Origin of the sequence: Novosphingobium rosa NBRC 15208 (assembly GCF_001598555.1) — a bacterium.
GTDB lineage: Bacteria > Pseudomonadota > Alphaproteobacteria > Sphingomonadales > Sphingomonadaceae > Novosphingobium > Novosphingobium rosa.
Genome location: NZ_BCZE01000017.1, coordinates 1 through 57,019 on the forward strand (window position 1 = coordinate 1; position 57,019 = coordinate 57,019).

Consider the following 57,019-nt stretch of genomic DNA (forward strand, 5'->3'; position numbering starts at 1 on the left):
CCCGCCGCCATGCCATTGGCGGGCAGCAGGCGCGCGTGGTCCGCAAGCCGCCCGGCGCCAAGGCATCCAGAGAGGCAGGTCATCAGCGTTTCGGCATAATCTGTGGGCGCGCAGCGCGTCAGGGCCTGAGCGTCGGCGGCTTCCTCGCAATGCTGGACCAGCGCGCGGGTCAGCACCCAGACCAGCGGGTTGAACCAGAAAAGCGCCACCGCCACCCGCGCCGCCATCAGCGCCAGCCAGTCGCCATGGGCGATATGGGCGGCCTCATGGGCGAGAATGGCGCTGGCATCGCCGGGGCGTCGGGCGCTGGCCGGGTCGATCATGATGGTGGGATGGCGCAGGCCCCAACTGAGCGGCGCGCCGACCTTCTCGCTGACCACCAGCCGCGTGCTGGCGGGGGCTCCGGACAGGGCCAGCGCCTGCCGCCATGGGTGATCTTGCAAGGGAGCGGCGCGGCGCGTCCAGCTGCTGAGCAGCGCCACGCCGAGCAGCAGGCGGCCCAGCAGCGCCGCCACGCCCAGCCCATAGGCAAGCATCAGCAGCGTGGAGAGCCGGATCGTGGGACGGATCACCGGTGGCACGCTTTGCGGCAGGGGCTGATCGGGCTGCGTTATGGTTGGGGCGATGTCAGCCACCGTGGGGGCGGGAGCAGGCATCAGCCCTTCCAGCGCATGAGGCACGGTGAGGCTGAACCGCGGCAGCAGCGGCATGGCGAGCAGTAGAACCAGCGCCAGCTTGAGCCAGGCCGCGCGATCAAGCGGCGAGCGGCGGCGCAGCAGCCACAACCCACCCAGCCCCAGCGCGGCGACGAGGGTGGATTGCGCAGCCAGACCGCTCAGCAGCGCGGCGGTCACGACTGCTTCTCCGCTTCGGTGGCGGCGCGGGCCCGGGCCTGCGCCAGCGCCGCTTCCAGCGCCTCCAGTTCCTCTTCGTCGGCCCCGCGCGACATGCCCAGCAAGGCGGTGGCGGCGCTGATCGCGGAGCCTTCAAAAAAGGTCTTCACAAACTGGCTGAGCGCCGAGCCGCGCACCTGCTCCACGGCCTGCGTCGGGCTGTAGAGGTAGACGCCGTCCTGCTCGACATGGTCGACCAGCCCGCGACCCTCAAGGCGGCTGAGCAGGGTACGCACCGCTGATGAGCCTGGCGCATCGGCCATGCGGGCGCGCACGGCGGCGGCGGTGATGGGTGCGGCGGCGCAGAGAATTTCGAAGACCTCGCGCTCGCGTCGTGGCAGTTTGGGACTCATGACCCTCTCCTCGAGTCTTGCTACATTTGTAGCGTGCTACATTTGTAGCGCATGCGCAAGAGGGAAATGCGCGGCATGACACCGGTGAAAAACAGCCAGCCCCCGGATGGCAGGATGCCCATCCGCCCGGCGCTGCATTTCGTGGGCTTTCGCGGCGAGGAATATTGGAGCGCGGTGAAGGTCTGGGGCGTTCCGGATTTCATCCATATCGGCTGGGATCGCTATGCTATGCATGCCATCGACCCGCAGGACACGGTGATTTTCGCGCGCGGCGACTGGACACAGGAACCCAACGCCTATGGCTATCCGGATATGAAGCGCGGGCCTCTGCATCTTTATGACTGACCGGGCTGTCCTACAGCGGATGCTTGGGGGACAATAAGGCCCAACAGTCGGAGTCCCATGATGCCCCCCTGCGCAGGGCAGCCTTGCTCTCGTCCGGGCTTTCCGCCGAGGCGTTTCACCCCGCGTAGCGCTGAAGGCGGTTGGGTTTTTTCATCGTTCAGGGCAGAGTGGGGCATGCTCCGATCCCGCGCCTATCCCTTTCAAACTTAAGGGAGTTGGGCGCTATGCCCAGACCCATGTGTTCCGCAAGAGCAAGGAGGCAAACCTTATGGCCGACCCCACCCAACCCCTCGCCGGAAGCCATCGCGACGCGCCACGGGATATGCGCGCAACCGGCCGCGTGCCCGCTGACGAACAAATCGCCGTCAGCCTTTATATAAGGCCTGCCGACAAGGCGACGGAGGCGGTGACGGATCGCGCCGCTCTGCACGCCGCCCGCAGCGCGGAACATGCCGAGGATATCGCGGCCATCGAGGCCTTTGCGAAATCCCACGGCCTGACGGTGACCGAATGCTGCCCCGAACGCCGCCTGATCCGCCTGTCCGGCCCCGCCTCCGCCGTGGAGCAGGCCTTTGGGACGCAACTCCATCACTACGAAGGCCATGGCCAGACCTGCCGGGGCCGCCATGGCGCGTTGCATGTGCCCAGCCATCTGGCCGGGCGGATCACCGCCGTGCTGGGGCTCGACACGCGCCCCATCGCCACGCCCAAGATCGTGCCTCACAAGGGCCCAACCCCGCCTGCGGGCTTTCTGCCCACCGATGTGGCCAAGCTTTATGGCTTCGATGGCGTGGATGCCTCGGGCCAGTGCATCGGCATCATCGAGTTGGGCGGCGGCTATACCGATGCCGACAATCAGGCCGCTTTCAAGGCCATGGCGTTGGCGGTGCCGCCCATCGTGGCAGTCGGCGTGGATGGCGCCGGCAACGATCCTTCCGACAGCAGCGGCGCCAATGGCGAGGTGGCGCTCGACATTCAGGTGGCGGGTGGGGTTGCGCCGGGGGCGAAGCTCGCGGTCTATTTCGCGCCCAACACCGATCAGGGTTTTGTCGACGCCATCACCCAGGCGGTGCACGATCAGGACAACGGGCCTTCGGTGCTCTCCATCAGCTGGGGTTCGGCAGAAAGCGGCTGGACGCAGCAGGCCATCGCCGCCATGGGACAGGCCTTCCAGGATGCCGCGCAGCTGGGCGTGACAGTTTGCGCCGCCTCGGGCGATGGCCTCGCCACCGATGGGGTGAGCGACGGCAAGGCGCATGTCGATTACCCTGCCTCCGATCCCTTTGTGCTGGGCTGCGGTGGCACGAGGATCACCGCCTCGGCGGATGCGATCACGGGCGAAACCGTGTGGAACAGCAATGGCGGCGGCACCGGAGGCGGCGTCAGCACGCTGTTTGCCCTGCCCGATTATCAGGCCAGGGCGGGCGTTCCCGCCGCCAGCGCCAAGAGCGGCGGGCGCGGCGTGCCCGATGTTGCGGGCGATGCCGATCCCGATAGCGGTTATCGTATCATCACCGATGGCCAGACCGGGATCATCGGCGGCACCAGTGCGGTGGCGCCTTTGTGGGCGGGGATCGTGGCCGGGCTCAATGCGGGGCGCAAAGCGCCTTTAGGTCAGATCCATGCCCGGCTTTATGGCGATCCTTCGGCGCTACGCGATATCATCAGCGGCAACAACAAATCCGGCGACATCGGTTTTACGGCTGCCAGGGGGTGGGACGCCTGCACCGGTCTGGGCTCACCCGATGGAGCTAAACTCAAGACATTGTTGTCATAAAAACGCCATAACATAACTGTCACATCCCGGCGCTATCGGCGGGCGATTATCCATCGCCCGCCCGAGGACCGCCCTAAGTGCAACTGCTGCTTGTCGAGGATGACCCGCTGATCGCGGAGGAGCTGACCGGCAGCCTTGATGCGCTGGGCCATGCCTGCACCCATTGCGCCACCGGAGCCGGAGCCATCGGCGCCTTCGCGCAAGGCAGTTTCGACGCGATCATCCTCGACCGGATGCTGCCCGATCTGACCGGCACCGGCCTGCTCGACCATCTGCGCGCGCGCGGGCCTTTGCCGCCGGTGCTGATGCTCTCGGCTCTGGGCAGCGCGCGCGACAAGGTGGAGGGGCTCAACGCCGGGGCCGACGATTATCTGGCCAAACCCTATGACATTCATGAACTGAACGCCCGGCTTTCCGCGCTGACGCGGCGCGGGGCGCAAGTGCATGGCGATGCGATCACGCTTTCCATCGGGCGGCTCAGCCTTGATGCCGCCAATCACAAGGTCCGTTTTGGCGCTAGCCAGGCGCATCTCAACCGCGTGGAATTCTCGCTGCTGCTGTTCCTGATGCGCCATGCCGACAGGCTGGTCACCCGCGCCATGCTGCTGGAAGGCGTGTGGAGCTATGCCTTCCAGCCCGTGACCAACATTGTCGACACCAACATATCACGCCTGCGCCGCCGCCTGCAGGAACTGGGCTGCGATCCCATCGTCACCCGGCGCGGCGAGGGCTATATGCTGATGGGCGACCAATGCGTCTGATCGACGCCCTGCGTCAGGGCGAACCGCGCATCGGGCGGCTTTCGCTGCGGATCGGCGCGGCGGTGGCCTTGGGCATGGTGCTGACGGCGCTGATCGTGCTGACGCTGACCAGCCTGCAATTTTCCCAGGATCTCGACGGCTCGCTCTTCAAGGAGATGGGCAAGCTGATGCCGCCGGGCGCCCCGCGTGACACCGCCTCTGTGGCGGATCGGGTGATCAAACGGGCGGCTTCGCGCTCCACCTCGATGAAGATTGCGCTGTTGTATGATGCCTCGGGCCGCCGCATCGTGGGCCGCGTGGACCTGCCGCTGCAGCGCGACGGGGTGGTGACGTTGAGCTATCGCGATGGCGATTCCAAGCCCAAGGATGGCCGCGCCTACACCATCCGCCTGCCCGATGGCGCGCATCTCACCGTGTTGCATCATGACGAGATGAAGGCGGTGGTGCAGCATATGCTGCCCGCTCTGGTGGCCTGTCTGGCGCTGTCGGGCGCGGCGATGGGCATTTTCGCCAGCCGGGCGATGGCGCGGATGATCGCCGCGCGCCTTGCGCTCACCCGCGCCACCGCCGATGCCATCGCGGCGGGCGATCTGTCCAAGCGCATCCCGGTCGAGGGGATGGAGGGCATCTTCGCCGCCCAGGCCGACAGTTTCAACAGCATGATCGCCCGCATGGAGGAGATGGTGGAAGGCCAGCGTCATTTCGCCAGCCACCTGGCGCATGATCTGCGCACGCCGCTCACCCGCCTGCGCGCCCTGCTGGGGCGCGAGGTGGAGGATGCGGAGGATTTCGCCGCCATGCGCCTTGCCGCCGAACGCGAATGCACCGCGATCATCGCCACTTTCGAGGCCATGCTGCGCCTCTCCGAAATCAAGGCCGGGCGCCATGATGCCCCGCGCGAGCCCCTGCCGCTGGCCGAATTGCTGGAGGATGTGGGCATCACCATGGAACCCGTGCTGATGGAGGCCGACTGCGCGCTGGCCATCGGGCCTTTCGTCCCCGCCACCTTGTTGGGAGACCGCAGCCTGCTGCAACAGCTCTTCGTCAATCTGCTGGAGAATGTGGCGCTACACACCACTCCGGGCACAAGGGCCCGCCTCGCCTTGCGCCGCGAGGGTGACGAGGCGGTCGCCACGCTGGCCGACGATGGCCCCGGCCTGCCCGAAGCGGATCGCGCCCGCGTTCTGCGCCCTTTCGAGCGTGGCAGGGTGGCCGCATCCTCACGCGGTAGCGGGCTGGGACTGGCGATTGCTCAGGCCATCGTGCGTTTCCATGACGGGTCGCTAAGGTTGCTGGACGGGGCGCCGGGGATGATCGTGGAATTGCGCTTTCCGGCCCTGCCTCTGACCGAAACGAGCGCCCCGCCAGCCTTGAGAACGGCGGAAACCGCCAACCTTGCAAGCTTGTCATCTTTGGCCGGGGGTTCTGTCATACCGCTCACCTAGGCGGCCTTCCAACCCCTTCTGGAAGGTTCCCTCATGCGCTGTTCGATCCTGTTATCCGCCACCTCCCTGCTTGCCGTCGCCTCGCCTGCTCTGGCGCAAACCGCGCCGTCTGAAACCGACGATAACACCCGCGCGATCACCGTGATCGCCACGGCACTGCCGCTGGCGCCGTCCTCGATGCCGCTCAATGTCACGCAACCCACCTCGGTGATTCAGGAAGGCTTTATCGCCAACAACATCGCCCCGCTGGCCAGCATTGACGACATCATCAAGTTCCAGCCCAGCGTCTGGAGCCAGAATCCCAATGGCCCCGGCATCGGCAAGGCCGAAACCATGGCGATCCGTGGTTTTCAGGATGGCCAGTACAACGTCACCTTCGATGGCATCCCTTTTGGTGACTCGCAGGATCTGCACCACACCACCTCCTCGCTGTTCATCGCCCATGCGCTGCAGCAGGCACAGATCGATCGCGGCCCGGGCTCTGCCAGCACCATCGGCAAGGCGACCTTTGGCGGCACGGTGGGCTTCCTCTCAAAGGATCCGCTCGATCACTTCGATGTCGATGCCTATGGCACGGCGGGCAGCTGGAACACCTTTGCGGGCGGCGGGCGCGTCGACACCGGCAACATCGGCGGCTTCCGCATGTTCCTCGAAGGGCAACATGAGAAGACCGACGGCTATCTGACGGGTTCGAACGAGAAGCGCACCAATGTCATCGGTAAGGCGATCTATGACGTCAGCCCCACCACGCGCCTGACCGCGCTGGGCAGCTGGAACCGCGAGAACCAGTTCACCACCCAAGGCGCCACACTGGGCGAATATGCCCAATATGGCAACAATTACGGATTGTGCCAGAACAAGGCTGCGATGTGCTATTACGGCTATCAGCCCAGCCGTTACGAGACCGACTTTGAATATATTCGCCTCGAAACCCAGATCGGCCCGGTCAAGATCGACAATCAGGTCTATCACAACGGCTTCATCCATGACTACACCGAAGCCAGCGATGCGTCGGACACCAATGTCGCCGACAATGGCGTAACCTTCTACAGCCCCACCAAGATCGGCAGCAAGGTCGCGACCTATTCCAGCGACATCAAGGGCAAGTTCACCGACGCGGTGGTCAGCACCTGGGGCGATACGCTGCGCTTTGCCGTCAACACGAAGATGGCCGATATCAAATGGGGCGTGTGGTTCGATTCCCAGCATGACGACCGCTTCTCCGAAACCGTCGATATTTCGCAGGGCGCAATCCCCGTCACCGGCAAGACCGGCACGGCCTATTCCTATATTTACGAGGACAAGGGTACAACCTGGCAGCCCTATCTTCAGGTCGATCTTCACCCCATCGAGGGCCTGACCATCAACCCCGGGATCAAATACACCAATTACAAGCGAGACCTGAACGCCACGCTTAACAAGACCGGCCCGAACGGCGTCACCAGCATCACCTATGATGCGTGGCAGCCCTCGATTGCCGCGAACTATCGCCTTACCGAGAACTGGTCAGCCTATGCGCAGGTGGCGCGCGGCTTCCTGGCCCCGCCCATCGCCGTCTTCCAGGTGCAGGACCCCACGCAGTTGAAGCCCGAGCTGACGTGGAACTATCAGATCGGCACCGTGATCCACGGCAAGCACTGGAGCCTCTCGGCCGACGGTTACTACATCGATTTCAGCAACTTCCTCTCACCCCAGACCACCATCGTCAATGGCACGGCGGAAAGCAGCTATGTCAATGCGGGCGGCGCCATCTACAAGGGTCTGGAGTTCGAAGGGCAGTATGTGCTGGCCCATGGCCTGTCCTTCTACGGCAATGCCACGCTGAACTCGGCGCATTACAAGGGCAGCGGCGCCACGCTGGAGGAAGCCCCCAAATGGACCGCCGCCACCGGCCTGATCTATGAAAACAAGCATGGCCCCTTCGGCTCGCTGATCGGCAAATGGGTCGGCCCGCGCTATGGCAATGACAATGGCAATGTCGCCATGGCCGCCGGTTATCTCAACGGCAGCACCGCCATCGCGGCGGGCACCATCGATGATCCCACCAGCCATATCGGCACCACCTTCTCCGCCGATCTGGCCGCGGGCTGGCATTTCGACAAGGTCTATGGCCCGCTGCATCAGGTGACCGCCTCGATCAAGGTCGGCAATCTGTTCAACAGCCATCAGGTGACCGATTATGCCGGCACCCAGTCGGCGGTGCAGAGCGGACAGCAGGCGGCCTACAACCTCTATTGGCGCCAGCCGGGCCGCAGTTTCTTCTTCAATCTGGAGGCGCATATCTGATGGGGCGCTTTCCGAAGACTTCCGTGGTGGGGCTGGCGGCGCTGATCGCGCTGTCGGCGCCCGCCGGCCCGGCTTTTGCCGCCGAAAACGCGCCGGGCTGGACGCTTGACCGCGTGGTGGTGGTGATGCGCCACGGCGTGCGTCCACCGACCAAAGCCATGGCACTGCCGCAAGGCATGGCGCCCGCGCCTTGGCCCAAATGGGATGTAAACTGGGGCGAGCTCAGCCATCATGGCGAACAGGCGGTTGCCCTGCTGGGCACTTTCGACCGCGCCAGCTACGCGCCGCTGCTGGGCAGGGGCTGCCCCGCGATCCATGCCGTGGCGGATACCGATCAGCGCACCGTGCGCACGGCTGAAGTCTATGTCGCGGCGCTGCTGCCCGGTTGCTCGGTGAAGGTAGAGCATAAGGGCGTCAGCGAAAGCGATCCGCTGTTCCAGCCCTTCGAGAGCAGCGCCACCCTGCTCTCGCCCGAACAGACTTTGGCGGCGGCCAACAGCGTGCTCCCGCGCGGTGGGACTTTGGCGCTGGATCGCGATCTGGCCCCGCAATGGGCGTTGATCGACCGCATTCTCGCCTGCAGGACCGCCCCCTGCATCGCCGCCAAACCCACCACGCTGAGCGCGGGCGAAGGCAAGGTGAAGCTTTCAGGCGCGCTGGGTCTGGGCGGCAGTTTTTCCGAGACCCTTGCGCTGGAATATGCCGATGGCAAGCCGATGAGCGAGGTCGGCTGGGGTCGCGCCAGCCGTGCGCAGATCACCAGCCTGCTGGCCCTGCACGCTCAGGAATTCGCGGTATCCGCGCGCCCCGTGGCGATTGCTCGCGCGGGTTCCGCCAAGCTGCTGGGCGAGGTGGCAACGGCGCTTTCCGCCCCTCAAGCCCCCGGCTTCAGCCTGTTTGTCGGTCATGACGGCAATCTGTCTCTGATCGGCGGCGCTTTGGGCCTGCACTGGCAAGCACAGCAATTCGCCCCCGACGATCCGCCCCCCGGCGGCGCGCTGATCTTCGAACGCTGGCGTAATGCTGCAGGCCGCTATCGGCTGACCGTGCGCTTCCGAGCCCAAAGTCTGGACGAAATGCGCAACCTAACCCCATCCGGGCCGGAGGCCGTCCAGACACTGCCTTTCGCCCCCTGTCAGGACGAATGCGATGCCGCAGGGCTGGGCAAGGCCGTCACCGCGCGCTGAGCCGAAACGGAGGGGCTAGATATCCCCCAGCCCCTCCAACTCGCGGTCATGCGCGCCCAGCTTCACAAACTGGTCGAGCAGCCAGGAGGCCGCCGGGCCGGGCGGCGTATCGCGCCGCCACACGCCCGCGAAGCGATAGGTGCCGCCCGGGTGATCGGGCATATGCAGCTTGACCAAAGTGCCCGCCGCCAGATCGCCCTCGATCATATGCTGCGGCATATTGCCCCAGCCGATCCCCTCGCGCAGCAGGGCATGCTTGGCGCCCAGATCGGCCAGACGCCAGGTGCGCGGGCTCATCACCGAGAAATCCTGCCCCTCGGTAAAGCGTGAACGGTCGGTCAGCACCAGCTGCACATAATCGCGGCCCGCACCCGGCGCGATATGCTCCATGCAGCCGAGGGGATGATCGGGCGCAGCCACCGGCACCATCGGCACCGATCCGGCGCTCAAAGCCTCGATGCCCTTGACCCCCGCGGCCAGAGGCCCGGAAATCCCCACCACTGCGATGCGGTCCAGCACCATGGAAGGCACTGCGCCCAGCGCCTCTGTATGCAGGCGCAACTGCACGGTGGGGTACATTTCGCGGAAGCCCCGCAGCACACGGCCCAGCCTTTCGGCGGGCAACATCACATCCACCGCCAGATCGACCTCGGCCTCGAGCCCGTCGAGCAGGCCTTTCACTTTGGCGCGCAGCCCGTCCATGCCCTGATGGATGGCGCGCGCCTCGGCGAGTAGGGCACGGCCCGCCGTGGTCAGCACCGGCTTGCGCGAGCCCTCGCGCTCGAAGAGCATCACGCCCAGCTGGGTCTCCAGATTGACCACGCCATAGCTGATCACCGAGACGGCGCGGCCCAGCTGGCGCCCGGCGGCGGCGAAGCTGCCCGCATCCACCACGGCCAGGAAAATGCGCAGCTGATCGAAGGTTGGCGTGCCGGGATCACTCATCATTCAACTTTCTTGAACATCTTGAACTTCTTTATGCGGGTTATGCGAAATCACCGCAAGGGCTAATCAGGTTTCACCAGACGCCAAGAGGCGGTTCTGAAACGCTTTTACCCCCTTTCAAGGAGACCCGACATGCCCTTCATCACCACCACCGACGGCACCGAGATTTTCTACAAGGACTGGGGCTCGCGCGATGCCCAGCCCATCGTCTTCCACCATGGCTGGCCGCTCTCCAGCGACGACTGGGATGCGCAGATGATGTTCTTCCTTGCCAAGGGCTACCGCGTGATCGCCCATGACCGCCGGGGCCATGGCCGCTCGACGCAGGCCGCCACCGGCCATGACATGAACACCTATGTCGCCGATGTCACCGCCCTGACCGATGCGCTGGATCTGAAGAACGCCATCCATATCGGCCACTCCACCGGCGGCGGCGAAGTGGCGCGCTATGTGGCGCAGGCCAAACCGGGCCGGGTCGCCAAGGCAGTGCTGGTCAGCGCGGTCTCGCCGATCATGGTGCAGTCCGAGAGCAACCCCGAGGGCGTGCCCATGTCGGTTTTCGATATGGTGCGCGAACAGACCGCCACCAATCGCAGCCAGTTCTTCTATGACTTCACCCTGCCTTTCTTCGGCTACAACCGCGAGGGTGCCGACATCAAGGAAGCGGTGCGCCTCAACTGGTGGCGCCAGGGCATGAACGGCGGCGCGCTGGCGCATTACCTGGGCATCGCCGCCTTCTCGGAAACCGACTTCACCGAAGATCTGAAGGCCATCACCGTCCCCACGCTGGTGATGCATGGCGAGGACGATCAGGTGGTGCCCTTCGCCACCACCGGAAAGCTGGCGGCGCAGATCGTGCCGGGCGCGCAGCTCAAGTCCTATCCCGGCTATCCGCATGGCATGCCCGTCACCCATGCCGATCAGATCAACGCCGATCTGCTGGCCTTTATCCAGCAGTAAGCCGCCAGAAGGAGCAGGCGCATGACACAGGTTCAAACCCTTGGAACCTATCGGAATGTTGCGGTGGATGTCGCCGGATGGGATAGCACTGCCGCCACGGTCGATCTGTCATGCGCCTGCATGTTCTCCCATGAGGCCCATGGCGCCACGCTGGGCGGCGGGCTTGCCCATCTCGATGATGCGCTGGGCGGCACTTTGACCGCCATGCGCAAGGATGGCTTGTTCAGGGCGGAGCGCGGCGAAAGCCTGTTCCTCTCCGCCCCGCCTGCCAGCGTGGCCGCCAAAGCGCTGCTGGTGATCGGTCTGGGCGCGCCGGAAGACTGGTCGCCAGCCGTGATGGAAAGCGCGGTGAGGCAGGCGGTTGGCGCAGCATTTTTCCGTCCGGTCCGCAGCATCGCTCTGGCCGCCAGCATGCTGGATGGTGGGCTGACGCCCGCCGAAACCGCTGGAGCCTCCTCGGCCATGCTGCGGGGCCTGACCACAGCGCTGGATGCCGCCGCCCATCTGCGGGCCATGAATTTCGTCGAGCCCCTGACGCTGACCCGCTGGGTCTTCGATGTGGGCATCGCGCGCTTCGATGCCGCCGCCGCGCAGTTCCGCGCCGAACTGGCGGCACCCTCCACCTCCACGGATTGACAGGAGCAAACCCATGCCTGCCGCTTCAACCCTGCCCCGTTCCTCCCCGCTGCCTCTGCTGCTGTTGCTGCTTTCGGTGACGACAGGCCTTGTCGATGCGATCAGCGTGCTGGGGCTGGGCAAGGTCTTCACCGCCAACATGACCGGCAACATCGTCTTCCTCGGCTTTGCCGCCGTGGGGACGCCGGGTTTTCATCCGCTGTCCTACATCGTGGCGATAGGCGGCTTTCTGGCCGGGGCCTTTGTCGCCGGGCATATCGGCAAGCAGCAGGAGGGTGGCCCGCTCCACCGCTGGCTGATGCGCGCCGCCATGATCGAGGCGGCCTTGCTGTGGGCTGCCGCTGCCGTTTCGTGCGTCTTCGATGTCGCCACGCAATCGCCCGATGCCGCGCTGCTGAGCATTGTGGTGCTGACGGCTCTGGCGATGGGCTTTCGCAATGCCACGGTGCGCCAGTTGAAGGTGCCCGATCTCACCACCACCGTGCTGACCCTGACGTTGACCGGCCTCGCCGCCGATTCCAGCATGGCCGGGGGCGCCAACCCCAACTGGCGCCGCCGGGTGGCGAGTGTGGTTTGTATCTTTGCGGGCGCGGCGCTGGGAGCTTTTCTGCTGGCGCACGGCGGGATGGCGCTGCCTCTGGTGCTGGCCGGAGTGCTGATCCTTGGCGGGACGGCGGCCTGCGCGCTGCACCCGGCCTCTCGTCAGGGCTAAATCCCTTTCAAAAAATCCCTTTCCTCAAAGGCCCGTGCCCCGCAAACAGCGTGGCACGGGCCTTTTTCGTTGTTCCACGCAAGCCTCAACCATTCAATTTTATCGAACATCTTGAACTCATTTATCCAGCTAATCTGATCGGCGAGTCGCGGCTAAAAGCACTCCATCAGGACAACAGGCCCCCCCCCCGGTCCCCGTCCTTCACAGGAGAAGACCCATGATCGAACTGCGCTCTTTCAACAGCCTTGGCGGCGCCAACCATGGCTGGCTCAACGCCAAGCATCATTTTTCCTTCGCCGATTACTATGATCCGGCCCGCACCAGCTGGGGCAATCTGCGCGTGTGGAACGATGACATCATCGCCCCGCAGACCGGCTTCCCCCCGCACCCCCACCGCGACATGGAAATCATCACATATGTCCGCGAGGGCGCGATCACCCATCAGGACAATCTGGGCAACAAGGGCCGCACCGAGGCTGGCGATGTCCAGGTGATGAGCGCGGGCACCGGCATCACCCACAGCGAATACAATATGGAGGACATCGCCACCAAGATCTTCCAGATCTGGATCATGCCCACCAAGCGCGGCGACCAGCCGAGCTGGGGCGCCCGCCCCTTCCCCAAGGGCGAGCGCGCCGGACAGTTCGTGGTGCTGGCCAGCGGCTATGACAATGACGACGATGCCCTGCCGATCCGCACCGATGCCCGCATCGTGGCCGCCACGCTGAAGGCGGGCGAGACCGCCGAGTATCCGCTGGGCAAGGACCGTCGCGGCTATCTGGTGCCCGCCAAGGGCGCTGTACAGATCGACGATGTGCGGGTGAACACCCGTGACGGCGCCGCCATCAAGGATGTCGATGTTCTGAAGGTCACCGCGCTGGAGGACACCGAGATCGTTCTGGTCGACGCCGCCTGACCCCCTCTTGTGGCCGGTCTCCCTCCACCGGCCACCCCTTTTCCCGAAAGACCCGCCATGACCCGTGCTCATGCCGCCATCGGCCAGACGCCCTATGCCACGCGCATCGAGGTGAATGGCCGCAAACTCACCGCCGACGAGCCCGAAATTCTGGGCGGCAAGGGCGCGGGTTTTGCGCCTTACGATCTGCTGCTCTCCAGCCTAGCCGCCTGCACCGCCATCACCTTGCGGATGTATGCCGACCACAAGGGCTGGCCGCTGGAAAGCCTCGATATCGATCTCAGCCTCAGCGGTGCGGGCGATCAGCGCCATATCCGCCGCGTGCTGCATCCGGTTGGCCTTGATGCCGATCAAGCCGCGCGCCTTGCCCTTGTGGCGGAGCGCACCCCGGTCACGCTGACGCTGAAATCCGGCATCGCCATCGCAACGTCGCTCGCCTGACACCCATCTGTTTTATCCAGGAATGCGGCGAAAAGCCTCGCCACAATTCCCCACCGCACCCAAGGAACCAGCCTCATGTCGATCACCGCCCAAGCCAAGCGCCTTGCTCCCCTCGCCACGCCCTCGGGCCTTGGGGAAGAGGCCACCCGCGATCTTTCCGCCGCCCTGACTGTGCTACTGGCCGATGTCTTCGCGCTTTATGTGAAGACCAAGAACTTCCACTGGCATGTCTCGGGCCCGCATTTCACCGAGTATCATTTGCTGCTCGACCGCCAGGCCGATGAAATCTTCGCCATGACCGATCCCATCGCCGAGCGCGCCCGCAAGCTGGGTGGCACCACCCTGCGCTCGATCGGCCATATCGCCCGCCTGAGCCGCGTGCTGGACAATGACGCCGATTACGTCGAACCGCAGGACATGCTGGCCGAACTGCGCGACGACAATGGCGATCTGGCCACCCGCCTGCGCGCCCTGCATGCGCTGTGCGAGGAGCATCGCGATGTGGTCACCGCCAGCCTGATCGAAAACTGGCTGGATGAGGCCGAGGGCCGCCGCTGGTTCCTTTTCGAAACCGGCCGCAAGGGCTGATGAGGCAAGAGCGCCGGTCCATCCACGGACCGGCGCTCTGTCACACGATCAGGTCGATGTACGCGCCCGAGCCGTTGTAGAAGCGGCTGCCGGGCTGATCATTCTCCAGCGAGACGCCCGGCGAAAAAGCCTTCAGCGCCTGTTCGATGGCCTGCAACGTGGGCGAGTTGGCTGCTTTCAAAGCCTCGGCCACGGTTTGCGCCGCGCTGTCCGCCGTACCTGCCTGTGCGGCGCGCCCGGCCAGTTGCTGCTGCAAACGCGCCGTGCCCGTGATGCTGATCGACAGGTGGCTGCCCATCACCACATTGGAAACGTCCATCATCGCTTTCCTCGAAAGTCCACTATGCCGAGGCCAGAACGGCGGGAGGTTCATTCTTTCAACCGCATAAGCGCCGAGCAGCCCCATGGTGGCGATCAACGCCTCGCCCCTCAAGATGCTATTGCAAATGATTTTCATCAACACTAATGCGACCTCAACATCAGTCGGCTGATATCAATCATAAAGCCGACAGGGGGTCCACATTATGCTTGCTCTTGCCGTCGCGGCAGCCGCCGCCGTTTCCATCGCACCCGCCGTCCCTACTTCCGCAAATGAGCCGCAATCCACCAGCGACGATGCCCGCGTCGAACGCAGTCTTGATGATTCCATCGTCGTCACCGGCAAGCATGAAGCGCCTTTCCGCGCCGAGGTCGTGCAGGTCGGGGCCTTTCGCAATCAGTCGATCATGGATACGCCCGCCAGCATCGCGGTGATGACGCGCTCGCTGCTTGACGATCAGGGCGCCATCGGTCTGGACGATGCGCTGCGCAACACGCCCGGCGTCACCCAGCAGTCGACCAGCCCCACGACCACCAACAACTTCCTGTCGCGCGGCGTGCTGATGCAGGCGCGCACCAATTATCGCCTCAATGGCGCGCTGCAGATCGTCAACCTCGGGCCGATCCCGCTGGAGAACAAGCAGCGCGTCGAGCTGCTGAAGGGCGTTTCGGCGCTTTATTACGGCATCAGCACGCCCTCGGGCATCGTCAATGTGGTGGCCAAGCGCGCGGGCGCCCAGCCCGTCACCAGCCTTTATGTGAACGGCGATGTGGAAGGCAGCGCCGGGGCGGGCGTGGACATTGGCCGCCAGTTCGGTTCCGAAAAGCAGTTCGGGGCGCGGATCAACGCCTATGGCGCGCATGTCGAAACGCCCATCGATGGTGTCAACGGTTCGCGCTATGTGGTCAGCGGCGCTTTCGACGCCAAGGTCACCGACCGCCTTTCGCTCAAGCTGGATGTCGAAAATTACCGCCGCGCCACCGATGAGCCGGGCGGCATCACTCTGCCCACGGCGGTGAACGGCAAGATCACCCTGCCCGCCATTCCCGATCCGCACAACCGCTATGCCCCGGCCAACGCGCCCTATCGCACGCTGGTGACCAATGCGCTGGGCCGCGCCGACTACGCCCTCTCCGACGACTGGTCGATCCGCGCCGAGGCCGGTTATGCCAACACCCGGCGCGCGCGCATGATCGCCAACATCGCCAAGTTCAATCTCACCACCGGCGCAGGCACTGTCGCCACAACTTTCGTCGGGGATCAGGAATATTCCAACCTCTATTGGCGCACGGAAATCTCGGGCAAGATCGAGACTTTCGGCATCAGGCACGAAATCCTCTTCGGCTATGCCCGCAACCGGCAGCAGCAGGAAGATCAGCACACCCAGAGCTATGCCGCTTTCACGCAGAACCTCTATGCGCCCATCACCGTCACCCTGCCCAGCCTGACGCCCACCACGCTGAAGACCACCACCGGATCGACCAACATCGACACCGGCCTCTATGCGCTGGATCTGGCGCATATCGGCGAGAAGGTGCTGCTGATCGGCGGCGTGCGCTATGTCGACTATGCCACGCGCACGGCCACCGCGAATTATTCGGTCCGCACCTGGACGCCGACGGGCGGCCTTGTGCTGCGCCCCACCAGGAAGACCAGCCTGTATTTCACCTATATCGAGGGTCTGGAAAGCGCGGGCACGGCGCCCGATGGCACCGTCAATGCGGGCGATGTGCTGGCCCCGGTCAAGAGCACCCAGATCGAACTGGGCACGCGCTGGGAGTTTCAGGGCGCACTGCTGTCTGTCGCGTGGTTCCACATCAACCGGGGGCTGACCTACACCGATCTGGCCACTAACACCTATCTGGTCAACGGGCGGCAGGTGAACAAGGGGCTAGAGGCCTCTGTGCAGGGCAATCTGACGCGCGAGCTGTCGGTGGTGCTCTCGGGGCAATATCTCACCGCGATCCAGCGGCAGACGGGCATTGCGGCGCAGGATGGCAAGTTCATCGACAGCACGCCGCGCTGGTCGGGCTCGGTCTTTGCCGAATACCACCCTGCCGTGTTGCCCGCGCTGGGGCTGAATGCGGGCGTCTATTACACCGGCAAGCGCTACACCGATGTGCTGGATCAGGGCGTGCTGCCCGCCTATGCGCTGCTGGGCCTTGGCGCCAGCTATCGCCTGCCGCTGGCCGCGCGCAAGGCCATGACCTTCCGCATCAACGCCGACAATGTGACCAACAAGCGCTATTGGGCCACCGGCGGATCGACGCTCTATGTCGGTCTGGCCCGCACGGTCCGCGGCTCGATCACGATGGACTTTTAAACCTATCGACGGGCGTCGGCTCGGGGGGCATGCCGACGCCCGTCACAGGGGGAGTGGGGGGCTTTACTCCTGCCCTGTCAAATCGGTGACGATATCGGCCAGCGCGCCGATCACGTAACCGGTGATCGCCTCGCCCTTCTCTGCCGTGGCCAGCGTGGGGTCTCCGGCGACCCCGCTGCCGCAGGTCCGCTCATGCATGGTGCGGTAGAGCGTGGCGCGTTCGGCCCGCAGCAGATCGCCGCTGGCCCAGTCGAAGGTGTGTGTGCACAGGTGGTCGCCCGGCACGATGGCGCGCACCGCATCGGGCGCGGCATGCAGCACGATCGAGGTTTCGAGATCGCCGGCATGCGAGTCCAACCCCACCACGCCCTCGCGCAGCTTGCGCAATTCCGGCCCCACGAGCAGCCACCAGCCCGCCAGCACGATCCGGCAGCCGGGGTGAGCCGCGCCCACCTCCTCGGCGATCAGATTGGCGACAGCCTGGTTGCCCGCATGGCTGTTGAACAGCACAACATTGGTAAAGCCATGCGCCAGCGCCGAATGCAGGATCGCCGCCACATAAGCCTGAAACGCCGCATGGCTGACGCTGAGCGTGCCCGAAAAATCCATATGATGATGCGAACAGCCCACGCTGACCTGAGGCAGGATCAGCACCTTCTCACCAAGCGCGCGGTCCAGCTGCTCAAGGAAATACGCCCCGATCAGAGAGTCCGTGGCCAGCGGCAGATGCGGCCCGTGCTGCTCCACGGCCCCGATGGAGAGGAAGAGCGGCGTCGCCCGGTCGATGGTTTCCAGCTCGCTTGTGGTGAGGTCCTGCCATTTCATCGCTGCAACTCCTGATGGGTGTTTTTCCGTTGAGCCACTGTTGCCGGATGCCTCGGAAAAAAGCCCGTTAGGTGCTGTGAGCCAGCGTTAGCCCTCGCTGTTGAGAAACGGCGCGCATCCGGGCAAAGGGAGATCGCGCCGGAGGCACTGCCGCTTCAGCCAAGTTGAACCGGCACCCATCCCGCCCTATGGGCAGAGTACAGATCCGCGACGGCACGCCGCCTCTGGGAGTATGCAGATGGAAGACATTGGTCCCGTATCGCACCGCTTCGTCTCGCAGCGCCTTCCCCTGCATTATCTCGATTGGGGCAATCCCGATGCTCCGTTGCTGGTTCTGCAGCATGGCGGGCGCGATCACGCCCGTAACTGGGACTGGCTGGCCCGGGCCCTGCGGCATGACTGGCATGTCATCTGCCCCGATCTGCGCGGCCATGGCGACAGCGGCTGGTCGCCCGACGGAAGCTATTCCATCCCCTTCTATGTCGCCGATTTCGCGCAGCTGATCCATCAGATTTCCGATGGGCCGGTGTCCATTGTCGCCCATTCGCTGGGCGGCGCCATCGCCATGCGCTACGCGGGCATCTGGCCAGAGCGCGTCAAGCGTCTGGCGGTGATCGAGGGGCTGGGCGTGTCCGTGCTGGACAATGAATTTGCCCCGGTTGCGCAGCGCTGGCGGCAATGGGTGGATGAAAGGCGGGCGCTCAGCAGCCGGGTGCCGCGCCGCTATGGCTCGCTGGAGGAGGCCTTCACCCGCATGCGCGCGGAAAACGCCCATCTTTCGATCGAACGCGCACGGCATCTGACCATTCACGGCACCACCCGCAACGAGGATGGCACCTACAGCTGGAAATTCGACAACTACGTGCGCAGCAACCTGCCGCTGGGCGTCAGCCAGGAGGAGTTGCACGCCATCTGGCACAACATCGATTGCCCGGTCTGGCTGGTGCATGGCGCCGACAGCTGGGCCCGCCATCCCGAGGAGGAGGGGCTGGCCGCTCATTTCAAACAGGCCAAGGTCACCAGCTATGAGAAAGCCGGGCACTGGGTGCATCACGACCGCTTCGACAGCTTTCTGACCGATCTGAAAAGCTTCCTTTGAGGCTTCCTAATCGCATTCATGGGCGGCGTTGAGCATCGCCGCCAGCGCATCCGTGGCCATCTGCGCGGCCTGCGCCTGCGTCTTGCCCAGATAGCGGATATAATAGGCCGCCAACTCCCGGCGTGCGGCGGTCATATCGCGCCACGGAACGCCGGGCACCGCAGGCAACACCAGCTTGGGATCATGCCTGGCCAGCCCCAGCCGAGCCTCATCCACCGTACTGCGATATTGCCGATAGGCCGCGAAACGGATCGTGCCGTCGCAGATCGGCCATGTCTTCCACACCTTGCCATCCAAGGCTGTCAGCAAAGGCAGTGGCGGCAGGCTGGCGCGGCAATCGGTGTTGAACACGAAAGTGTCCGGCGTGGCGCCATAAATCGAGTCCGTCGCCCCCAGCAGCTTGGGATGGGCCACGATGGCCGCGCAGGGAATGTTTCGCGTGCCCACGCTGCCATCCCCGGCCAGCGCCGGACCCAGCACATTGAGGAAGCCCACGAAGCGATCCGGCGCCCCCAGCAAATCCCCGGCCCGTTTCACCACGCCTTCACCGGTGGCGCTGTCGAGCATGCCGCGCGCGAAGGCTGGATCCTGCCGGGTGAGGAAATCCGTCAGCACAGGCTGCAGCAGACCGACGATCCGCGCCCGCTTGCCCACCCGCTCCGGCGCGGACCAATCGGCGCCATCCGGCTCCGAAGACCATAGAACAATCGCCTCCGCCACCGGAGCAAACGCGGGGTCGAGCCGCCGGATCACCGGCAGCGCCAGATCGGGCGCCCGCGTCGCGGCGGCGATGGCCAGATCCTTGTTACGCTCATCATAGGCGCCCTGAAGGCAGGCGGCGATGGTCGTGCTGCCCGAGGGCTTGGCGCAAGCCTGCATGGCCTTCACCGCCTCGCGCTGATCCACAAGCTGGTTGGAGGGCCCGCTGCCAAAGGCGCTGACCTTGTTGGCCGCATAGAGCGCCGCCATCTCCCGATCCGCCGCCGACAGCGTCGGGCTGGCGCAGATCACGGCCTCGATCCCGCCTTGTCCGGCCGTGCAGGCAAAGCTGGGGCCTGAGGATGTGGCGCGAGTCTGCGCCTGAACAGGCGCAGCGCCAAACGCCAGCAGCAGCGCCGCGATAATGCGCCCGATCTGCATGATGCCGCTCAGCGCCAGCCCTTGTCCTTGGCCGCTTTCTCCTGCGTGGCATCCAGTGGGTCGCCCTGAGCCATGGTCTGGGCCAGCGCCATCAGCGCGCCATCCTGCGATCCTGCCTGTCGATAGGCCGTTTGCTCGGCAGGCGCGCTGCCCGGCAGCACATGCTGCAACTGCCACTGCCCACCATCATGGCAGGCAATGCCCGAAGCCTGCGCCCCGGCGAAGACCCGGCACAGATCGCCGCCCTCGCGGTGGAAGGTGCCCAGCATGCGGATCGGCGCATGGCCATCCGCCCCCCCTCCATCCGCCGACGCCAATTGCGTATCGAGCGCCCGCCCCAGATCGCCCGAGGCCACCAAAGCGCCCTTCTCGACCACAATCGGCCCCTGCCCGCCGCCATGCCATTGCGATCCGACAAACACCCCGATGGCCAGACACGCCGCCATCGCCGCCCCCGCCCATGCAGGCGTGCGCCAACGCGGGGCGGGCGCCGCGCGCCGGGCGCGCTCTGCGGCCAGATTGATCACCGGAGCAGGCGGCGTGGCGGCGCGGATGCTCTCCACCCACGCGGCGGGCACGGGCTCGTCAACCACGGGCGCGAAATGCGCCTTCAGCCGCTCGCGCAGGGCCCGCTCGGCCGCGATCCTGTCGGCCAGATCCAGATCGGCCAGCGCCGCCAGCGTGACGCGACCGCGCGTGGCATCATCCAGTTCGCCATCGACATAGGCCATGATCTCTTCCTGCGTGACCGTCATGACATGCCTCCCGTTTCTGCCCCGCCTGTTTCTGGTATGCCTGTTTCACCAAGCGCTTTCATCAGGGCTTCACGCCCGCGCACCAGCCGCGAGGTCAGCGTGCCCATCGGGCAACCGATGATCTCCGCGGCTTCCTTATAGGCAAAGCCCTCGACCAGCACGAGCATCACCGCCTCGCGCTGTTCGGCAGGCAGCGAAGCCATGGCGCGATCGACATGGCTCATTTCCGCATGCGCCTCGATGGCGGCGTCGCCCGGCACGCCCACATTCTCGCCCTCTTCCTCGGGGGCGAAGGTCTGGGCGCGGCGGCTGCGCGCGCGGGTCTCGTCAATCCAGATGTTGCGCATGATCCGATACACCCATGCATCCAGCCGCGTCCCCTCCTGCCACAGATGGCTGGATTTGAGCGCGCGTTCGATCGTCGCCTGGCACAGGTCGTCGCCGTCAGCGCCATCGCGAGCCAACCCCCGGGCGAAGCGCCTCATCTGAGGCAGCAATCTGACCAGGTTCTCACCGAATTGCGCTGATGCCACGCCTTTTTTGCCTTGCTTGCGGATGAAACGGATGCAGGATTGCGTTTCATCCGCGAGCCTGCAATTTTTTCAATCCGGGAACAAGCCCATGTGGAACAAAACGCGGAACAAGATGTGCAAAGCCCCATTGAAATGGCCCCGACTCTGCCTGCTGGCAGCCCTGCTGGCGACCGGCGGTGGCGTGCGGGCCCAGATCAGCCTGCCCAATGCGGGGCGCGGTCTGGACGGCGTGGAAGGCGCGGTGGACCGTCTGGGCAATCGCCTCGGCGATGCGACCGCGCCCCTCACCAATGCCGCCACCGGCGCGCTGGGCACGCTGGGTCAGCTGGCCGATGCGCGCCTCAACCGCCTTGGCGATTTTCTGCGCAGCCATCGCAACACGGTGGAGGCCGATGACACCGGCCAGCCCGCCCGCGCGCATGAGGTGCTGCTGCTCGATCCGGATGCGGCTGCTTTGTCGGGCGCAACCCTGGTGGGTTACAAGCTGATCGAACAGGGCGATCTGGACGGCCTGGGCATCACATACGCCCGCCTTGCCACGCCGCAAGGCACCAGCCTGGCCAACGCGCTGCGCCAGTTGCGCCATATCCTGCCCGGCAAGGAGATCAGCGCCGACCAGATCCATTTCCCCAGCGGCGCTACCCGATCCACTGGAAGCGCCGCGCCGACAGCACCGGCCCCGCGCGGCGGCACCGTAGGCATCATCGACGGCGGCGTCCCCCCCGGCCCGCGCATCGCCGCGCAAAACGCTTTCGCCAGCGGAGGCCCCGTGCCCAACCCTCATGCCGAGGCCATCGCCTCGCTTCTGGCCGGTGCGGGCACGGCGCATATCGTTGTCGCCGATGTCTATGGCCGCGATCCGGCAGGCGGCAATGCTCTGGCCATCGCCCGCGCGCTGGCATGGATGGCAGGACAGCGCGTGTCCGTTGTCTCGATCAGCCTTGTCGGCCCGGCCAATCCGCTGCTGGCCAAAGCCATCGGCTCGGTGCAGGCGCGTGGCATGATCGTGACGGCCGCCGTCGGCAATGACGGGGCCGCCGCGCCGCCTGCCTTCCCTGCCTCTTACACTGGCGTGGTGGCCGTAACCGGCGTGGACGGACGCGGACAGGTGCTGTTCGAGGCCGGGCGCGCCAGCCATCTGGATTACGCTGCCCCCGGCGCCGATCTCACCGCCATCGGTGCGGGCGGCAAGCTGCAGCATTTGCGTGGCACATCCTTTGCCGCGCCACTGGTGGCCGCGCGTCTCGCGGCGTTGGGACAGGCCGGCGGTGGCGCAAGCGCCATTCTGCAGCGCGCCGACAGTGAGGCCACCGACAGGAACCGCCGCACCGGACGCGGAATTTTGTGCGCCTCATGCCGCAAAGGCATTTGAAAGACGCGCGGCCACAACATTTTTCGCGCGGCAAAAATCTGTAAACGAACAATTTCTTAAAAAATTCGAAAAAATCGTCAGCACTGCGGATTAAACCGGAAAGACCTCTCGTTCATCTCTCAGAGCCGGACATCACATACGGCCTCCAGACAACAATCAGGAGATGAACCATGAACCGCTTTTCTTCGCTTTCGCTGGCCGCTCTTGCTCTGACCATGAGCACTGTGGCCATGCCTGCTCACGCTCAGCTGCTGGGTGGCCACGGTGGACTTGGGGGTGGTCTGGGTGGCGGCATCGGTGGTGGCCTTGGCGGCGGCTTCGGCGGCGCTGGCTCCATCGGCAGCACGGTGAACGGCACGATGGACTCGACCACCAGCACCGTTCGCTCGCACAGCAAGCACATCACTGACAATGCCACCGGCGACGCCACCGGCACTGTGACCAGCAGCGGCAGCCAGTCGGTCAACCGCAAGACCGGCAAGGTGAGCGCCGACCGCAGCGGTTCGGCCAGCGGCTCGGCCAATCTGGCCAACACCGCGTCCACCCCGCTGAACACGGCCACCAGCTCGCTGAGCGGTTCGGGTCAGGCCTCGGGCAGCGGCAGCGCCAATGCTCAACTGGTCGGCACCGATGCGGTGCGCAACACCGCCCAATCCGCCCGCTCGACCGCTGGTGACGCCGTCAGCCAGACGCGCTCCGCCGCCACCAGCACCGGTCAGGCTCTGACCAGCCGGACCAGGCAGGCCGTCAGCGGCACCTCGGCCACGGCCATGGGCGCGGCGCGCGGCTCGGCGGCGATTGCCGGGACGGCGGCGGGCTCCAGTCTGGCGCTGGCGGGCAGCAGCGCGGCGGGGATTGCCGGAGCCACGGGCGTGAAGCCGGGCATGGTGGTCCGCTCGCTTGATGGTCAGAAGCTGGGCAAGGTCAAGCAGGTCGTGGCTGACAGCAGCGGCAAGGTCAGCAGCCTGGTGGTCAGCACCGGCGCCGGCAATGTGACCATGCCCGCCGCCCAGCTTTCGGGTCAGGCCGATGGCAAGGGTCTGGTTAGCAGCGGTCAATAACAGACCGTAAACATCTGACAGCGCAGGCCGGACCGGCAAGCCCACAGGCTCGCCGGTCCGGCTTTTTGCGTGGTCCGGCGGGTGTTGGGGCGTGCGGCTTTTCATCGCGCCGGAACCTCATCTGATCGGAGAAAACAGGCGGAAGCCCTTTGGTTCTGCCCCATCATATCGGTGGAGGGGGCATTGCGAAAAGCCCGCGCAGCGGCGTCTTGTGGAGGTCGCCTCGTGTAAAACAACACTTTGCGCCGCGCGCTACCGGCGATGCAACCGGTCTCCTGCCGGTTGGAACAAGGATTCTCTCTCGGTTGTTACCTAGGCGCAATCACGGAAAGGTTGCGCAAAGGATGAAAAGATCACGCGAAAGGTGCGCCGCTATGGGATCGCGATGCTTTGACAACCCTGTGCTTTTCATGAAGCTGGGCGCGCCGCCCGAGAGCCGTGAAAGCCCCACGCTGGGCGAAGCCATTGCCCATGTTCTGGAGCAGCCGAGCGAGGAGCACTACCTCTTCGACATCGTCACGGAAGATGGGCTGATCAACCATGCCTCGATCCGCCAGATCGCCCGGACAGAGGCTTTCGCGCATTGGCGCGATCAGGCGCGCTAGGCCGCGCGCGATGGTCTGTTCCGGACGCTTTCCGCCGGATAAAACTGGAAAACCCCGGACGGGCTGCAGAACCGATCCGGGGTTGGCCCTCAGCGGATCGACCAGCCCCAGCCCGCCAGCCTGATCTTGCCCTGACCGGGCAACATCACCTCGCCCGGCCTGGTGGAGAGATTGACCGCCACTGTCACCCGGTCCTTCCCCATGATGCGGCGGAAGGCGAAGATTTTCGGATTGCCGGTGTCCAGCAGTTGCAGATTGCCCGGTTCCAGACTGCTGGTCAGCGCGGGGTGCTGATGCTTCAGGCGCAGCAGTTGGGCGTAAAGCCTGGTGCGCTCATCGGCTTTCCACGGGATACTGTCCTTTTCGAAAAAGGCGAGGCGCTTGTCGAGCCCGGCTTCCTGACCGCTGTAGATCAGCGGCATGCCCGGCAAGGTCGCCGCCAGCACTGCCATGGCGTTCACGCCGTCGCCGTAGAGTTCGCGGTCGGTGCCGGCGTTGGAATTCTCGTCATGGTCGCTGGTGAAGGTCATGCGGTAAGCGCCCTTGGGATAGCGCCGCGCCGGATCGGTGTAGAGTTTGGCCAGATCGCGGGCATCGCCCTCGCCCTTCGCCACCTTGACCATGGTGTGATAAAGCGACCAGTCATAGCTCATATCGAAAGCGTGGAGCTGCAAGTCCTGCGTATCGGCCTCAGCCAGCATGAACATGGGTTTGATCTTGTCCAGCGCTGGGCGGGCCTCGTTCCAGAAGCTGGTCGGCACGGCCCAGGCGGCGTCGCAGCGGAAGCCGTCGATGTCGGCGGTCTTCACCCAATAGGCCATGGCGTCGATCATTCCGGCGCGCACTGCGGGTTTGCTGTAATCCAGACCGATCACATCGGCCCAGACTTCCTCGTGATGGTCGCTGAGGTCGGTGTAGTGATAGCCTTCCAGCTCGCCCTTGGCATTGCGCTTGTACCAGTCGGGGTGCTGATCGACCCAGACATTGTCCCAACCGGTATGATTGGCCACCCAGTCGAGGATCACCTTGAAGCCTTGGGCATGGGCCGCTTTCACCAGATGCTGCAGGTCGGCCAGATTGCCATATTCCGGATTGACCGCCTTGTAGTCCTGAATGGCGTAATAGCTGCCCAGCGATCCCTTGCGCATCTTGTGGCTGATCGGGTTGATCGGCATCAGCCAGAGGATATCGACGCCCATCTTGCGCAGGCGCGGGAGATGCTGTTCGAAGGCCCGGAACGAGCCCTGCTGCGTGTACTGTCGCAGATTGACCTCATAGATGTTGGCTGTGCGCGCCCATGCCGGATGCTTCACCGTGGTGACACCCTCCGTGAGGGGCAGAGGCGCAGGGGCGGCACTGGCGGGCAGGCTGGCGCATGAAAGAGCGGCCAGACCGATCAGCCGGGCAAGAGAGGTCAGGTGTTTGGGCATGGGAAGCTCTCCAAAGTCAGGCGCGCGTTGTTATCATTGTGGTGGGGGCTGAACGGGCGAAGGCGGCGGCATGATCGGGCATGCCCGCCACCTGTCGACTGACGGCGGTTTCCAGCAGCTTGAGGAATTCCGCCAATTCGCCGTCGCTGGGCTGATCGGCCAGCGGGTGATAGCCTTGCGGGCTTAGTCCTTGCCCCAGCAGCACCTGCAGCCAGCCGACTTCGGCGAAGAGTTCCTCGCTCAGGCGAGTGATGCGGCCGTTGGCTGCGAACAGGTCCAGCTTGGCGGTCACGCTGTCGGGCACAGCCATCGCCGCGCAGGCGCGCCAGAAAGGCTCGGGGCGGCGGTTGAGTTTATAGTGCAGGATAAGGAAATCGCGGACGGATTCGAATTCAAACGCGGCCTGAGCGTTGAAGGCATCGACATCGGCCACCCGGATCGCGCCCTGAGGGAGGAATTTCAGCAGCCGCTCCACGCCCGATTGCACCAGATGGATGCTGGTGGATTCCAGCGGTTCGAGAAAGCCGCTCGCCAGCCCCAGCGCCACGACATTGTGGTTCCACATCTTGCGCCGCCGCCCGGTGGTGAAACGCAAGGGGCGCGGATCGGCCAGAGGGCCGCCGTCCAGATTGCCCAGCAAGGTTTGCTGCGCGGCATCGTCGCTGGTGAAGGCGCTGCAATAGACATAACCGTTGCCGATGCGGTTTTGCAGCGGAATGCGCCATTGCCAGCCCGCCTCGCGTGCGGTTGAGCGGGTGTAGGGCGTCAGATCGGGCGCATTGGCGCAGGGGACGGCGATGGCGCGGTCACAGGGGAGCCAGTGGCGCCAGTCCTCATAGCCGGTGGCCAGCGCGCCCTCGATCAGCAGTCCGGCAAAGCCCGAGCAATCGAGGAAGAGGTGGCCGCCGACCTGCTCGCCGCTGGCCAGCGTGACATGGGCGACATCGCCGCTCTCGCCATCGCGGGTGACCTGGGTGATGCGCCCCTCGACCCGCCGCACGCCGCGCTTTTCGGCATAGGCGCGCAGGAACTGGCCATAGCGGCTGGCGTCGAAATGAAAGGCGTGGCTCAGGCCGCCCAGCGGCGCGCCGCTTGCGGGCACGCCATGCTGAAATTTGTCCGCATAAGCGGCGCTGGCATTGAGCGAATAGTCCGTCAGCGGCTTGGCAATGCCCAGTCTTTGCCCGCGCAGCCAGTAATGATGGAAAGGCACCAGCCCCAGCGGTCGGCCGATCTCTCCGAAAGCGTGGATATAACGGCTGTCCTCATCGCCCCAGCCGACGAAATCGATCCCCAGCTTGTAGGTGCCGTTGCAGAAGGCGAGGAACTCCGCCTCGTCGATGCCCAGAGCGCGATGCAGGATCTGCAATTGCGGGATGGTCGCCTCGCCCACGCCGACGGTGCCGATCTCCTCGGATTCGACCAGCGTGATGCGCCAGTGCTTCGCCAGATAGCGCGAGAGGATCGCTGCCGCCATCCAGCCCGCCGTGCCGCCCCCAATGATGGTGATGTCCTGCATGCCCACTCCCCCGATGACCTGCGCCTTAAACAGAACGGCGCGCCAGACCTTGCCCGACGCGCCGTCCATCGATCAGATCATAGGCCGATCAGAACTTGTAGGAAGCCCCGATCGAATAGGTCGCCCCATAGGTTTCATACTTCAGAGGCAGCTTGGTCATCTGGTAGTAGTTCTCGAAAGGCGCGTTGGTCAGGTTCGAGCCCGTCAGCGTGACGCTCAGACCCTTCATCGGGCCGTTCTGGAACTCGTAACCGATCTGGGCGCTCAGCAGGCCTTCGCCGCGGGTGATGTTGTAGGACTGCGCCTGCTCCACCGTGGTCGAAAGACCCAGGAAGCTGCTGCGATACTGATAGGTGCTGCGCAGCGACAGGCCGTGCTTTTCGTAATAGCCGGTCACCACGCCCGTCCAGGCCGAGAGACCCGGCACCGTCACCGTCTGCAGCACGCCGCCACCCGGAGGCGCGAAGCTGACCGAGCTGATGTTATGCGTACCGTTCAGACGCAGGCCGAAACCGTCGAGCGAGCGCGAGAAGGCCGAGAAGGGCAGTTCCGCCTGGAATTCGAAGCCCGAGACATAGCCGCGACCGCCATTGTTCGGCACCGTCACCAGCACCTGATTGTTGGCCGCAGCCCCGCCCGAAATCGCCGCTGCGGCAGCAGGCGAGATGGTGGTCACATAGGAACCGACCGGATCGACGAAATTGGTCAGGTTCTTGTAGAAGGCCGAAACCGAGATCAGGCCCGAACCATTGGCGAAATACTTCTGCAGCGACAGATCGAAGTTGGTCGAGAGGTAAGGCCGCAGCGCGGGCTGGCCGCCCGTGCCGCTGAAGCTGAAGCCCGCATTGCCGCCCGTCGTGGTGTTGTAGCTGATCTGGAAGGGCACCGCTTCATAGCCCTGTTCCGAACGCGACATCGACTGCGAGGCCGACACCACCACGAAGGCATTGTGCATCACCTCGCCCTTCAGCGTGAAGCTGGGCAGGACATAGGTGTATTTCGCGCCGCCATAGGCCGGCGAATAGGTGACCGCGCCGGTGGATGACAGGAAGGCCGAATTGCCGGTGGAGTACTGGTTGGTGTTGACGATCTGCACACCGATGTTGCCCTTCAGGGGCACGCCGCTCACCACGCTGTCGATGTTGGCCATGATGTAGCCGCTCCACACCTTCTCGCGCACCAGCCAGTCGCGGGTGGTCGATTGGGGGCGGTTGTCGAAGGTGCTGGTCAGCAGACCGGCAGCCGCCAGCGGATCATAGGCCAGCGTCTGCCCGGCAAAGCCATAGGGCGTGACCGAAGGCAGCAGGATCGAGCTGGGAATGGCCAGCTGGGTGGTGGCATTGGTGGCGCCCGGCGTCAGGAAATAGGACTTGAAGCCGGCGGTCTTGGAGCGGACGCTGTAGGAAACGCCAGCCTTGATGCTCTTGAAGAAGCCACCGCCCAGATCCTTTTCCAGATCGGTGCGCAGCGCCTTGATCTCGTCGACATAGTCGGGCGCGTTGAGGAAGCCGGCCTGCACCACCGGCGAGGTGCCGTTATAGCCCCAGCCCAGCGGATCGGTCAGCACTTCGGCGGTGGGGTTGGCGTAGTTCAGCGAGCTGGTCAGGCTGTAGATGCCGTTGGGCTGCTGCGTGGCCGTGATCGTCGAAGGCTGGCACGAAGGCGACTTGGTCGTATAGGCATTGTAGCAGGTGCCGGTGTAGGTTTCCAGATTGGTATCGCGGCGATGCGCGCGCGAATAGCTGGCATCGACATTGAGATGCAGCGTCTCGGAGAAATTATACTTGGCGTTGCCGCCCAGCTCCAGCGTGCGGGCGTTGCGCTGGTTGTAGTTGTTGCGCTGCACCGCATATTCATTGGTGTAGGTGGCCTGCGTCGCCACGCCATTGCTGACGGTGGTGGCGCCCAGCGTGCCCGAACCCCAGGACATCGGCACTTCAAGCCCGCGCTGCTGCTGAACGGTGCGGAAATGCGAGTAGAAACCGTCGAAGGACAGTTCCAGCTTCTCGTTCGGGCGATACTTCAGGCTGCCGAACACCGACTGGCGGGTCTGCACGTTGCCGCTGGTGAAGTACTTCGCGCCGCCTGGCAGATAGGTGCCGGACGCATCGGTGGGGAAGCCCCAGTTCTCATACTGGCGCTCCTGCTGCGGCGAGGAGAGCAGCGTGCCGCCCAGCGCGACGCCGATCGTGTCATCGGCGAACTTGTCGACATAGATGCCCGTCACGCGGTAGCCGCGATGGGTCACATCGGGCGCGGCCTTGGAATAGGCATTGCCCTCGAACTTGCCCGAAACGGTCAGGATGCGGTGGTTCTGGGCCAGCGGGTCGATCGTCATCATGTTGACGGTGCCCGCCACGCCCTGCGCGATCATGTCGGGCGCGGCGGTCTTGATGACATCGGCGCGGTTGATGAGTTCGGCCGGAATCTGGTCATACTGGAAGCCGCGATCGTCCGCGATGGTGGCGATTTCACGGCCGTTGAACAGCGTGGTGGTGAAGTTGGGGCCGAAACCGCGCACCGCCAGCACGTCCGAACGCCCGTCGAGGCGTTGGGCGGTCACGCCGGGCAGCTGCGAGAGCGCATCGGTGATCGAGTTGGTGGGCAGTTTGCCGACGTCTTCGGCATTCACCGTCTCGACCACGGCGATCGACAGCTTCTTGACGCGGATCGCATTGTCCACCGACTGGCGATAGCCGCTGACGACGATGTCCTTCGTGGGGGCTTCGGCGCTGGAGGCGCTCTGCGTGCTGGTGTCCTGCGGCGTGGTGTCCTGCGCCCAGACCGGCGCGGCGATGGCCACAGCCATGCCAGCAACACCGGCTTTCAGCACGTTGCACGACAGGCCAGTGGCGCGAAGGCGCCCGAAAATCTTGGTCATATTCCCTCCCTGTTGGCCTCTTGAACCATCGCTCAGCGGTTCATTCGCCCGCCCCTCACAGCCGGGGCACGCCAAATTGACTGCTCCTGTGCTCCGGTTTTGAGAAGAAGATGACATACGTATACCATTGCTATGCAGTGACGTTCCGCTGCTGTCGCCGGAACCTGTTGCATCTTTACCGCTATCGGTGTGCTTTTGGTCACAGCGGCTTACGCAGAGTAACGGAGGGATGCGGGGGCGGCTTTTCACCGCCCGGCCCGCCTGCTAGATTTCCCCCAGCAGCAGCCCGGGCCGATCAATGACCTACAAGCCGACATCCTTCGATATTGCGCAGCGGGCCGGTGTCTCGCAGCCCACCGTGTCGCGCGCATTGCGCGGCCACCCCTCGGTCAGCGAGGCGACGCGCAAGCGGATCGAGGCGATCGCCGCGCAGCTCAACTATGCGGTCGACCAGAATGCCTCGCGCCTGCGTTCGGGCACCACCAAGACCCTCGCCCTGCTGTTCTTCGAGGAAGAAGCGCCCGAGGATGGCCAGATCAATCCTTTCTTCCTTTCGATGCTAGGATCGATCTCGCAGGCCTGCTCGCGGCTGGGTTACGATCTGCTGGCCTCGTTTCAGGAACTGTCGCGCAACTGGCATGTGGATTATGAAGACAGCCACAAGGCCGATGGCATCATGCTGCTGGGCTATGGCGACTATGAAACCTATCGCGACAAGCTGGACCTGCTCGAGCGTGAGGGCACCCATTACGTGCGCTGGGGCGCGGTGCAGGCCGACAATCCGGACGGCACCATCGGCTGTGACAACCGTCTGGGCGGCCAACTCGCCGCGCGCCATCTGCTGGACCGTGGCTATCGCCGCATCGCCTTTCTGGGCGACGCCTCCAGCCGCGCGCCCGAGATCGAGGAGCGCTATCGCGGCGCCTGCGAAGCGATACACGCCGATGGCCTCACCCCCGATCCGGCGCTGTGCATCAGCGCCGACACCAATGAGGCTTCCGGCTACACTGCTGCGCAGCAATTGCTGAGCAGCAAAGCGGATTTCGACGCGGTTTTTGCCGCCTGCGACCTGATCGCCGTGGGCGCCATGCGCGCTTTCGAGGAAGCCGGGCTGAGCATTCCTCAGGATCTGGGCATCGTCGGCTTCGATGACATTCCGATCGCGGCCCTGACCAACCCGCCGCTCACCACCATCTCGCAGGATCCGGCCCGGGCGGGCACGATGCTGGTGGAAACGCTGATCGCCAAGATCAAGGGGCAGCAGCCCGCCGACACGATGCTGATCCCGCAGCTGATCCTGCGCCATTCGACACAGGCGCCGATCACCGAACTGGATTGATCGTTCGCGCAGGAGCAGACATAAAGAAAAAATAATAAATAAATTCCGCGTGTTCCATCCACGCCCGCGCGAGATCAGGCCTGTTCGAACAATGCCGAAATTGCATTGATCGATAGCAAAAATCCCTTGGCCACCCTCCCCCTTTGCAGATAGCTGTGACGCATAACAAAACTGGGGGACTATGATGTTTTATCGAAAGCAGGCCGGGATCGGCTGCAGCATCCTTGCACTTGCCATCTCCGCACAGACAGCCACGGCGCAAGACACCGCATCGGCCCAGCCGCAGGCCAATGACATCATCGTGACCGGATCGCGCATCGCCCGCCGCGATCTGGTGGCGCCCAGCCCCATCGTCACCGCCTCGGCCGAGGCGCTGCAGGCCACCGCCCAGCCCACCGTGGATGCCGCGCTGCTGCAGATGCCCGCCTTCCAGCCGGGCGCGGGCAGCTTTTCGAACTCCAGCACCGGGGGCACCGTCGGCCAGTCGACGCTCAACCTGCGCGGCCTTGGCGCCCAGCGCAATCTGGTGCTGCTGGAGGGCCGCCGCCTGCAGCCCGGCAGCATCGACAGCACCATCGACATCAACACCATCCCCTCGCTCGCCATCGGCAATGTCGAGGTGATTTCGGGCGGCGCCTCAGCCACCTATGGGTCGGACGCCATGTCGGGCGTGGTCAATTTCAAGCTGCGCAAGAATTTCCGCGGGCTGGAGATGCGCGCTCAGGCCGGGATCTCCGGGCAGGGTGACGCGGGCAACCAGCAGCTTGGCGTGCTGTACGGCACGGCGTTTGCCGAGGGGCGCGGTTCGCTGATCATTTCGGGCGAATATGCCCATCGCTCGGTGCTGAGTTCGCAGGATCGCGATTTCTCGAAATACAGCGCCACCAGCGGCTTTATCTCGCAGGGGTACTATGTGCCCCAGGCGGGCAATTTCGCCTCTCAGGCCGCGCTCAACAGCGTGTTCGGGAAATATGGCGTGGCCGCCGGAACGGTCACCGGCACCACCAATCTGGGCTTCAACCAGAACGGCTCGCTGTTCACCAAGACGGCCCCCGCCTACAATTATCAGGGCCCGACAACCAACCCTTACGTTTCCACGCCAACCGCCTTCGGCTACAATTCGAATTTCTACAATTTCATCCAGGTACCCCTGAAGCGCTACAACATCTTCGCGCATAGCGAGTTCGAGGTGGACGATCACACCACCCTTTACGCACAGGGCCTCTACAACGACACCAGCGCCTCGACGCAATCCTCTCAGCCCATTCTGGCCGCGCCGTGGCAGCTGGATATTCCCGTCACCAATCCCTTCATCCCGGCGGATCTGAAGACTCTGCTGGCCTCGCGCGCCAATCCCACCGCCACCTTCACCTTCAACAAGCGCGCCGATGAGGCAGGCCCCCGCGCCTTCACCACCGAGGGCCAGACCTATCAGGGCCTGGTGGGCGCCAAGGGCAAGCTGACCGGGCTGGACGGCAGCTGGGATCTCTACGCCTCCTATGGCGAGGGGCTGAACAAGGACATCACCACCTCTGGCGCGATGAGCATGTCGGCGGCGCGCACGCTGATCAACGCGCCCGATGGCGGCGCCAGCATCTGCGCGGGCGGTTACAATCCCTTCGGCATCACCCAGCTTTCGGACAGCTGCCGCGCCTATCTGATGCGCCGTCTGGTCAACAAGACGAAGGTGACCCAGACCGCCATCGAAGGCACGATGGAAGGCCGCCTGTTCCACCTGCCCGCGGGCAATGTGCGCTTCGCCGTCACGGCGGGCTATCGCCGCAACACCTACAAGTTCAACCCCGATGCGGCCTCCATCGGCGGCGACATCTCCAGCATCACCGCCACCCAGCCCACCACCGGCGCCACCAGCGTGGCCGAGGGCGCGGTCGAGCTGCTGGTGCCGCTGCTGGCCGACACGCCGCTGGCGCGCGAGGTCAACCTCGACCTTGGCTATCGCTATTCGCATTACAATGTTTCGGGCGGCGTTTCGGCCTACAAGGCCTCGCTCGACTGGCGGGTGGCCAAAATGCTGCTGCTGCGCGGCGGCTATCAGCATTCGGTGCGCGCGCCCAACATCGGCGAGCTGTTCCTGGCCCCCTCGCAGACGGTGACCAACATCGGCCTGCCGCCCTCCGCCGGTGATCCGTGCGACGCCCGCAGCGCCGCGCGCGCCGGGGCCAATGCGGCGAAGGTGCAGGCCCTGTGCATCGCCACCGGGATCAATCCGGCGCTCTACAACAGCTTCACCCAGCCCACGACCTCCATCGTGACGCAGACGCAGGGCAACAGCCAGCTGACGCCGGAAAAGGCCGACACCTTCACGGCCGGGGCCGTGCTGCAATCCCCGGCGACCGCCGGCCTCTTCCGCCGCATGAGCCTGACGGTCGATTACTACAACATCAAGATCAGTCAGGCGATTTCGCCGCTGGCCGCCAATGTCGCGCTGCAGAAGTGCTTCAACACCGACGGCTCGAACCCCAATTACGATGCATCGAACTATTTCTGCAAACTCTTCGGGCGCGATGCCACCTCGGGCCTGTTCACCACGGCATCCCAGCCTTACCTCAATCTGGGCGGTTACAAGACCTCGGGCATCGACGCCCAGTTCGACTGGCACGCCGATTTCGCCGATCTGGGGCTGGGCGGCAAGGGTGGCGTGACGCTGAACGTCGAGGGCAATTATCTCTCGCAATTCGACATTCAGGTGCTGCCGGGATCGGCCTATCAGAACTGGGCGGGCACGATCAGCTCCACCGCCAGCTATCCGCGCTTCAAGCTGCTGACCAATCTGGCGGTCGATATCGGCAAGACGCAGATCAGCGGTCGCTGGCGCCACACCAGCGGCTTCACCGACAGCTCGCGCGTCACCAGCGCCAGCTCCACCGTGCCCGGCACGCCAGCCTATGACTATTTCGACCTTTCGGCGCGGGTGAAAGTGTCGGACAAGTTCGAACTGCGCGGCAGCGTGAACAATGTGTTCGACAAACAGCCGCCCATCGTCGGCGGGGTTGCTGGCACCACCAATCTGGGTGTCTATGATGTGGTCGGGCGCGCCTTTATGGTCAGCGCCACGGCACGCTACTAAGGGAGAATAAGGCATGCGGATGCGGCGCTGGATGATCGCCACTTCGGTGATGGGCCTGTGCGGGGCGATGCCCGCGCTGGCCCAGAAGGACGCAGCCCCTCAGGCGCGCTGCACCGCCCTTGCCTCGGGCGCCATCGCCGGTCTGGCCGGGGACGCCGCCGTGGACAGCGCGGTGGCCCATCCCGCCGCCGCGCCCCTGCCCGCCCATTGCGAGGTGATCGGCCATATCGCCCGCCGCACCGGCAGCGACGGGCAGCCCTATGAGATCCGCTATCACCTGCGCCTGCCCTTCGACTGGAACCGCCGCTTCTTCTTTCAGGGCGGCGGCGGCAGCGATGGCGTGCTGGGCGATGCGCTGGGCAACCTGCAGGGCGAGCAGAGCGAGGTCGCCCTGTCACGCGGCTTCGCGGTGGTCTCGCAGGATTCCGGCCATGACAACACGCGCAACGACCGGCCCGAGCATGGCGGCCCCACCAGCTTCGGCTGGGATTACACCGCGCGGCGCAACTATGCCTTCGCCTCGCTGGGCCGGGTGACGGCCACGGCCAAGGCGCTGCTGGCCACCTTCTATGGCGGGCCGCCGCAATATTCATATTTCGTCGGCTGCTCGAAGGGCGGGCAGGAAGGCATGGCCATGGCCGAGCATTTCCCCGATGATTTCGACGGGATCATGGCCAATGCGCCCGGCTTCTCCCTGCCCCGCGCCGCGCTGGCGCAGCTGTGGGACACCAAGGCCTTCCTGCGCCTCGCCCAGAGCGACAAGCGCTTTGACGCCAATGGCCTGCCGCTGCTCAACGCCAGTTTCTCCAACGCCGATCTGGGGCTGATCTCCGGCGCGGTGCTGAAAGCCTGCGATGCGCTGGATGGCGCACGCGACGGCATCGTCAGCGCGGTGGGCCAATGCACCACGGCGCGCGTCCACCCCGAACTGGCACGCCTGACCTGCAGCGGCGCCAAGAACGCCTCCTGCCTGTCAGGCGGTCAGCTCGAGGCCTTCGAGCAGGTGATGGGCGGCCCGAAAAACAGTCAGGGCCACGCCATCTACACCGACTGGATGTGGGACGCCGGGATCGGCGGTGATTGGGGCAGCGGAACCTTCACGGGCTGGCGCGCGTGGAAGATCGGCACGGCGGGTGCTGCTGCCAACGATGGCCGCAATGTGATGCTGGGCGGCACGGCGCTGCCCACCATGTTCCAGAGCCCGCCTGTCGCCGTGGCCAACACGCCCGCCGCGCTGATCGCCTATGCGCGGGGGGCTGATATGGACGCGGCTCAGGCGGGCATCTATCGCACAACCTCGGACTTTCCGGTCTCGGCCTGGGATCTGATGGCGGCGCGCTCGGCGGACCGCAGTGCGTTCCAGCGCCATGGCGGCAGGATGATCGTGGCGCAGGGCGTGGCCGATCCGGTTTTCTCCCTGAATGACACGCTCGACTGGTGGCGCGCGCTGGACAGGGCCGACCATGGCCATGCCGCAGACTTCGCCCGCGTTTTCCCGGTGCCGGGCATGAACCACTGCCGGGGCGGGCCGGGCACCACCAGTTTTGATGCTTTCACCGCGCTGCAGAACTGGGTGGAAAAGGGGCAGGCGCCGCAGAGCATTCGCGCCACCGCGCCCAAGGGCACGCCCTGGCCGGGCCGCACCCGCCCGCTGTGCGCTTATCCTGCCACGGCCCGCTATGACGGCCATGGCGATCTTGGAAGCGCCGCCAGCTTCTCCTGCGTGGCCCCCGGCAAAAAAGGACAGGCATCATGACCAACCGCCGCGATTTTCTGGCAAGCGGAGCGCTTCTGTCGCTCGCCATGGGGGAGAAGGCCTTGGCGGCCTCCGCTCCTTCTGCTGATGGCGCGCCCCGCCTCGAACTGGCGCTGGAGATCATCGCTGACATCGCTGAATCTCAGGATATGGGCGAAGGCCCGCTGGGCGGGCGGCGCATCGTGCCGATCACCGGCGGCGAGTTCTCCGGGCCCCGCCTCCACGGCAAGGTGCGCCCCGGCGGCGCCGACCGCCAGCTGATCCGCAGCGATGGCGTCAAGCAATTGAGCGCGCTCTACGAGCTGGAAACCCATGATGGCGCGATCATCACCGTGCTCAACAAGGTGCTGGTCGAGAATTTCGCTGATGGTAGCCGCTACGCCTTTTCCACTCCGGAGATCACCGCCCCCAAAGGGCCCTATGACTGGTTGAATCACGCGGTTTTCGTCGGCACGCTCACCAGCCTGAAACCGGCGCGGCAGGCGGTGAAGCTGCGTTTCTTCCGGGTCTTCTGACCGGAGCGAGCCGACGCTTGCCTGCCGTCAGGACGCAGGGCTGGCGCCAACAGAACGACGCCATGGCGGGGGGCTGCACCGGGAACGGTCAGCCCCTTCCTGTCAAAGGGACGCGACTCGGCCCCCTCTAGGCATGGGCGCGGCCATTCCTTCCCCACACCCTATCCAGACCGGTTCAACAAAAGCCGATGCTGCCGGCATGACGTGTATCGGCTCGGCAACATCCTGACTTGGCCGCAGAAACCAGCATGGTCGACAATGCTGCTCGGAGGCGCGCGCATGCCGTGGTAAAAGAGGCGTGGACGTCATCATGCCCCCGCGCTAAGGCGCAAAAAATGTACCATCTAGTTCGTTATATTTGGACTGTCCTGTGACCTTGCCCCAACGGCCTTCCCCCCGGAGCCGCCAGCCCCTGCCGGAAGCGCGCCGCCGGGCGCCGGTCATGCCTGTGTCAGTGGTGCTGCAAGGTATGCGGGCGCTTGCCCTCGCTTTCACCTTTGCCCTGACCGGCGGCGCGGCCATGGCCCAGAATGCGGCCCCCTCTTCCGCCGCCGCCACGTCCGCTCAGGATGCCTCGTCCGAGGCGGTTGCTGCTTTCGTCAGCCAGTACATCTCGCCCACCGCTCCCATCTCCGCCTCCGGACCCCATGGCGCGCCGCCGCCGCGCACCACCATGACCGGCGACTGGGGGGGCCTGCGCAGCCGCATCAAGGACGCCGGGGTGACGCTGCGCGCAGATTATGTCTCGGAAAGCTTCGCGGTGGTCGATGGCGGGCAAAGGCGCGGCACCTCCTACGCCCAGCAGATCCGCTGGGGCGCGGATTTCGATATGGGGCGCATCGCGGGCTGGCAGGGCACCAGCGTGCATGTCACCCTCAACGATCGGCGCGGCGTCGGCACCTCTTCCGATTTCGTGGGCAACCGCCTGCCGATCCAGGAGGATTACGGCGGCCTCTACACCCGCCTCTCCGAAGCCAGCATCGAACAGGTGCTGGATGGCGGACGGCTGGATATACGCGTCGGTTTCTTCGCCATGGGCAACGATCTGGGGGGCCTCGCCATGGGCTGCAATTTCGTCAATGCCGCCTTTTGTGCCCATGCCCTGAGCCTCTCGGGCGACAGCGGATGGTACAATTACCCCAATGCCCGCTGGGGCGGCGCTGTGCGCTATCGCCTGCGCCCCGACATCACCTTGCGCAGCGGCGTCTATCAGGTGAACCCCAGCCTTGGTGACGAGGCCAACGCCTTCAAGCCCTTCGCGGCGGGCACCACCGGCGCGCTGATTCCCTTCGAGGTGGAGTATGATCCGGGCGTCAGCACCGGTAGCCGCGTGCTGCCCGGCCATTACAAGCTGGGCGCCTATTACGATAGCTCACGCATCGCGCGGGAGGCCGAGACCGGCACGGTGAAAGGCCGCTACGGCGTTTATGTTCTGGCCGACCAGATGATCTGGCGCGAGGCCAATCCCGCGCGCGGCCTCTCGATCTTTGGCGAGTTCACCGCTCAGCCCGCCGTGTCCTCGCAGATCACGCGCTGGTATGCCGCAGGGCTGCTCAAGACGGGCACCTTCAAACGGCGGGATGCCGATACGCTGGCGCTGGGTTTCGTCTATGCCAAGCTCAATCCGCGCCTGCGCGAGGCCCATGAAGCCACAAGCGTCACCGCTCCCGACGGCGCCGGGCAATTGTTGTTCGGTGAGGCGGTGGTGGAGGCCAGCTATGGCATTCAGCTGCGCCCATGGCTGAACATCCGGCCCGATGTGCAGTATGTGATCCATCCCGGCGCCTTCAGCTATCGCCATACCGCCAATGCGCTGGCGGTGGGCACGCAGATCAGATCGCAGTTCTAGTTTACCGCCATTGCTCATAGAAACTATCGTCATCGGCTTGCTGATGTTCGCCGCAAGCGAGCCGCAAATGACGGTCTGCGAAGGGGGCATCGACCAGCGCGCAATGATGCGGGGCTTCAGGTTCAGGGTGAACATTGGGGCGGAAATAGCGGCAGGTAACGCATAGTTTCTGCAAGGGAATGTCGCCCTTCACCTGCATGGCGCGGATCAGCTTGACCAGCCCGCGCAGCAACGCCGCCTGTTCCGCATCGTTCAGCGTCTCGACGGCATCCGTCAGAAAATCGGGCCATGCGCCGGTGCGTTCGGCCAGCGCCTCGCCCTGAGGGGTCAGAGACAGGTTGATCGAGCGTGGCCTGTCGCCCGGAGCCTTGTCCACCAGCCCCTTGGACGCCAGCGTACTCATGGCATCGCTGGCGGTGGGCGCCGAAACGCCGAGCAGCGCGGCGATCGCCCCCAGCGACAGGCCGCCCTCCGCCTCGCGCAGCAGGCCCAGCGCATGGCCTTGCGTGGGGGTTACGCCTTCGGGCGTCGCGCCTTTCCACGCCCGGCTGCGCAGCACATGGCCGATGCGCACCAGCCCGGCGGTGGCGCGCCGGGCGATGGGTTCGGAGATGGTCTCGAAGATCGTGGTCACGCCGCCGTGCCCGCCACACCCGGCCAGTAATGGGCATCGGGCAGAGCGCGCTTGCCGAACACCGCCTGCCCGACGCGCACGATGGTGGCCCCCTCCTCGATGGCCCATGGGTAATCGCCGGACATGCCCATGGAAAGCTCCGCCAACTGCCCGGCCTGAGGCGCTTGCTGTTGGGCATGGTCACGCAGCGCGCGCAACAGGCGGAAGCAACGGCGCACCTCGGCCTCATCGGGCGTGAAGGTGGCCAAAGTCATGAAACCCTTGGGGCGCAAGGCGGAGCAAGCGGTAAGTTCGCGCAGGAAGGCAGGCACCTCTTCTGGCGTCAGGCCGAATTTGCTCGCCTCGCCCGAGGTGTTGACCTGCACCAGCACATCGAGCCCCCGCCCCAACTGCTGCAACCGACGATCCAACGCCGTGGCGAGCGAAAGCCGGTCCAGCGACTGGACCTCGGCGGCGAAGCCCAGCACATCCTTGACCTTGTTGGTCTGGAGATGGCCGATCATGCTCCAGCGCAGACTTTCATCAGCCAGAGCCGCCGCCTTCTGCCGCCCTTCCTGCACCTTGTTCTCGCCCAGATCGCGCTGCCCGGCGGTGATGGCTGCGCGGATGCGTTCCGGCGTGACGGTCTTGGTAACCAGCACCAGCCGCACATCCTCCGCGCGACGGCCCGAGCCTTCCGCCGCCTCACGGATCTTGCCCTTCACCTCCTGAAGGTTGGCGGCGACATCATTCATGCTGCAAGCCTTCCAGCCATGCGTGCAGCATGGCGCGCGCGCCATCGCCCGAACCCGCGGCAGCGAGGTCGGCGGCTTGCCCGCGCAGTGCGGCGGGGGAGATGCCTGCCCCGGCCAGTTCGGCGGCATGGCCGATCAGCCAGCGCTCGATGCCCGCCTGAAGATCGACCTCCGGATGGCATTGCAGGCCAAGGATATTGGGGCCGAGGGCAAAGGCCTGCGTGGCGCACAGGGGCGTGGCGGCTAGATTGTCCGCGCCGGGCGGGATTGCGAAAGCATCGCCGTGCCAATGCAGCACGGGCGTGTCGCCCAGATGGCGCAGAGGACCGGCCCGGCCCGCCTCGGTCAGAGTGAGCGGACCAAAACCGATCTCCTTATGCCCCATCGGCCCCACATCAGCGCCCAGCGCGAAACCCATCAGTTGCGCGCCCAGACACAGGCCCAGCGTGGGGCGGCCAGCCTCCAGCCTTGTCTTCAACATCGCCAGTTCGGTGTGGAGAAAGGGATAGGCCTCGCCCTCATAGACGCCCACCGGTCCGCCCAAAACCACCAGCAGATCGGGCTCCAGCGGGTCGAGCGCTTCCAGCGGATCGACGCCGACATCGTGATAGCTCAGCCGATAGCCTGCCTGCGCCAGAACGGGTTCGAACAGGCCCAGCCCTTCGAAATGGACATGGCGGATCGCGACTGCGGTCTTTAGCATCACGGCTTTCCTTCTGGTCTGCATCAAGGCGCCTGAATTATATTAGGATTCCTAAATATAAAAGCGGTTTCTGCGCCCTGCCAGGCCGGGCAGGCGCTGAACCAACGCGCCTGTTGCCCTCTGTCACAAACCCCTGATAGGCCCGGCCAATCAGGAGAATCATCGATGATCGACCGCCGAGCCCTGCTGCGCCAATCCCTGCAAGGGGCGGCCCTCGCCTCGCTGCCTGCCGGGCTCGCCCCCATTCTGGCGCGGGCCGCCAGCATCGCGCCAGACCGGCGCACCGGCACCATCGGCGATGTGGCCCATATCGTGGTGCTGATGCAGGAAAACCGCGGCTTCGATCATTATTTCGGCACGATGCCGGGCGTGCGCGGCTTTGGGGACCGCTTCCCCATCCCTTTGCCCGCCGACGCCCATGGCGCACCCCGCACCGTGTGGGACCAGCATGACGGTGCCCGCGCCATGCGCCCCTTCCCGCTCTCAACCCAGCAGGATTTCGACCTGATGCGGATGCTGGGCACGCCGCACACCTGGTCCAACGCTCAGGCCGCATGGGACCATGGCCGCATGGCGCATTGGCCGCAGGCCAAGACGCAGCGTTCCATGGCCTATTACACGCAGGCCGACATCCCTTTCCAATGGGCCATGGCCGACGCCTTTACCCTGTGCGACGCCTATCACTGCGCGATGCACACCGGCACCAACACCAACCGGCTGTTTCTGTGGACCGGCTCCAATGACTCGCTAGGCCGGGGCGGCGGCCCGGCGCTCGACAATCCCGACGACGATCTCCACAAGCCCGACAGCGCCAGCAAACCGCGCTTCTTCTGGCGCACCTATCCCGAAAGGCTGGAGGCGGCGGGGGTTAGCTGGCGCATCTATCAGGATATGGCGGATAATTTCGGCGACAATCCGCTGGCCAATTTCCTGCAATATCGCGAGGCCTTTCGCGGCGAACCGGGCGCCCGCAAGGCGCTGGCCGACAAGGGGCTCAGCACCCATGGCCTCGACACGCTGCGCGCCGATGTGCTGGCCGACCGTCTGCCGCAGATCAGCTGGATCGTGGGCACGGAAGAAGGGTCGGAACACCCCGGCCCCTCCAGCCCGGCACAGGGCGCGGCCTATACGGCCAAGGTGATCGAGGCGCTGACCGCCAATCCCGCCGTCTGGGCGCGCACCGTGCTGTTCATCAATTTCGATGAGAATGACGGCTTTTTCGACCATGTGCCGCCGCCGGCGCCGCCCTCGCCCGATGCGCAGCTGCCGGGCGGTTTCGCCGGAGCCAGCACGGTTTCCACGCAGGGCGAATATCACCACCTGCCCGCGCCGGGCATGGATGGCGACCTGCCTGCCCTGCGTGGCCGCCCCTATGGGCTGGGACCGCGCGTGCCGATGTATGTGCTGTCGCCATGGTCGCGCGGCGGGCGGGTGCATTCCGAAACCTCAGACCACACCTCGGTGATCCGCTTCATGGAGCGCCGCTTCGGCGTGCATGAGCCCAACATCACCCCATGGCGCCGCGCGGTGTGCAGCGATCTGACCAGCGCTTTCGATTTCGCGCATGGCGCCCCGGTACAGCCTGTCCTAACCGCCGCCCTGACCTCGACCATGGCGCAGGCGCCGCAGCGGAGCGCCCGGGCCCATGCCATTGCCAAACAGCCCGACGCCCACCCGCCCGAACATCAGCCCCTGCCTGCCCAGCACGCAGGCCTGCGCCCGGCCTGTCCGGCGCGCTACCATCTGGAGGTGAGCGGCGCGCTGACCGAGGACGGTATGGCGCTGACCTTCTCCGCCGGGCAGAGCCTCGGCAAGGACGGGCTGGCGGGGGTCTTTCAGGTCTATGACCGCCTGCAACTGGATCAGATTCCTCGCCGTTTCACCGTCGAGCCGGGCAGGCAACTGACCGACCACTGGCCACTTTACGGGGCGGACAAGGCCTATGATCTCTGGGTGATCGGGCCCGCAGGCTTCCATCGCGCCTTTGCCGGGACCGCAGCCACACATGGGCCCGAACCGGTCTGCTCCTTCGCCGACGGCCAGCTTAGCCTCACCGTCAAGGCGGGGCATGAGGGCATCAAGGTGGTCCCTCAGGCCTATCGCACCCTTCACCACGGCTGGGCCCCGGGCGCGCAGGGCGGCGCCCGCCACTGGCCGCTGGCCCCGACCCACGGCTGGTACGATCTGCAGATCGAGGGGCCGCGTGGCTGGCGGCGGCGGCTGGCGGGCCGGATCGATGGCGCATGGCCCTCAACCAGCGATCCGGCAGGGTTGCTCTAGCGGCCACGCCGCGCAAAGCGTGATTGCCCCCGATCAATGCAGCCTGCCCCGGTGTTCCGCCACAGTCCGGCGCATCGCATCGAGCGCTTGCGCCGAGTGATAGGCCCCGGCCCGCACCACGGCGGCGATGCCGTGCAGATGCTCCACGCGCATCAGCGGATCGGCGTCCAGCAGGAGCAGATCGGCATCGTAGCCCACCGCCACGCGGCCCATGGCATCGCTGCGGCCCAGATAGTCGGCGGGGTCCACGGTGGCCATCTGCAGAATGCGCAAGGGGCTGATCCCGGCCAGCGCCAGCTCGGCGAATTCCTGCTTGAGGGTCAACCCCGGCCCCAGAAACGAACCGCCATCGGTGCCTGCCATCATCCGCACCCCGCTGTCACACAGCAGTTTGGCCAGCTCGAGCTGGCGCGGATAGGCATCGCGAAAAGCATGACGCATGGTGGCGGGCAGAGCCTTGAAGCGCGCTGTTACCGCACGCCAGTTCTTCACTGCCTTGGCAGGCATATAGGCCAGCATTTCGTCCTGCTCATAGTCGGGCAGATCGGCATATTCCTGCGTGCGCAGCCGTACCATGGTGGGCACATGCCAGCTGCCATCCTCGCGGAAACGCTCGGCCATGGCATGCCCCTTGTCGGGATCGAAGCTGCGGATGGCGCGCTGCAGCCGGTCGACATCGCCCGGTTTGGCGAAGGCCGAGGGGTTGATCAGCATCTTGCCCAGCTTCTTCATCACCAGCGTTTCGAGGAAAGGGATCTTGAAGGGCGGCGCCTTGATGACCTCGCGCCGGTAGCTGTCGGCGCGCAATTCGGCCTCGTCGCTGGAGCAGGAGATCCACATCGTGCTGCCCGGCCCCAGATGTTCCACCGAGCGGAAACCTGCGGCGGTGGCATCCAGCGCATCGGTGCCTTCCTGAAGATGGCCCAGCAGCGCGATGCCCTGTTTGCGCCCCTCTTCCAGCGCGACGAAGAAGACCTCTGGCGACACCATGCCCACCTTGATGAAATCGGCCCCCTGCGCCTTTTGACGGCGAATTTCCTCCACCACCGCATCCGCCGAACCGGCATTGAACGGCGTGAGCAGCGAACCGGGCGTTTCCAGCAGCGCGGGCGCCAGATCCCCGATCGGCAGCTTCCCCGCCCGTCGCGCCGCCAGCAGAGCAGGCGAGCCCGACATCTGGCGGAAACCCGTCACCCCCTCGGCCAGCATCAGCGCCAGCGAGCCCGAGGGATCGGGCAATTCCAGCACATGGGAATGCATGTCATTGTAGCCGGGCACCGCGAATTTGCCCGTGCCATCCACCACCTGCACCTGCGGGGAGACCGGCTTGCTGCCGGTGGGGAAGATATCGGTGATGCGGCCCAGGGTGATCGCGATGCTCATGCCCCGCGCCTTCGCGCCATCGGCGGGATCGACGATGGTGACATTCTCGATCCGCAGATCGCGCGGGCGCGCAGGCGCGGCCACGGCGGCGGGCGCGGGGTCCAGCCCCGTCAGCCAGCGGGTGATCCCGCGCAGAGGCATCGCAGGCAGCGCCGCCTGCGCATGGGCATAGGCGCAGCAGGGGCATGGGGCGGGGCCGGTCAGGGCAGTCAGCAGCATCGCGTGTCTCCCTCAATCCAGCCGCAGCATCAGGCTGGTGTGGCCATACAATCCGGCATTGCTGCCCATCTCGCTTTCGCCAAGGGTCAGGGTCACGCCCTGCTCCACCAGCGCCTCGACCAGCACCTCCATTTCCAGCCGCGCCAGGTTCATCCCCGCGCACATATGCGGGCCGGTGCCCCATGCAAGATGGTCGCGGCTGTCACGGGTGATGTCGAAGCGGTCGGGGTCGGCATAGCGGCGCTCGTCGCGGTTGGCGCAGCCATAGAGCAGCATCACCCGCGCCCCTTGCGGGATCACCATATCCTCCACGGCGTAATCCTGCGTCGCCACGCGCGAGAACCAGCGCAGCACCGAGGAATGCCGCACCCCTTCCAGCACCGCCGCCGGGATCAGCTTCGGGGTCTCGCACAGCATCGCCCATTGCCCGGGATGGCGCGCCAGATTGGCCAGCAGATGGCCCTTGGCCAGAATGGTGGTGTCCAGACTGGGGATGACATAGGCGCTGATCGCCGCCATCGCCTCCTGCATGGTCAGCCGGCCGCTCTCTGCCGCGCCGAAGAGTTCGGCGGCCCAGCTGCCATCCGCCACCTTGTCGGGGCTGAGCGTGCCGAGGAAGGCGAAGGCATCGCGCAAGGACACCAGATCGCCGGGCTCCTGCGTGGGGCCCATGGCGTTGAAGGCGGCGGCGGCCCATTCCAGCATGCGGTCACGCCCCACCGCGGGCAGGCCGACCAGATGCGAGATCGCCTGCACCGGCAGGAACGAGGCCAGTTCGCGCATCGCATCGAACCAGCCCTGCCCGGCCAGCACCTTGACCCGCGTGGCCACCATATCCTTGAAATCGGCGCGCGCCCTGGACAGGCGCGCCGGGGTGAGCGGCTTGGTGACGGCGGCGCGCAGGCGCTGATGCAGATCGCCATCGGACTGCAGCACATTCATGCCCTTGGGCGCGTTGAAAGCGGCGCTGAAGCCCACGCCCTCGCCACTGATCAGCGCATCGGCGCTGCGCAAGGCCGCCTGCACCGGGGCGAACCGGCCCAAGGCATAGACCTCGGGCCGGGCCAGCCGCACCACCGGCCCCGCATCGCGCAGCCTTGCGTAATCCGCGAAAGGATCGCGCAGGCTGGCCGGAGCGAACAGATCGAGTTCGACCTCTGGAACCGGCGTGCCCATCAGAACTGATACCTCGCTTTCACGCCATAGGTGCGCGGGGCGCCGGGCACATAGCCGTCGTTCCCGCCGCCGTTCGCGCCGCTGACGAAATAATAGGCCTTGCCCAGATTGCGTCCATAGGCCTGCAGGCTGAAGCGCGAACCCGGCGGCGTCCAGGTGAGCGAGGCATTGACCAGATGATAGCTGCCCTGCCGCAGCCGGTTGTCCGGCTCCCACACGAAGCTGGATTTGTAGCCGTCATTGGCGTTGAACTCGAAGCGGCCGATGCGGGTTTCAGTGCGATAGGTCAGCCCCAGCGTGGCCGAGAAATCGGGCGCTTGCGGCAGTTTGAAGCCCGCCAGATTGCAGGTGCTGGTGATGGTGCCACCCAGCCCGCTCAGGCCGATCGCGCGCGGCGTGGTGCAGACGCCCGAGGGGAAGCTGGAGTAATGCGCATCCAGCACCTCAAACCCGCCATCCAGCGACAGGCCCGGCAGCAGCACCGCCGAGAGATCGGCATCGATGCCCTTGATATGCGCCGCTGCCGCGTTGAACAGGATCGAACCACCCGGAGGGGCCGGCGGCGCGGTGGAGCGCAGCTGGATGCCCTTGTAATCATAGTAGAAGCCCGAGAGGTTGAGCCGCAGCTTTCGGTCGAACAGCTCCGATTTCATGCCCACTTCGAAGGCGTCCAGCACTTCGGGCTTCGAAGCCGGATTGGTGAAGCTGGTGGGGTTGAAGCCGCCCGATTTGAAGCCGCGATTGTAGGAGGCATAGGCGTGGATGCGGTCGGAAAGGTCCTGCGCCAGCACCGCCTTCCACGTCAGCTTGTTGAAGGTGACATCGGTGGCGATGCCGCCCTGCGCGGGCGTGGTGACGGTGCCTGCCGGAAAGGCGGGGATCGAGTTGGGAAAGCCTGCCAGCGGCACGATCTGCCCGGTCAGCGTCTTCTGGTCGCTGGTGTAGCGCAGACCCAGCGTCAGCCGCGTGGCATGGGTGAAGGAATAGGTGCCCTCCGCAAAGCCCGCATAGGACCGGGTGTTGGCATAGCCGGTGGTCTGCGTCGGCAGCGGGGCCGTGCAGACCGCGCCGATGCAGGTACCATAGACGTTGATCTGGATCATGCTGTTGTCATGGTAATAAAAAGCGCCGACCATCCACTGGAAGGGCGAGGCCTTGTTGTTCGACGTCAGCTGCAATTCCTGGCTGAAGGTCTTGGCGGTCTGATAGCCGCCCAGATTGATCGCCCCTTGCCCCGGCAGGGGCTGGCCCAGCACCGGTCCCTGCGTCTGCAGACTGGGTGAGGCATTGTCGATGTAGCCGGTGATGCTGGTCAGATTGGCGAAGCCCAGCCCCTGTTCGGCCTTGAGCGAGACGCTGTACTGGCGTTGTTGCGCAAAGGGCGTCAGGCGCGTGTTGATCTGATACTTGCCGACATAGGTCGAGCCATCCGTGCCCACCGAGCCGGGATACATCGCCACGGCATTGCCCTGATCGGTGTTCACCTTGTCGAAGAAGCCGCGCAGGGTGATCTTGGTATCGGGGGCGGGCTGCCAGCGGATCTTCCCCTGAACGCCCACATCCTTGAACGTGTAGGCTTCCTTTCCGGTGAACTGGTTCCTGCCCCAGCCATCGGCCTGGTTGACATACAGCGCCGCCAGATTGACCGCCACCGTGTCGCTGAGCGGGGTCGAGCCATAGAAATTGGCCTGAACGGTGTTGTAATTGCCGTAGCTGACCGAGGTGTCCATGGCGGTGACATCGCCCGGCTCCTTGGTGATCACATGGATCAGGCCGCCGGTGGTGTTGCGCCCGTAAAGCGTGCCCTGCGGCCCCTTGAGCACCTCGATCCGCTCGATGTTGTTGAAGGAGAAGGATGAGGCCGCCGAATTGGGCATGTAGAGCCCGTCGACATAGGTGGCGATGGGGCTTTCGGTGGAATAGCCCGCGCTGGTGGTGCCCACGCCGCGCAGGAAGGCGTTGGTGCCCACCAGCGTGCGGGTGAAGCCCAGACCCGGCGTCAGCTGCGGCAGGTCGACCACGCTCTTGATGCCCTGCGTGTCGATCGCCTTGGCGGTGAAGGCCGCGATGCTGATCGGCACCTTCTGCAGATTTTCCGCGCGCTTGTTCGCGGTGACGATGATGTCGGCCACATTGGGCGCGCCATCCTGGGCCGGCGCCGGTGCGGCCTGCGCTTGCGCATCCCCGGCCATGGCGCTGCCCGGTGTCAGCAAGCCCGCCGCAATGGCCGCAGCCGACGCATATGCGCTCGCATAGAATGTTCTGTTGTCAGGCATTGTCCCTCCCTCCGCCCATGCTGGCGTTCGGTTTTGGATCCGGTCTCTGGCGACTCGGAACCCGCCCTTTGTAAAAAACTTTTTTCTCGTAAAAAAGATAGATTCGGATACTTGATAGATATTGATCGATTCGATGCAGGATCGGCAGACCCGCGTGCGGGGAAGAGGAGAGACATGACCACCATCACCATCGAGGATGTGGAATCCGTGCGCTTCAGCGCGCCCGATCTGGCGAAAATGCGCGATTTTCTGCGGGATTTCGGCATGGTCGAGGCTGAAGACACCGGCGATGGCATCCTGCGCATGCGCGGCACCAGCGACGCGCCTTTCCTGCATGAGACCGTGCAGGGCGATCCCGCCTATGTCTCGCTGACCCTGCGCGCCGCCAGCCTTGCCGAGCTGGAGCAGCTGGCGCGGGCGGAGGGCGTTCCGGTCGAACCGGCCCCCGGCCCCGGCGGTGGATCGCAGATCACGCTCCACGATCCCGATGGTTTTCAGGTCAATGTGATCGCGGGAAAAACCCGCATGCCCATCGCCGCGGGCGAGGCGGCTGCTGCGTGGAACACCATCGCCGGGCGCGGCCGCCCCAACCAGCCCAAGCGCATGTCCACCCGTCCGGCGGGCGTGGCGCGGCTGGGTCATGTGGTGCTGGGCGTCAGCGATCTGCAGGCGACATGGGACTGGTGGCGCGCGCGTTTCGCCCTGCTGATGTCGGATGAGGTGCATACGGTGGACGGCATCATGATCGCCGCCTTTGTCCGGCTGGACCGCGGCGCCATCCCCACCGACCATCACAGCCTCAACTTCGCGACCATGCCCGGTCGCCCGCCCGCCTTCCACCACGCCGCGTTCGAGGTGGCCGATCTCGACGATCTGATGGTTGGCCACGAGCATCTCAAACAGGCCGGGCATCGGCAGCTCTGGGGCGTGGGGCGGCATATTCTGGGCAGTCAGGTCTTCGATTACTGGCGCGACCCCTGGGGTCACCGCATCGAACACTGGACCGATGGCGACGTGTTTTCCGCCGAGACGCCCGGCGGCGTCCACGGCGTGCCGGTGCTGCTGGGCCAGCAATGGGGCCCCGATGCCCCGGCGGATTTCGTGTGATCCGCCCATCAAGTCTGACGCAATGACAAAGGGAGAGATGGAATGAAGCTGGCGCGGTTCGAGACAGCCGGACAAAGCAGGCCCCGCCTCGGCGTGGTGGTGGGTGAGGATAGCAGCGCGCAGATCGTGCCGCTCGACACGCTGGGCGAAGACTGGCCGACGATGCTCTCCATCGTCGCGGGGGGCGAGGCCGCTCTGGCCGCGGTGCGGGCCCATGTCGCGGCCAGCAGCGAGCGGATCGCGCTCGGCGATGTCACCCTGCTGGCGCCCATCGAGCGGCCCGGCAAATTCCTCGCCATTGGCATGAATTACCGCAAACATGCCGAGGAAGCCCGCAAGCTGGGCGTGGCCGTGCCGGAAAACCAGTTCTGGTTCAACAAGCAGACCTCCTGCCTGGCCGGACCTTACGATGCCATCGATCCCGGCGTCAGCGTGGCGCTGGATTATGAGGTGGAGCTGGGCGTGGTGATCGGCGCGCCGGCCAAGAGCGTCACTCCGGAACAGGCCCCCGCGCATGTCTTCGGCTACACGGTGATGAACGATGTCTCCGCGCGCGACTGGCAGAAGCATTCCCCTACCTTCACCGTGGGCAAGAGCTTCGACACCCATGGCCCCATCGGCCCATGGATCGTCACCGCCGATGAGGTCGGCGATCCGCACAGCCTCGCGCTGCGCTGCCTCGTCAATGGCCAGCTGCGGCAGGACAGCGACACCGGCCAGCTGATCCACGATATCTGGGCGCAGATCGCCTATCTCTCCACGGCCTTCACGCTGGAAAGCGGCGACCTGATCGCCAGCGGCACGCCCGAAGGCGTGGGCGTGGCCCGCAACCCTCCGGTCTTTCTGCAATCGGGCGATGTGGTGCGCTGCGAGGTCGAGAAGATCGGCGCCATCGAGAACAAGGTGCTGTGATGGAACTGGAAACCGATGTGTTGATCGTGGGTGGCGGGCCTTCGGGGCTGGCCACCGCCATCGAACTGGGCAGCCGCGGCATTCGCGTGCTGCTGGTCGAGCGCAATGAGCGTGCGGGCACGGCGCCGCGCGCCAAGACCACCAATGTGCGCACCCGCACCCATCTGCGCCGCTGGGGTATCGCGGATAGGCTGGCGCAGGAAGCGCCTTTCGGCATCGACTATCCCAACAACATGGTCTTCGTGACCAGCCTTGCGGGGTTCGAACTGGCGCGCTTCGCCAACGCCTTCAACGCCGCGCCGGAGCGCGATCCGCGCTATCCCGAGCATGCCCAATGGGTGCCGCAATACACGCTGGAAAAGGTGCTGCTGGAAAAGGCGCGCTCCCTTCCTACGGTGGAGGTGCGTTTCAACACCCGCTGCACCGCCGCCACGCAGGATGAGGAGAGCGTTTCGGCCACCCTCACCGATGCTCATGGCGACACCACGGTGCGCGCCCGTTATCTGGTAGGCGCCGATGGCGCGCGCAGCGCCGTGCGCGAGGCCATCGGGGCCACGATGCAGGGCCGACGCGGCTTGGCCCATGCCTATAACATCATCTTCCGCGCGCCCAATCTGGCTGGGGCCCATGCTCATGGCCCGGCGGCCATCTACTGGCAGATCGGCAAGGATGGTTTCAGCGCCGTCGGCCCGATGGACCGCAACGACACATGGTTCTTCGCCCCCGCCGGCGTCCCCGAAGGCCAGACGATCTCGCCCGAGGACGCAGCGGCGTTGATCCGCCAGCGCACCGGCTTTGACGTGCCCATCGAGATCCTGAGCGCCGATACATGGGTCGCCAGCGACCTTCAGGCCGATCACTACCGCAAGGGCCGCATGATCCTTGTGGGCGATGCCTGCCATCTGCATCCTCCGGCGGGCGGCTATGGCATGAACATGGGCGTGGGCGACGGGGTCGATCTGGGATGGAAGATCGCCGCCACGCTGCAAGGCTGGGGCGGCCCCGCGCTGATCGACAGCTATGAGGCCGAACGCGCGCCCATCCACCGCAAGGTGATCGATGAGGCGATCGCCAATTTTGCCTCTTATGTCGCCGCCATTCCCCCCATCATCGAGGAGGACTCGCCCGAAGGCGCGATGCTGCGCGGCAAGGTGGGCGCCGGGGTTCAGGCCTCCAAGGGGCGTGAATTCAACACGCTGGGTACGGTTCTTGGCCTTGGTTATGAGGATTCTCCGCTGGTCGCCCCGGAGGATGCCCCCGCCCCCGCGCATGACAGCGAGAGCTATCAACCCCATGCCCGCCCCGGCTATCTGGCTCCGCATGCCTGGCTGGAGGATGGCCGCTCGCTTTACGATCTCTTCGGCGAGGGCTTCACCCTGCTGATGGACCCGCAGGCCGATTACGCCCAGATCGCTCAGGCCCGCGATCAGGCGGCGGCCTTGCGCATCCCCCTCAAGGTGGTGCGCCCCGAAGGGGTCGATGTACGGGCGCTCTACGCGGCCGATCTGGCGCTGATCCGGCCCGATCAGCATGTCGCATGGCGCGGCAACCGCTGGGATGAAACCATCCTGCCGCGCGCCACCGGGCAGGAAAGGATCATGGCATGAGCTATCTGCGCAACTGCTGGTATATGGCCGCATGGTCCGATGAGCTTGGCGAAAAGGGCCTGTCCCGCACCCTGCTCGAACAGCCGGTGTTCCTGTTCCGCGACGAGGAAGGCACACCCAAGGCCCTGTTCGACCGCTGCCCGCATCGTTTCGCGCCGCTCAGCATGGGCGATGTGGCGCAGGGTGTGGTCACCTGTCGCTATCACGGACTGGCCTTCGACGGCGCGGGCGGCTGCGTGCGCAATCCGCATGGCCCGGTGACGCGCGCTCTGGCCGTCACCGCCTTTCCGGTGATCGAGGCGCATCGCGCGCTCTGGATCTGGATGGGCGATCCGGCTCTGGCCGATCCTGCGGCGCTGCGCGATCTATCCTTCCTGTCGCAGGCGCCCGACACCGCCTTCAACAAGGGCTATATCGCGGCCAGCGGCCATTATCAGCTGTTCATCGACAACATCCTCGACCTCTCGCACACCGATTACCTCCACCCCGACACGCTGGGCGGCGGATCGATCACCCGCACCCGCGCCAAGGTTGAGCAGCGCGAGGACGGCATCATCGCCATACGCTGGGACAGCTATGACGACGTGCCGCCCCCGCTCGTGCGCGGCAAGCTGCCCCCCGGCGTAGAGCGCGCCGACAGCTGGACCCATGTGGAATGGAGCGCGCCGGGCATCATGAAGCTGATCAATGGCGTGGTGCCCGCCGGAAGCCCACGCGAAGGCTCGGGCACCTCGACCAATGTGCATATCATGACGCCCGAAACCGCGCGCACCACCCATTACTTCTTCGCCTCCACCCGCGATTATACGGTGGAGGATGCGCAGCTCAACGCCGCCATCGGGGAAATCCGCAACCGCATCTTCTCCACCGAGGACGAGCCGATGATCGCCGCCCAGCAGGCGCGCATGGGCGAGGCCGACTTCTGGTCGCTGAAGCCCGCGCTGTTGCGCATTGATGAGGGCGCGGTGGCGGTGCGCCGCCGTCTGGAAGCGCTGATCGCGGCGGAGCATGCGGCGTGAGGCTCGCTCTTGCACTGGCGCTGCTGCTCGCCTCGCCCGCCGCCGCTCAGACGCCGCCTCAGTGGGTGACGCTGGGCACGCATTCAGGCCCGATCCCCGACGATGGCCGCGCCCAGCCCGCCAATCTGCTGCTGGCGGGCGGGCATCCTGTGCTGGTCGATGTGGGCGACGGCGCGGTGGACCAGCTGGCCAAGGCGGGCGTCCGCATGGAGGCCATCGATACGCTATTCATCAGCCATGCCCATTTCGATCACATCGGCGGCTTGTTCGCGCTGCTGGGGCGGCGGTATCAGGTGATCTCACCCAATGTGCTGACCATTTATGGGCCGGTGGGCACGGCCGCCGTCGTCAAGGGGCTCGTCAGCGCGATGGACGCCGCCGCCGTGTCAGGATCGGTGATACGCACGCGCGCCGGCCATGCCCCCGCCGAGATGGTCAAGGTGGTGGAGATCGGCGATGGCAGCCAGCTGGCGATGCAAGGCTATCGCGTCACGGTGGCCACCAATTCGCATTATGACGCGGGTGGCGACAAGGCGATGGCAGCGGCATCGCTGTCCTATCGTTTCGACACGCCGGGGCGCTCGATCGTCTACACCGGAGACACCGGCCCCAGCGCCAAGGTGGAGGCTCTGGCCAGAGGCGCGGATCTGCTGGTGAGTGAGATCATCGATCCCGATGCCGCACTCGCCCATATCCGCAAGACGCGCCCCGACGTGCCCGAGGCGGCGCTCAAACTGGTGGAGGCGCATTACCGCGCCGAGCATCTCAGCCCTGCCGAAGTCGGCAAGCTGGCCGCCCATGCGGGGGTCAAGGCGCTGGTGCTGACGCATGACGCCGTGCCGCCCGCCAACGTCCCCGCCGCCCGTGCCGCCATCGCGGCCACCTATCCCGGCCCCGCCACCTTCGCGGCGGATCTGGACCGGTTCTGACATTCACTGGAGCGTTTCATGAGCAAGGTTATCATCACCTGCGCCATCACCGGCGGCATTCACACCCCCTCCATGTCGCCCTATCTGCCGGTCACCGCGCAGGAGATCGCGGATTCCGCCGTCGAGGCCGCCGAAGCCGGCGCCGCCATCGTCCATCTGCACGCCCGCAACCCGGAAGATGGCCGTCCAGACCAGCGCGTCGAGGCCTTCGAGCCGATCCTGCGCAGCATCGGGCAGCGCAGCGGCGTGGTCTGCAACATCACCACCGGCGGCGCGCCGGGCATGACGGTGGAGGAGCGCGTCGGTCCTGCCGCGCACTGGCAGCCGGAAGTGGCCAGCCTGAACATGGGGTCGATGAATTTCGGCCTGTTTCCCATGTTGAAGCGCTTCAAGGATTTCAAGCACGCCTGGGAACCGGCGATGCTGGAGGCCAGCGACGATTTCATCTTCCGCAACACCTATCGCGACATCCGCTATTGCCTTGAAAAGCTCAACGCCACGGGCACGCGTTACGAGTTCGAATGCTATGACACGGCCCATCTGCACAATCTGCATTACTTCTGGCGCGAAGGTCTGGTGAAGGCGCCGCTGTTCATCCAGACGGTGTTCGGCCTGCTGGGCGGCATCGGCGCTCACCCGGATGAGGTGCTGCATATGAAGCGCACGGCCGACCGCCTGTTCGGCGATGCCTACAACTGGTCGGTGCTGGGCGCGGGGGCGGCGCAGATGAAGGTGGCCGCCATGGGCGCGGCGATGGGCGCGCATGTCCGCGTGGGGCTGGAGGACTCGCTGTGGCTGGGCAAGGGCCAACTGGCGCGGAGCAATGCCGATCAGGTGCGGCAGGTGCGCCAGATCCTTGAAGGGCTGGGCCATGAGGTCGCCACGCCGGACGAAGCCCGCGCCATCCTCTCGCTGAAAGGCGGGGATCAGGTGCAATTCTGACGATAAACCATGGACAAGCTATGGGCGCAGGCAAAAAATATATTTTCCATCCTGCCCGCGCCTATGGCATCGCCTGCGAGGCGAACATGCTATGGACTGCCCCGATGATCGAGACGACCCTGAATGATGCCCCCAGAAGCCAGACCAGCCTGGCCTATGAGGCGATCCGCAACGACATCATCGCGGGCGTGCATCTGCCCGGCAAGAAGCTGAAAATTCAGGATCTTGCCGAGGAGCTGAAAGTCGCGACCGGCGCCGTGCGCGAGGCCTTGTCGCGGCTGGTGCCCGAACAATGGGTGATTTCGCGCGATCAGCGCGGCTTCAGCGTCGCGCCGCTCTCGATGGAGGATCTGCGCGACCTGACCGATCTGCGCTGCGAGATCGAGGCCATCGCCCTGCGCCGCAGCGTGGCGCGCGGCGATGTCGATTGGGAGGTGCGCATCCTTTCGGCGGCGCATCGCCTGCGCGCCATGCCCCAGCCCGAGCCTCAGCTGCGCGATGGGGCGAGCATCGCCGATTGGGTGGCCCGCCATGCCGAATTCCACGCCGCGCTGGTCAGCGCCTGCGACAGCCGCCGCCTGCTGGCGCTGCATGGGCAGCTTTACGAGCAGTCTGAACGCTATCGCATCCTTTCGGCCTTTGGCGAGGGCAAGCGCGATGTCGCCGACGAGCATCAGAAGATCGCCGATTACGCGCTGGCCCGCGATGCCGATAATCTGGTGGCGACCATGACCGACCATATCCGCCTGACCACAGAGCTGATCATCGCCGCCAACTGAACCGGATCGACGCGCCTTGTGGATTTCCGGCGCCATCATGGCTTAAAGAGAGGTTCCGCAAGCCCCGACCGGAAGCATGATGACCAGCCAGCCGCCCCAACAGACCCAGCCTGCCCCTGACATCGATCTTGAATTCAAGGGCTCTGAGCGCAGGCGGCAGATCGTTGAAATCGCTGCGCAATTGTTCGCGCAAAAGGGCTATCGCGGCACCTCGATGCGCGACATCGGCGAGCAGGCGGGCATGCTGGGCGGCTCGCTCTACCACCATATCAAATCGAAGGACGTGCTTTTCATCGAGCTGCACAATGCGGCGCTCGATGCGGCGCAGCGGCAGATCGAGGCGGATATCGCCCCGCACAGCAACCCGTGGGACCGGCTGGAGGCCGCTTGCGTCAGGCTGGCCCAGATCCAGCTGGGGCCTGATTCGCTCACTCTGCCCATGATGAATGATTTCCGTGAAGTGCCCCAGCCCACACGGCTCAAACTGATCGCCCGCCGCGATGCCTTCGAAGCCTTGTTCCGCACGCTGATCGAGGCGCTCCCTTTGCCCGAGAGCATCGATCGCTCGATCTACCGTAATGCTTTGTTGTCGCAGCTCAATCTGGCGTCGAACTGGTATCGCCCGGGGCGTTTGAGCCCGGCTGAGATCGGCCGCCAGATCGCCCGCATCTTCCGCCACGGCTGATCCGACCAATCCTGTTTACGGCTCAGGCATGCTAGGTCGTTGATTGTAACAAGTGTTTGGTATAGCCTCCTGAAACGGACGAGAGAACCAGGCATGCCCCCCTATCGAGCCCCCATCGACGACGCCCCCTTCCTGCTGAATGAGGTGCTGCACTTCGACGAAGCCATGGGGGAACTGGGCATCGAGGTTGACGCCACCCTTGCCGAAGCCATGCTTGCAGAGACGGACCGCTGTTTCAGGCCGATCGCATCGGCGCGGCAGAGCTCACGCGGCGGGTTGCGGCTCTGGCGGCAGGGCGCAACGGCTGGCGTGGGAACCGGCTCCGCTGATCGCAATCATGGCGGCCAAGGACGCGCGTTTCGCTACGCTCAATACAGAATAATCCATCGAATCAGGAGAGTATGATGACTGACGTTTACATCGTTGCCGCAGCCCGCGCCGCCATCGGCAGCTTCGGCGGCGCGCTGAAAGACCAGCAGCCCGGCGAGCTGGCGGCGCTGATCTCCCGCGCCGCCATCGAGCGTGCGGGCCTGCAGGGCGAGGACATCGGCAATTTCGTGCTGGGCAATGTGATCCATACTCTGCCGCGCGATGCCTATGCCGCGCGCATCGCCGCGATCGGCGCGGGCCTGCCTCAGGAAAGCCCGGCCCATACCGTCAACCGTCTGTGCGGTTCGGGGCTTCAGGCCATCGTCTCGGCGGCGCAGTCGATCATGCTGGGCGACCATGATCTGGCCATCGGCGCAGGCGTGGAGGTGATGAGCCGCGCGCCCTATTTTGCCCCCGCCCTGCGCTGGGGCCAGAAGATGGGCGATGCCGCGCTGGTCGACGGGCTGGTCGGCGCGCTGACCGATCCTTTCGAAACCATCCATATGGGCGTCACCGCCGAGAATGTCGCCGAGCGTTACGGCATCTCGCGCGGGGATCAGGATGCGCTGGCGCTGGAAAGCCAGCAACGCGCCGCCAGGGCCATCAAGGAA

50 protein-coding genes (1 of these 50 cut by a window edge) are annotated in these 57,019 nt (G+C 65.3%); 33 read left to right on the forward strand and 17 right to left on the reverse strand.

Features of this window, described 5'->3' with window-relative positions:
* The coding region (locus SR3_RS07085) for a M56 family metallopeptidase (protein WP_169805572.1) at positions 1 to 854 on the reverse strand (854 nt) is incomplete at its 3' end.
* A complete protein-coding gene (locus tag SR3_RS07090) occupies positions 851 to 1,246 on the reverse strand; it encodes a BlaI/MecI/CopY family transcriptional regulator (protein ID WP_068082898.1) in 396 nt (131 codons plus the stop codon). The genes SR3_RS07085 and SR3_RS07090, both read right to left, overlap by 4 nt.
* A gap of 75 nt (positions 1,247 to 1,321) precedes the next feature.
* Between SR3_RS07090 and SR3_RS07095 the strand changes: the two genes are divergently transcribed.
* The 6 genes from SR3_RS07095 to SR3_RS07120 all read left to right on the forward strand — a co-directional run bounded on the left by SR3_RS07095 (position 1,322) and on the right by SR3_RS07120 (position 9,047).
* Positions 1,322 to 1,591, forward strand: coding sequence for a hypothetical protein (locus SR3_RS07095; protein ID WP_245653812.1), 270 nt, complete (start codon positions 1,322 to 1,324; stop codon positions 1,589 to 1,591).
* A gap of 268 nt (positions 1,592 to 1,859) precedes the next feature.
* Entirely contained in the window at positions 1,860 to 3,368 is a 1,509-nt protein-coding gene (locus SR3_RS07100) for a S53 family peptidase (RefSeq protein ID WP_084455121.1), read from the forward strand.
* 77 nt (positions 3,369 to 3,445) lie between these two features.
* Positions 3,446 to 4,129 carry a response regulator transcription factor gene (locus tag SR3_RS07105; protein WP_068082901.1) on the forward strand — a complete coding sequence of 228 codons (684 nt, stop codon included), beginning with the start codon at positions 3,446 to 3,448 and terminating at the stop codon, positions 4,127 to 4,129.
* Positions 4,120 to 5,574 (forward strand): HAMP domain-containing sensor histidine kinase, encoded by a 1,455-nt coding sequence (locus SR3_RS07110; protein ID WP_068082903.1) that lies wholly within the window; start codon positions 4,120 to 4,122, stop codon positions 5,572 to 5,574. Before SR3_RS07105 ends, SR3_RS07110 begins: the two co-directional genes overlap by 10 nt.
* Before the next feature lie 33 nt (positions 5,575 to 5,607).
* On the forward strand, positions 5,608 to 7,860 hold the full coding sequence (locus SR3_RS07115; protein ID WP_068082906.1) for a TonB-dependent receptor: 2,253 nt from the start codon (positions 5,608 to 5,610) through the stop codon (positions 7,858 to 7,860).
* Positions 7,860 to 9,047 carry a histidine-type phosphatase gene (locus tag SR3_RS07120; protein ID WP_068082909.1) on the forward strand — a complete coding sequence of 396 codons (1,188 nt, stop codon included), beginning with the start codon at positions 7,860 to 7,862 and terminating at the stop codon, positions 9,045 to 9,047. The genes SR3_RS07115 and SR3_RS07120 overlap by 1 nt, the downstream gene beginning before the upstream one ends.
* Positions 9,048 to 9,062: 15 nt before the next feature.
* Here SR3_RS07120 and SR3_RS07125 read toward each other — a convergent pair whose 3' ends face one another.
* A complete protein-coding gene (locus SR3_RS07125; RefSeq protein ID WP_068083072.1) occupies positions 9,063 to 9,992 on the reverse strand; it encodes a LysR family transcriptional regulator in 930 nt (309 codons plus the stop codon).
* 132 nt (positions 9,993 to 10,124) lie between these two features.
* Here SR3_RS07125 and SR3_RS07130 point away from each other — a divergent pair, with 132 nt between their 5' ends.
* From SR3_RS07130 to SR3_RS07155, 6 genes are all read left to right on the forward strand, one after another.
* Positions 10,125 to 10,952 carry an alpha/beta fold hydrolase gene (locus SR3_RS07130; protein WP_068082913.1) on the forward strand — a complete coding sequence of 276 codons (828 nt, stop codon included), beginning with the start codon at positions 10,125 to 10,127 and terminating at the stop codon, positions 10,950 to 10,952.
* Between the two features lie 21 nt (positions 10,953 to 10,973).
* On the forward strand, positions 10,974 to 11,588 hold the full coding sequence (locus tag SR3_RS07135) for a M17 family peptidase N-terminal domain-containing protein (protein WP_068082918.1): 615 nt from the start codon (positions 10,974 to 10,976) through the stop codon (positions 11,586 to 11,588).
* Positions 11,589 to 11,601: 13 nt separating this feature from the next.
* Positions 11,602 to 12,300: a YoaK family protein gene (locus SR3_RS07140; RefSeq protein WP_068082921.1), complete on the forward strand. Its 699-nt coding sequence runs from the start codon at positions 11,602 to 11,604 to the stop codon at positions 12,298 to 12,300.
* A 217-nt stretch (positions 12,301 to 12,517) separates the two neighbouring features.
* Complete coding sequence (locus tag SR3_RS07145) at positions 12,518 to 13,216, forward strand: pirin family protein (RefSeq protein WP_068082923.1); 699 nt, start codon at positions 12,518 to 12,520, stop codon at positions 13,214 to 13,216.
* Between the two features lie 57 nt (positions 13,217 to 13,273).
* Complete coding sequence (locus SR3_RS07150) at positions 13,274 to 13,657, forward strand: OsmC family protein (protein ID WP_068082926.1); 384 nt, start codon at positions 13,274 to 13,276, stop codon at positions 13,655 to 13,657.
* 75 nt (positions 13,658 to 13,732) lie between these two features.
* On the forward strand, positions 13,733 to 14,245 hold the full coding sequence (locus SR3_RS07155; protein ID WP_068082928.1) for a Dps family protein: 513 nt from the start codon (positions 13,733 to 13,735) through the stop codon (positions 14,243 to 14,245).
* Between the two features lie 40 nt (positions 14,246 to 14,285).
* Here the strand turns inward: SR3_RS07155 and SR3_RS07160 are convergent, their stop codons facing one another.
* On the reverse strand, positions 14,286 to 14,567 hold the full coding sequence (locus SR3_RS07160) for a hypothetical protein (RefSeq protein ID WP_157098688.1): 282 nt from the start codon (positions 14,565 to 14,567) through the stop codon (positions 14,286 to 14,288).
* A gap of 202 nt (positions 14,568 to 14,769) precedes the next feature.
* Here SR3_RS07160 and SR3_RS07165 point away from each other — a divergent pair, with 202 nt between their 5' ends.
* The gene (locus tag SR3_RS07165; protein ID WP_068082936.1) at positions 14,770 to 16,887 is read left to right on the forward strand and encodes a TonB-dependent receptor; all 2,118 of its coding nucleotides are present in this window, start codon (positions 14,770 to 14,772) and stop codon (positions 16,885 to 16,887) included.
* Between the two features lie 63 nt (positions 16,888 to 16,950).
* On the opposite strand, the gene SR3_RS07170 is transcribed toward SR3_RS07165, so the two are convergent.
* On the reverse strand, positions 16,951 to 17,712 hold the full coding sequence (locus SR3_RS07170) for a creatininase family protein (RefSeq protein ID WP_068082939.1): 762 nt from the start codon (positions 17,710 to 17,712) through the stop codon (positions 16,951 to 16,953).
* 238 nt (positions 17,713 to 17,950) lie between these two features.
* Between SR3_RS07170 and SR3_RS07175 the strand changes: the two genes are divergently transcribed.
* The gene (locus SR3_RS07175; protein WP_068083076.1) at positions 17,951 to 18,811 is read left to right on the forward strand and encodes an alpha/beta fold hydrolase; all 861 of its coding nucleotides are present in this window, start codon (positions 17,951 to 17,953) and stop codon (positions 18,809 to 18,811) included.
* A 6-nt stretch (positions 18,812 to 18,817) separates the two neighbouring features.
* On the opposite strand, the gene SR3_RS07180 is transcribed toward SR3_RS07175, so the two are convergent.
* Genes SR3_RS07180 through SR3_RS07190 form a run of 3 tightly spaced genes read right to left on the reverse strand, consistent with a single transcriptional unit; the run spans position 18,818 to position 21,191 of the window.
* Positions 18,818 to 19,951, reverse strand: coding sequence for a lysozyme inhibitor LprI family protein (locus SR3_RS07180; RefSeq protein WP_068082942.1), 1,134 nt, complete (start codon positions 19,949 to 19,951; stop codon positions 18,818 to 18,820).
* A gap of 8 nt (positions 19,952 to 19,959) precedes the next feature.
* Complete coding sequence (locus SR3_RS07185) at positions 19,960 to 20,706, reverse strand: anti-sigma factor family protein (RefSeq protein ID WP_068082944.1); 747 nt, start codon at positions 20,704 to 20,706, stop codon at positions 19,960 to 19,962.
* A complete protein-coding gene (locus tag SR3_RS07190; protein WP_068083079.1) occupies positions 20,703 to 21,191 on the reverse strand; it encodes an RNA polymerase sigma factor in 489 nt (162 codons plus the stop codon). The genes SR3_RS07185 and SR3_RS07190 overlap by 4 nt, the downstream gene beginning before the upstream one ends.
* A 175-nt stretch (positions 21,192 to 21,366) precedes the next feature.
* Here SR3_RS07190 and SR3_RS07195 point away from each other — a divergent pair, with 175 nt between their 5' ends.
* The 3 genes from SR3_RS07195 to SR3_RS07205 all read left to right on the forward strand — a co-directional run bounded on the left by SR3_RS07195 (position 21,367) and on the right by SR3_RS07205 (position 24,277).
* Entirely contained in the window at positions 21,367 to 22,611 is a 1,245-nt protein-coding gene (locus SR3_RS07195) for a S8 family serine peptidase (RefSeq protein ID WP_245653813.1), read from the forward strand.
* Positions 22,612 to 22,781: 170 nt separating this feature from the next.
* Positions 22,782 to 23,672 (forward strand): hypothetical protein, encoded by an 891-nt coding sequence (locus SR3_RS07200; protein WP_068082947.1) that lies wholly within the window; start codon positions 22,782 to 22,784, stop codon positions 23,670 to 23,672.
* 401 nt (positions 23,673 to 24,073) lie between these two features.
* On the forward strand, positions 24,074 to 24,277 hold the full coding sequence (locus tag SR3_RS07205) for a hypothetical protein (RefSeq protein WP_157098689.1): 204 nt from the start codon (positions 24,074 to 24,076) through the stop codon (positions 24,275 to 24,277).
* An 89-nt stretch (positions 24,278 to 24,366) separates the two neighbouring features.
* Here SR3_RS07205 and SR3_RS07210 read toward each other — a convergent pair whose 3' ends face one another.
* The 3 genes from SR3_RS07210 to SR3_RS07220 form a co-directional block, all read right to left on the reverse strand.
* Positions 24,367 to 25,707, reverse strand: a complete 1,341-nt coding sequence (locus tag SR3_RS07210) for an alpha-amylase family glycosyl hydrolase (RefSeq protein WP_068082953.1) — start codon at positions 25,705 to 25,707, stop codon at positions 24,367 to 24,369.
* Positions 25,708 to 25,723: 16 nt separating this feature from the next.
* Positions 25,724 to 27,226, reverse strand: a complete 1,503-nt coding sequence (locus tag SR3_RS07215) for a tryptophan halogenase family protein (RefSeq protein ID WP_068083088.1) — start codon at positions 27,224 to 27,226, stop codon at positions 25,724 to 25,726.
* Between the two features lie 88 nt (positions 27,227 to 27,314).
* Positions 27,315 to 30,107: a TonB-dependent receptor gene (locus tag SR3_RS07220; RefSeq protein WP_068082956.1), complete on the reverse strand. Its 2,793-nt coding sequence runs from the start codon at positions 30,105 to 30,107 to the stop codon at positions 27,315 to 27,317.
* Positions 30,108 to 30,405: 298 nt separating this feature from the next.
* Here SR3_RS07220 and SR3_RS07225 point away from each other — a divergent pair, with 298 nt between their 5' ends.
* The 5 genes from SR3_RS07225 (at position 30,406) to SR3_RS07245 (ending at position 38,654) form a co-directional block, all read left to right on the forward strand.
* Positions 30,406 to 31,446, forward strand: coding sequence for a LacI family DNA-binding transcriptional regulator (locus tag SR3_RS07225; RefSeq protein ID WP_068082962.1), 1,041 nt, complete (start codon positions 30,406 to 30,408; stop codon positions 31,444 to 31,446).
* A 181-nt stretch (positions 31,447 to 31,627) separates the two neighbouring features.
* Positions 31,628 to 34,534: a TonB-dependent receptor plug domain-containing protein gene (locus SR3_RS07230; protein ID WP_068082965.1), complete on the forward strand. Its 2,907-nt coding sequence runs from the start codon at positions 31,628 to 31,630 to the stop codon at positions 34,532 to 34,534.
* A gap of 13 nt (positions 34,535 to 34,547) precedes the next feature.
* Entirely contained in the window at positions 34,548 to 36,290 is a 1,743-nt protein-coding gene (locus SR3_RS07235) for a tannase/feruloyl esterase family alpha/beta hydrolase (RefSeq protein ID WP_084455129.1), read from the forward strand.
* Entirely contained in the window at positions 36,287 to 36,805 is a 519-nt protein-coding gene (locus tag SR3_RS07240) for a DUF3237 domain-containing protein (RefSeq protein WP_068082973.1), read from the forward strand. The genes SR3_RS07235 and SR3_RS07240 overlap by 4 nt, the downstream gene beginning before the upstream one ends.
* Before the next feature lie 442 nt (positions 36,806 to 37,247).
* Positions 37,248 to 38,654 carry a carbohydrate porin gene (locus tag SR3_RS07245; protein ID WP_245653814.1) on the forward strand — a complete coding sequence of 469 codons (1,407 nt, stop codon included), beginning with the start codon at positions 37,248 to 37,250 and terminating at the stop codon, positions 38,652 to 38,654.
* A gap of 1 nt (position 38,655) precedes the next feature.
* On the opposite strand, the gene SR3_RS07250 is transcribed toward SR3_RS07245, so the two are convergent.
* From SR3_RS07250 to SR3_RS07260, 3 genes are read right to left on the reverse strand one after another with little or no spacing between them, the layout of a single operon-like run.
* The gene (locus tag SR3_RS07250) at positions 38,656 to 39,288 is read right to left on the reverse strand and encodes a MarR family winged helix-turn-helix transcriptional regulator (protein WP_218018772.1); all 633 of its coding nucleotides are present in this window, start codon (positions 39,286 to 39,288) and stop codon (positions 38,656 to 38,658) included.
* Positions 39,285 to 40,022 carry a YggS family pyridoxal phosphate-dependent enzyme gene (locus SR3_RS07255; RefSeq protein ID WP_218018773.1) on the reverse strand — a complete coding sequence of 246 codons (738 nt, stop codon included), beginning with the start codon at positions 40,020 to 40,022 and terminating at the stop codon, positions 39,285 to 39,287. The genes SR3_RS07250 and SR3_RS07255 overlap by 4 nt, the downstream gene beginning before the upstream one ends.
* Positions 40,015 to 40,725 carry a glutamine amidotransferase gene (locus tag SR3_RS07260; protein ID WP_068082980.1) on the reverse strand — a complete coding sequence of 237 codons (711 nt, stop codon included), beginning with the start codon at positions 40,723 to 40,725 and terminating at the stop codon, positions 40,015 to 40,017. Before SR3_RS07260 ends, SR3_RS07255 begins: the two co-directional genes overlap by 8 nt.
* Before the next feature lie 165 nt (positions 40,726 to 40,890).
* On the opposite strand from SR3_RS07260, the gene SR3_RS07265 reads away from it, so the two are divergent.
* Entirely contained in the window at positions 40,891 to 43,005 is a 2,115-nt protein-coding gene (locus SR3_RS07265) for a phosphocholine-specific phospholipase C (protein ID WP_068082983.1), read from the forward strand.
* 33 nt (positions 43,006 to 43,038) lie between these two features.
* On the opposite strand, the gene SR3_RS07270 is transcribed toward SR3_RS07265, so the two are convergent.
* From SR3_RS07270 to SR3_RS07280, 3 genes are read right to left on the reverse strand one after another with little or no spacing between them, the layout of a single operon-like run.
* Complete coding sequence (locus tag SR3_RS07270) at positions 43,039 to 44,607, reverse strand: amidohydrolase family protein (RefSeq protein ID WP_068082986.1); 1,569 nt, start codon at positions 44,605 to 44,607, stop codon at positions 43,039 to 43,041.
* Between the two features lie 12 nt (positions 44,608 to 44,619).
* On the reverse strand, positions 44,620 to 45,783 hold the full coding sequence (locus SR3_RS07275; RefSeq protein WP_068082989.1) for a cytochrome P450: 1,164 nt from the start codon (positions 45,781 to 45,783) through the stop codon (positions 44,620 to 44,622).
* Positions 45,783 to 48,059, reverse strand: coding sequence for a TonB-dependent receptor (locus SR3_RS07280; protein WP_068082995.1), 2,277 nt, complete (start codon positions 48,057 to 48,059; stop codon positions 45,783 to 45,785). The genes SR3_RS07275 and SR3_RS07280 overlap by 1 nt, the downstream gene beginning before the upstream one ends.
* 174 nt (positions 48,060 to 48,233) lie before the next feature.
* Between SR3_RS07280 and SR3_RS07285 the strand changes: the two genes are divergently transcribed.
* The 10 genes from SR3_RS07285 to SR3_RS07330 form a co-directional block, all read left to right on the forward strand.
* Positions 48,234 to 49,166 (forward strand): VOC family protein, encoded by a 933-nt coding sequence (locus tag SR3_RS07285; RefSeq protein WP_068082998.1) that lies wholly within the window; start codon positions 48,234 to 48,236, stop codon positions 49,164 to 49,166.
* 42 nt (positions 49,167 to 49,208) lie between these two features.
* Positions 49,209 to 50,078, forward strand: a complete 870-nt coding sequence (locus tag SR3_RS07290) for a fumarylacetoacetate hydrolase family protein (protein WP_068083001.1) — start codon at positions 49,209 to 49,211, stop codon at positions 50,076 to 50,078.
* Entirely contained in the window at positions 50,078 to 51,685 is a 1,608-nt protein-coding gene (locus SR3_RS07295) for an FAD-dependent oxidoreductase (protein WP_068083004.1), read from the forward strand. The genes SR3_RS07290 and SR3_RS07295 overlap by 1 nt, the downstream gene beginning before the upstream one ends.
* Entirely contained in the window at positions 51,682 to 52,704 is a 1,023-nt protein-coding gene (locus SR3_RS07300) for an aromatic ring-hydroxylating dioxygenase subunit alpha (RefSeq protein WP_068083007.1), read from the forward strand. The genes SR3_RS07295 and SR3_RS07300 overlap by 4 nt, the downstream gene beginning before the upstream one ends.
* A complete protein-coding gene (locus SR3_RS07305) occupies positions 52,701 to 53,633 on the forward strand; it encodes an MBL fold metallo-hydrolase (RefSeq protein WP_068083010.1) in 933 nt (310 codons plus the stop codon). Before SR3_RS07300 ends, SR3_RS07305 begins: the two co-directional genes overlap by 4 nt.
* Before the next feature lie 18 nt (positions 53,634 to 53,651).
* Positions 53,652 to 54,575, forward strand: coding sequence for a BKACE family enzyme (locus SR3_RS07310; RefSeq protein ID WP_068083013.1), 924 nt, complete (start codon positions 53,652 to 53,654; stop codon positions 54,573 to 54,575).
* Between the two features lie 104 nt (positions 54,576 to 54,679).
* Entirely contained in the window at positions 54,680 to 55,354 is a 675-nt protein-coding gene (locus SR3_RS07315) for a GntR family transcriptional regulator (protein WP_068083098.1), read from the forward strand.
* Positions 55,355 to 55,433: 79 nt separating this feature from the next.
* Positions 55,434 to 56,039 carry a TetR/AcrR family transcriptional regulator gene (locus SR3_RS07320; protein WP_068083101.1) on the forward strand — a complete coding sequence of 202 codons (606 nt, stop codon included), beginning with the start codon at positions 55,434 to 55,436 and terminating at the stop codon, positions 56,037 to 56,039.
* Positions 56,040 to 56,132: 93 nt separating this feature from the next.
* On the forward strand, positions 56,133 to 56,444 hold the full coding sequence (locus tag SR3_RS07325) for a hypothetical protein (RefSeq protein ID WP_068083016.1): 312 nt from the start codon (positions 56,133 to 56,135) through the stop codon (positions 56,442 to 56,444).
* Positions 56,444 to 57,019: the start of an acetyl-CoA C-acyltransferase family protein gene (locus tag SR3_RS07330; protein ID WP_068083019.1), read on the forward strand. Its footprint extends 603 nt past the window's final position; the window shows 576 of its 1,179 coding nt (coding positions 1-576); its start codon is at positions 56,444 to 56,446; the stop codon falls past the right edge of the window. The genes SR3_RS07325 and SR3_RS07330 overlap by 1 nt, the downstream gene beginning before the upstream one ends.

Excerpts from the sequence above, each read along its gene's own strand:
- SR3_RS07090 (WP_068082898.1), bottom strand. The coding sequence starts at position 1,246 with ATGAGTCCCAAACTGCCACGACGCGAGCGCGAGGTCTTCGAAATTCTC.
- SR3_RS07095 (WP_245653812.1), top strand. The coding sequence starts at position 1,322 with ATGACACCGGTGAAAAACAGCCAGCCCCCGGATGGCAGGATGCCCATC.
- SR3_RS07100 (WP_084455121.1), top strand. The coding sequence starts at position 1,860 with ATGGCCGACCCCACCCAACCCCTCGCCGGAAGCCATCGCGACGCGCCA.
- SR3_RS07110 (WP_068082903.1), top strand. The coding sequence starts at position 4,120 with ATGCGTCTGATCGACGCCCTGCGTCAGGGCGAACCGCGCATCGGGCGG.
- SR3_RS07115 (WP_068082906.1), top strand. The coding sequence starts at position 5,608 with ATGCGCTGTTCGATCCTGTTATCCGCCACCTCCCTGCTTGCCGTCGCC.
- SR3_RS07120 (WP_068082909.1), top strand. The coding sequence starts at position 7,860 with ATGGGGCGCTTTCCGAAGACTTCCGTGGTGGGGCTGGCGGCGCTGATC.
- SR3_RS07125 (WP_068083072.1), bottom strand. The coding sequence starts at position 9,992 with ATGAGTGATCCCGGCACGCCAACCTTCGATCAGCTGCGCATTTTCCTG.
- SR3_RS07130 (WP_068082913.1), top strand. The coding sequence starts at position 10,125 with ATGCCCTTCATCACCACCACCGACGGCACCGAGATTTTCTACAAGGAC.
- SR3_RS07135 (WP_068082918.1), top strand. The coding sequence starts at position 10,974 with ATGACACAGGTTCAAACCCTTGGAACCTATCGGAATGTTGCGGTGGAT.
- SR3_RS07140 (WP_068082921.1), top strand. The coding sequence starts at position 11,602 with ATGCCTGCCGCTTCAACCCTGCCCCGTTCCTCCCCGCTGCCTCTGCTG.
- SR3_RS07145 (WP_068082923.1), top strand. The coding sequence starts at position 12,518 with ATGATCGAACTGCGCTCTTTCAACAGCCTTGGCGGCGCCAACCATGGC.
- SR3_RS07150 (WP_068082926.1), top strand. The coding sequence starts at position 13,274 with ATGACCCGTGCTCATGCCGCCATCGGCCAGACGCCCTATGCCACGCGC.
- SR3_RS07155 (WP_068082928.1), top strand. The coding sequence starts at position 13,733 with ATGTCGATCACCGCCCAAGCCAAGCGCCTTGCTCCCCTCGCCACGCCC.
- SR3_RS07160 (WP_157098688.1), bottom strand. The coding sequence starts at position 14,567 with ATGATGGACGTTTCCAATGTGGTGATGGGCAGCCACCTGTCGATCAGC.
- SR3_RS07165 (WP_068082936.1), top strand. The coding sequence starts at position 14,770 with ATGCTTGCTCTTGCCGTCGCGGCAGCCGCCGCCGTTTCCATCGCACCC.
- SR3_RS07170 (WP_068082939.1), bottom strand. The coding sequence starts at position 17,712 with ATGAAATGGCAGGACCTCACCACAAGCGAGCTGGAAACCATCGACCGG.
- SR3_RS07175 (WP_068083076.1), top strand. The coding sequence starts at position 17,951 with ATGGAAGACATTGGTCCCGTATCGCACCGCTTCGTCTCGCAGCGCCTT.
- SR3_RS07180 (WP_068082942.1), bottom strand. The coding sequence starts at position 19,951 with ATGCAGATCGGGCGCATTATCGCGGCGCTGCTGCTGGCGTTTGGCGCT.
- SR3_RS07185 (WP_068082944.1), bottom strand. The coding sequence starts at position 20,706 with ATGACGGTCACGCAGGAAGAGATCATGGCCTATGTCGATGGCGAACTG.
- SR3_RS07190 (WP_068083079.1), bottom strand. The coding sequence starts at position 21,191 with ATGAGGCGCTTCGCCCGGGGGTTGGCTCGCGATGGCGCTGACGGCGAC.
- SR3_RS07200 (WP_068082947.1), top strand. The coding sequence starts at position 22,782 with ATGAACCGCTTTTCTTCGCTTTCGCTGGCCGCTCTTGCTCTGACCATG.
- SR3_RS07210 (WP_068082953.1), bottom strand. The coding sequence starts at position 25,707 with ATGCCCAAACACCTGACCTCTCTTGCCCGGCTGATCGGTCTGGCCGCT.
- SR3_RS07215 (WP_068083088.1), bottom strand. The coding sequence starts at position 27,226 with ATGCAGGACATCACCATCATTGGGGGCGGCACGGCGGGCTGGATGGCG.
- SR3_RS07220 (WP_068082956.1), bottom strand. The coding sequence starts at position 30,107 with ATGACCAAGATTTTCGGGCGCCTTCGCGCCACTGGCCTGTCGTGCAAC.
- SR3_RS07225 (WP_068082962.1), top strand. The coding sequence starts at position 30,406 with ATGACCTACAAGCCGACATCCTTCGATATTGCGCAGCGGGCCGGTGTC.
- SR3_RS07230 (WP_068082965.1), top strand. The coding sequence starts at position 31,628 with ATGATGTTTTATCGAAAGCAGGCCGGGATCGGCTGCAGCATCCTTGCA.
- SR3_RS07235 (WP_084455129.1), top strand. The coding sequence starts at position 34,548 with ATGCGGATGCGGCGCTGGATGATCGCCACTTCGGTGATGGGCCTGTGC.
- SR3_RS07240 (WP_068082973.1), top strand. The coding sequence starts at position 36,287 with ATGACCAACCGCCGCGATTTTCTGGCAAGCGGAGCGCTTCTGTCGCTC.
- SR3_RS07245 (WP_245653814.1), top strand. The coding sequence starts at position 37,248 with ATGCCTGTGTCAGTGGTGCTGCAAGGTATGCGGGCGCTTGCCCTCGCT.
- SR3_RS07255 (WP_218018773.1), bottom strand. The coding sequence starts at position 40,022 with ATGAATGATGTCGCCGCCAACCTTCAGGAGGTGAAGGGCAAGATCCGT.
- SR3_RS07260 (WP_068082980.1), bottom strand. The coding sequence starts at position 40,725 with ATGCTAAAGACCGCAGTCGCGATCCGCCATGTCCATTTCGAAGGGCTG.
- SR3_RS07265 (WP_068082983.1), top strand. The coding sequence starts at position 40,891 with ATGATCGACCGCCGAGCCCTGCTGCGCCAATCCCTGCAAGGGGCGGCC.
- SR3_RS07270 (WP_068082986.1), bottom strand. The coding sequence starts at position 44,607 with ATGCTGCTGACTGCCCTGACCGGCCCCGCCCCATGCCCCTGCTGCGCC.
- SR3_RS07275 (WP_068082989.1), bottom strand. The coding sequence starts at position 45,783 with ATGGGCACGCCGGTTCCAGAGGTCGAACTCGATCTGTTCGCTCCGGCC.
- SR3_RS07280 (WP_068082995.1), bottom strand. The coding sequence starts at position 48,059 with ATGCCTGACAACAGAACATTCTATGCGAGCGCATATGCGTCGGCTGCG.
- SR3_RS07285 (WP_068082998.1), top strand. The coding sequence starts at position 48,234 with ATGACCACCATCACCATCGAGGATGTGGAATCCGTGCGCTTCAGCGCG.
- SR3_RS07290 (WP_068083001.1), top strand. The coding sequence starts at position 49,209 with ATGAAGCTGGCGCGGTTCGAGACAGCCGGACAAAGCAGGCCCCGCCTC.
- SR3_RS07295 (WP_068083004.1), top strand. The coding sequence starts at position 50,078 with ATGGAACTGGAAACCGATGTGTTGATCGTGGGTGGCGGGCCTTCGGGG.
- SR3_RS07300 (WP_068083007.1), top strand. The coding sequence starts at position 51,682 with ATGAGCTATCTGCGCAACTGCTGGTATATGGCCGCATGGTCCGATGAG.
- SR3_RS07310 (WP_068083013.1), top strand. The coding sequence starts at position 53,652 with ATGAGCAAGGTTATCATCACCTGCGCCATCACCGGCGGCATTCACACC.
- SR3_RS07315 (WP_068083098.1), top strand. The coding sequence starts at position 54,680 with ATGATCGAGACGACCCTGAATGATGCCCCCAGAAGCCAGACCAGCCTG.
- SR3_RS07320 (WP_068083101.1), top strand. The coding sequence starts at position 55,434 with ATGACCAGCCAGCCGCCCCAACAGACCCAGCCTGCCCCTGACATCGAT.
- SR3_RS07325 (WP_068083016.1), top strand. The coding sequence starts at position 56,133 with ATGCCCCCCTATCGAGCCCCCATCGACGACGCCCCCTTCCTGCTGAAT.